Here is a 57671-nt window from a genome sequence, read left to right as displayed (position 1 = left end):
TGGATGCCGCACCGAAAAAGAGCGCTCCTTCCACGGTGAAGATGCTGATTTGCGGACAATCGTGCCCTTCCGTGACCATGTGCGGCCTTACCTTTGCATGTTTCGAAGACGGATCGGGCAGCACCTTGTGTACCGTGATGAGTTCGCCCATCCGCTTCACGAACAGGATCACCGCAAGGATCAACCCGATTTCCACAGCGGTTGTCAGGTTGGTAAACACCGTGAGCAGAAACGTAACCAGCAGCACGACGGAATCGCTGGTCTTTGACTGGAGAACGTGGAAAAATTCCCTGCGTTCGCTCATGTTCCAGGCGACGACCATCAGAATGGGAGCCATGCTGGCCAGCGGAATGTGCGAGGCGTACGGAGCAAACAGCATCAGCACGAGCAGTACCACCAGTCCATGAATGATCCCCGCCATCGGGGACACCGCCCCGTTTTTGATGTTCGTCGCCGTTCGAGCGATGGCTCCGGTCGCCGGAATGCCTCCGAACAAGGGAGCCGCCATATTGGCGATGCCTTGACCGATCAGCTCCCGATTGCTGTTGTGCCGCGTGCCGGTCATCCCGTCCGCCACAACGGCGGATAACAGGGATTCGATACCGCCCAGCATCGCAATCGTGAAGGCGGGAACCAGCAGCTGCCCGATTCGTTCCAGCGTCACGTCAGGGAAGTGAAAGCTCGGCAGCGTGCTGGGGATGGGGCCAAACGTGGAACCGATGGTCGCCACTTTCCCCTCAAACAATAATGCGGCAACGACACTCGATATGACAAGTCCCGCCAGCGATCCGGGAACGTTTGGGAACAGCCGCGGCGTAATCAGGATGACGGCCAGGCATATGCCGGCCGTGATTACGCTGTAGACGTTCACCGTGGACAAGTGCATCCCGATTTCCTTCATGTTGGAAAGAAAATCCTCATGTTTCTGAATATCGCGAAGGCCCAGGAAATTGGCAATCTGTCCGCTAAAAATGATGACCGCGATCCCGGTGGTAAATCCGATGGTCACCGGGCGAGGAATAAAGCGGATCAGGCCTCCCATCCGGCAAAGCCCCATCAATACAAGCATGATCCCCGCCAAAAAACCGGCAATCAGCAGGTTTTCATATCCGTACTGCATGACAACCCCGAATAAAATGGGAATGAATGCGCCAGTGGGACCGCCAATCTGGAACCGGGAGCCTCCAAACATGGAAATGAGAATCCCGGCGATGATCGTGGTGTAGATGCCGTACTCCGGTTTCACCCCGGATGCAATGGCAAATGCCATCCCCAACGGAATGGCAATGATCCCCACAATCAATCCCGACAGGCAGTCTCTCCGGAATGACTCCGCGTTGTAACCCGCAAATCGTCCCGTCCACTTCATGTCTGCAACCCTTCTTCTCTTTGAATCTTTGATTATTTGAAGATACAAGAAATAACACACTCACTTTACACGCACGATGCACGTCTTGTCAATGGCGTCGTTTTGTTTCCGCTGCGGGACAGGCCGTACTCCCGGCGCTTGCCTCAGACGACTGCGCGCATCCGGCCGGATGCGGATGAAAGACAAACTCCCCCGCCTGCCATTGGCAGCGAGGGAGTTCGCATCAACGGTTATTCTGCCGGGGTTTGTGCGGCCACGACTTCCTTTTCGCAAAGATAAACCGCTTCGGCGTAGAGGCGCAGCGCCCCTTCCCACTGCTTCCGATAGTGTTCCCATTCCTGGTGATTGAAGGTGCTGCCTGTCAACAGGAAAAGGGGAATTCTCAGGTTCAGCAGGCGGCCGCTGACAAGAAATCGCGTCACGCCCGCCGGCATGACCTGCCCGGACGCAACGATTTTTTCGATTTCCTCGATGGTGCAAACAGGATAGCGCAGGCAGACGGTTCCTTCCTCCGGCAGGGAAACGCTGCCCCGCGCGACTCGCTGAACCGCGTATTTCCTGCTGTACGCACCGACAATCCGATGCCAGGCGTGCAGTTTTTCTGAGCGGTCATGCGATTTCTCCCTGGCGTACAGATAGAGCCGTTTCCCGCTCGGATACATCACCTCCGCCACCAACTGCTTGTGGCGCCGCTCGGCTTCCCAGCGCAGGGACGCATCATGCAGCAGCCCGTACAGCCATGTCCCCATCGGCACGAGATGATCCCAGGCCTCCAGTCGAAAGTCCGCAGGATCCACCACTTGCACCGGTATCCATCTGCAGCCCATCTGGCGCAGGGCTGCCGTCCGATGGGCGCCGTCCAGGATCAGGTATCTCCCGTCCTTCATCCGCATGGCCAGCGGCGGATGGCGCAGCACGCCGTCTTGGCAAAGAGCAGAGCAGGTGTCATCCAACCTCGCAGGTTCATGCTCTTCATGCAGGCAGATTCGTTCGGCTTCCATCACCTGTAACGAAGATAGTACATTCATCAATGTTTACCTCCTCCTGTCCCCGTCACGACCAGTCTTCGTCCAGAAACGGATGGCTGAGCTGCCAAGCCAGCGGCAGCCTTGATCAACGCGGTTCATGAGCGGTCCTCTTCCGCACGCGTTCTCTCCCGGTCTTTCCACGTGCGAAGCTGATGCCGGAGCGCTCGGAACGCAATGCCCCGCTCGTCACCCAGCACATAGGCCCGCACCCCTTTTTCCCACCACAGCGCCATGTCCTCTTCCGCGCGCGGGATGGCGCAGTACGGTACCCCATGGCGAACGGCGGCCGAGTGGATCCGGCGCAGGGCCGCTTTCACCGTATCCCCGCGCGTCTGCCACGGCACCCCGTACGATTGCGAGAGGTCGGCCGCTCCTTCCAGCACCATGTCGATACCGGAGACAGACAGGATGTCGTCAATCCGATCGACACCTTCCCTGCTCTCAATCATGGGGACGACCATGATTTCTGCATTGGCCCGCTCCATGTAAGCGACCAGGTCGTTCTTGCCAAACGCCCCGGGACGGCCACTGTTCAAACTCCTGCTTCCGAGCGGATAGTACCGGCTGAAACGGACGATGCTCTCCGCTTGTTCCCTGCTCTGGACATGCGGCACCACCACGCCCTGCGCGCCGCTGTCCAGAACGCGCAGAATCGTTCCCGGCCGGGAATCGGCCACGCGTACCAACGGGGTGAGATTGGCCGTTTCGGCAGCCCGGATCATGTTTTCCAGCGTCTCCGGATTGATGAGGACATGCTCGGTATCAATGATCACGAAATCAAACTCCGCACATCCGATCAGTTCGACCATGACAGGGGAGGGAATCGAGCAAAACAAGCCGTACACGGCTTTTCCTTCTTTCAGCTTGCGTTTCAGCGCGTTTTCCTTGAGCACTTCACACACTCTCCCTTCGCCGCGCGGTTACGCCAACCACGCCAAGGGATTGGACACGTTGTGAACCCGCAGCTCCGTGTCCGGGAACAAGCGGCGCTTTGCCAACTGCTCCACCTCGATCACGGGCGCAAACAGATCGAATGCGGCATAGCGTTCCGCCAGATGGGGAAAGCGTTGTTGATACGCTTCGATCACCTGGCGCACCAAGCCCCAGAACGTTTGCTCCGGGTAGCCGAATGCGTCCGCCATGAATAAGGCCAGCTCCCCCATATTAATGAAGAAAAAGGCGTCAAGCATGAAGTCGCGAACCGCTGCCAGGTTGTCCGTTTCGATGAAGGAATTGCGGTTGACCCGCGCATGGTATTCCGGTGTACCGAGCAGCGCCGGGCATTTGTCCGGCTGGGCCAGAAGTTTTTTGGAAAAACGGATGCCGTCGTGAAAGTCTTTCAGTGCGATTCGCTCCGGCATTCCCTCCCGATGAATAAGCACCATGTTCTGCGCGTGCGACTCCAGGGCGATTCCATGGGCGTACAGCATATGGACAATCGGCAGGACGCTCGATTCAAACAGCCTGGTCAACCACGCCTCCGCTCCGTATCGGCGAATCCACGGCTCGATCAACGGCCGACCGCTGTGATCGACCGAGCACAGACCGTTGAATGGCAGGGCCTCTTCCCCCTCCTCCAGCAAGCGGTGCAAACTCTCCCGCCAGATGCAGCTCAGAACGCCGTAGGTTTTGGACTGCACCACATCGGACAGGGCGGGACGATCGTAAGAAATCCCCATGATTTCGCGCAGCAGCACCACTCGTGCCTCATCGCGCAGGAACGGGTCTGCCATGACGAGCTCCCGCAGCCAGTCGGAAATGGCGGGCGCATTGGTTACCGTATGGGGCGCAAGGATGCGGCCGGTCGACGTATTGATGAGACTCATCGACAGCTTGACATACGATTTTTCCGGTGACGTATGGTTGGCCAGCGTTCGGATGGACTGCTGCGGCCGATAAGCGTCCTCGGATGCGCCCAAAAGCACCAGACGATTCTCCCGCACATCCTCCAGCAGCGCCGTGATGATGGTTTTCCACTGCCAGGGATGGACGGGCACAAACCAATAGTCGTCCGGATCAAGAGAGCGGCTCCTGAGCTTCTGGGCAAACCGAGCAAACAGCCGTTCTCCCAGCTCCTCGCGCAGAAAGCCCTGATACTCCAGGTCCCGTGCGATCGCAAGACGGGCATGCGTTTTCGCCACCGCCACCCAGAGCGGACGCAGCTCTCGTTTGAACTCGGGACCATACTCGTAGTGATCCTCGTAATCGAACCCGATTCTCGACTTGTAGCTGGGATGGTACGGATGACCGTCCATGATGTCGCCTTCCAGCTCGTCGTAACCGCCTGCCTGCAGCGCTCTTCCCTCCAGATGGCGCTGGTGCTGCGCCAGCGTGTCGTTGAGAAGCGTATGTTCCAGCTCGTTGATGAACGCCGTCAGTCGGCCTTCGTCAGCTCCCACCGACCGGCGAATCTCCAGGAGGAATTGAGCGAGTGATTCCGCTTCCCGGCAGTCGTCACCAGCCATGCGGATGATCGGCGTGTCGGACAGACGGATTCGTCCGAACGTAAATCGCCGCTGTCCCCGGCACACGTAGACAACCGGTTCGCCTGTTTCAGATTGGGCCGGGATGCGGAAAACCACTTCGCTGTCCGCTTCCTCCGTCTCGGCGGCAATCACGCCTTCGAAAAGCAGTGCCTCAAGCAGTTGGCGGAAAATTCGCCGCCGCACCTCCACAAACTGGTCTGACTGAATCGCCGCTTCCACGATGGATGCCCGGTCGGCGAAATCATGCCCCAACTCTACGCGTGTGTTATTCATACGTTCCCCCCAACATGTGCAAGCGGATTTGGTATGGTCACATACAACGGCTGTTCGCCGCGCTGATGAAAGCTGCTGATCAGGTTGGCTTTGGCAGGCAGTCCTTCATTCCGCATCAGATCGAGCAGGATGTCTTTGCCGTTTTGCAAGGCTGGCGATGTGTGGACAACCTCGGCCACGATCTTCCACAGAGCGGTTTCCTCCGTCGCCCCGCAGCAGGCCAGCGTGTGAATCAGATGGCCCAAATGATTGACCACGACGTAATACTTGAAACGATTCCACGCTTCTTCCTCCGTGTAGAGCACGGGACTGTCTTCCGCCAGCCGGTTTTGGAACATCGCCTGCTGGCGAGCGCGCGTACGCCCGATGCTGACCCCTTCCAGATCGCGGACGTAGAAATGAACCGGCCATCCGTCGCGAAGCGTGACCATCGAATTCTGGACGTGCGCTTCCATGCTGACGCCATGTTCCACAAACAGCCATAACAGCGGCACAAGGGACATCTCCAGATACTGTCTCAGCCATTTTTCCAACAGCTCGCTCCATGAGAGATGCGGGCATTGACGGGCGGCCATGCGCACCGCTTCGATGATCGGCGGCACTTCCGCGTGAGGCGGCTGTTCCAGCGCGGCAGCGACCACGATGGGCACCTCGTCGTCTTGAGGTGCGGTGATCGGATTCTCCCGGAAAATCACCCCGAAACTCTCCGTCAGTTTCTCCCGCTGTTCGGCAGTCACATGGGCGGGTGCAATCGTGCGATACCCCGCTTCCAGCAAAATCGTAAACGCGGAAAACGGCATGTGGTTGGCCAGAAACGCCAGCACGCGGCTGGCATCCATCGTTCGCTCCAATTGATCAAGCGGATTGACGCGGATGAAATGGGTGATGCGCACATTCAGCGGCAGCTTGAAAAAATAGGGGTGCCGCGGGTCCCACACCGTCCGGACAGACGATGTGGGGTAAACGTTCCCCCCGAGTGCTCCCAGGTCAACCAGCAGTCCGCTGTCCAGCAGGTCCTGCACGTCCCCCCATTGTTTCAGGTGGTTCGCCTGCCAGGGATGGCAGGGGATCAGCCGGTAATGATGCCGGGAAGGCCCCAACTGCTGTGCGGCCGCTTCCCGCACCACCGCAGGAATCCATGATTCGTCCGCCGCGTCGGGACCGACAGACGCTTCCCGCACGATTTCAGGCGCGCAGGCGAAGTAGTGCAGGACAAACGACGCTCCCATCTCCGGCGCGTACCTGCGCAGATCTTCTGCCGAAAAGCCTTGCGAACTCTTGGGAGCAGGATGAAACGGATGCCCGTACACGAGCGACTGCTCTGCCGCAGAAAAGCGTTCCGCACCCGACAACTGCGAGAAGGAGCGGCCTTCCCGAAGACTGCGTTCGACGTATGTGCGCGTCTTCTCCAGCGAGTTCTCCAGGTGGGACAAGAGCGTGTCGACCAGATCGGTTCGCGAGAGCGGAAGGGTCGCGGACGACGCGAGTTCATTCAGCAGCGCCTTGGCCAATTCACGGCAGTGGCCGATCCGCGTGACATCGGCAGTGTCGTTCCGGGCGATCCAAAACGAACGGCCGTAGCGATGATGGCCAAACGGCGAGTAATAGGAAACCGAACCCAGAAGGACAACTCCTGTCGCCTCCAGCACGACTTGCATCGGCGCACCCTGTCCGGTGATCTCCTCCAGAATCTCGGCAGGAAGGTCTCCCAGCCGGGGATCATCCGGGGACAGTCTGGGATCCGCTGCGCCCGTTTCACGCAGATACGCATTGAGCAGTCTCTCTGCCGCTGCTGTTTCAGCCCGTACGCGCCCGATATCGATCGACGCGTGAACGGTGTCAGAGATCGATTTGTTTGTCATCGTTCGTTCTCCACCTCATCATGATGGTTGTAAAGGACGGAGTGGACACGGCATGCCGGGTGCTTGCGACGAGCCAAACAGCCCCTGCCAAAAACGAGAACCCCATGATCGCAAATGTCCATTCCATGGGAAGATAGGCGGCAAATGCGGCCCCCCATAACGAGCCGGCAATTTGCCCCATGACGAGAACGGAATTGGAGATCCCTATGTTAACCCCCCTCTGTTTTTCATGGGACGCTTTGGCAACCACCAGGAAAATCGACGGAACCAGGGCGGCAAAGCAAAATCCCTGCAGGACGCGCAGCGGAATCAACCAGCCCACGCTCGCCGGGATGGCTTGCAGCATCACGCTTACGCCGCATCCCGCCAAGGCGGCGCACACGTTTTTTTCCACCTGGATCCGGTCGTTGCGACGCCCCCACCACAGGGAGCCGAACAATGTTGCGCCCCAGGTCACGGCCTGCAGCACGCCCACCCAACTGGCGGCGTACGCGGATCCGACCATTTCCTGCACACGGGGGGCAAACACCGTCACCAATCCAAACGCTCCGAATTGGGCCAGCATCCCCGCCACCAGGACATTTCGCATTCGGCGGTGCCGCAGCACGTTTCTCCACGCGTGTGGCAGCGACACGTTCTCCCGATGAGGGACGTGCATCTCCCGAGGTGGTTCCTTCAGCACCATCGCCGCCCCCAATCCGCAAAAACCAAGCAGCAGTGCTGTCGCCCACAAAATCGGCCGAAAGCCGAACACATCCGTCAACGTTCCGCCAACAAGCGGCCCCAAGAGGGAACCGGCCGCGGTAGCGCTCTGCAGGCTTCCCATCACGCGGCCCTCCGTTCCCTCTCTCGCCTGCGACCCGGTAAAGGCAGCGGCGGCATCCACCACCCCTCCGCACGCGCCCTGGAGCAGTCTCGCCAGGAAAAACTGCAGGGGGGTTTGGGCCAGACCCATCAATCCCAGACTGGCCGCAATCCCGATCAGCGCCCGGACGACCATCCACTTCCTTCCGAAGCGATCCCCGTACTTTCCCCAGACGGGGGAAGACAGCGACAGCGTCACGGCGGGAGCCGCCAGGGACAGCCCCGTCCATAACCCGTTTGCTTCGGGGGTCACCGCTCCCAGCTCCGCGAGATAAAAGGGCAGGAGGGGAACCATGACGGTCAAGCTGCAGATGGAGAAAAACTGGCCCGTCCACAGCATGCGAAAGTTTCGGTCAGCGAAGCTGGATGGATTCATCTTCGGCCCCTACACATTTCAGCGGATTTATCGTTGTCCCGACACCGGCGGGCATGCTGCCTCCGCCTGTTCCCGTTCGCTTCAAGAGCGGGGTCAGCAGCAGGCGGGTAGGCCATGTCTCGCTCTCCATCAACTGCTGCTGCAGTACGTCACGCACCGCAGACGGAACATCGATATGGGACAGGCACATGCCGATCACGCTTTTGATCTCCTGCCAGAACAGGGCTTCCTCGATGGCGTACGAGGCGGACAGCGCATCCGCGATGGCGTAAAGATTTACCTGCACCCCGAGCGTTTGAAAATACGAGAGCAGGTGGGCGGGTGTTTCGTTGATCAGGCTGTTGGGGGTACCCGGCTTGACCACGTACGCGGGATCAGCCAGGCCCTCCCGCTCCAGCCACGGGAGATGCACGCGAATCGTGTCATGGTCGCGCAGCAGCAAGCCGCAGGCCCGCTCATTCCGAATGATCACCAGGACGTTCTGGCCGTGAACTTCCGGCATGATTCCATACCGGAAGCACGTGAGCGTCGTCTCGATAAAGACCTGGGCAATCTCGCGAAACAGCGCCAGCACCTCGGTTTTGCGCGTCTGCACACCAAACCGCTTCGCCGCCCATTGGGCGAATACCGGATTTTCCCCGCTGCGATCCAGCACCGCCAGGGCAGACATGGGGATCAGGTCAACTTGCTCATCCTCGAGCAGATCTCGCGGATACTCCCGGATGAGGCAGGCGAGATGCCCCGGCTTGTCAGCAAACGGATCGCCGTCCGGTTCGGAATATCCCCACCAGTTGGACTCGTCGCACACACGCAGCCGTTTGTGCAGCAGGGCGTCTTTTTCGATGAGCTGCCTGAGCAAGGCCTGCCCCTTTTGTCCGTTGTGAAGGTAACGCGGCGGAAGCACGCGCAGTGCTCCAAGGGAATAGATGCCAATCGGCACCTTGACGTGGTATTGTTCATTTCCCGGGGCAGCCAGCGCGCGAACGGATGACGTGGCCCGAAACGCGCCCAACCCTCGAATGACCGGTACGCAAATCTTTCGGGCCATCTCGGTCTGGTAAAGCGACGGCAGCACATGCTCCATCTGCCAGGGGTGAACGGGGAGCAGTAGGTAATTCTCGTCGTCGATGCCGGCACGTGCGGCTGCCAGGCGAAGCGTCTCGCGTTCCGATTCATTCAGGATGAAGGCGGCCGCCTCCTGGCCTGTGCCCGCCTGGATATGATCACGCCGCACCGCGATCCAATCCAGGCCGAATGATTGGCCAAACTCCGGGCTGTACCGCTGATAGTCGTCGTCGTTCCACCCGCGTTTCGCCCGCGAAGTCGGATGAAAGGGCCGATCCCGAAGGGCGGAAAACCGCTCCATCTGCAGCAAGGGAGAATCGTACTCATTTCGTTTTATAGCATGCTCTCTCATGGCCGCAAGCGACAGCTCCGTATGCCGGACGGCATCGCTCAATTCGTCGAGAAAGTCGTGCACGTTGGTCAAGGCGGCGGCACGCTCCGCTTCGGATACGGAATCGGCAACGACGCGCATGAAGTCTGCCGGATGCAGCTCTTGCGCAGTCAGGCTGCCTTCCCGCTCCGTCAGCAGCACGACGGGCAATCGGCTGATCTTGTACGCTTGAAGAAAACGCCGCGGGAATACGCGAAACATCACCGTTCGCTGCCCATCCAGCGGGACATAATAGCAGCGTTCCCCTTCGTCCAGCGGGTACGGCCCGCTGCCCGATGCGTTCAGCCATGCGGACGACACGATCCCCTTTTCCCGAAATCCCAGCAGATTCTCGTGCAGCATCGCGTTGATCAGATCGCAAAACACCATGTGTTCCGCTTTCGTGGTAGCCATCCGTGGTGTACCTCCTTTCAGGCGGGATTACAGAGGTAACCGGGTGCCTTTGTTTTCCGCTACGGCCTTCCGGTAGATTTCCTGTGCGCTGGCAATGTCTTCTACCGCCATCCCCATCGGATTCAGGATGATCACTTCCTCATCCGATTCCCTGCCGGCCTTCGCTCCGATCAGAATTTCCCCCAGCTCGGCATGAAGCTGCTCCCGCGAGAACCTCCCTTCCAGAACGAGCTGGTTGATGACTTTTTTCTCGCGGTTTGCCTGATCCCAATCGTCCACGACCACTTTATCCGCCTTGATAAACACTTCTTTATGTACGTCCATGATGGAAATGTTGCTGACAAACGCCCCTTTTTGCAGCCATTCATACGGAATATACGGCTGGTCCACCACTGTGCACGTGATGACCACTTCCCCTGCCCGGACTGCGCTTTCTGCATCCGGAGCGATCACGAACGTTACATGCGGATACGTTTCCCGCAAGTGATCGGCCAATGCGCGAGCGGCTTCCGGGTTCAGATCAAAGAGATGGATGGCGGTAATCTGCGGAAACTGTTCCAGCATGGACCGAAGCTGCATGCGGGCGATCACGCCGCATCCCATGCACGCGACACGTTCAAATCCTTTTTTCGCCAGGTAACGCGCTCCAATGACGGTCACGGCTGCGGTGCGCATGCCGCTGATCAGGCTGGCTTCCATCACGGCGATCGGATAGTTGCTCTCGGGATCGTTCAGGATGATGAGGCCGCTGGCGCGTTCCATTCCCCGCCTGCTGGGGTTGTCGTGCTTGCTTCCGATCCACTTCAGCCCCGACACCGGCGCTTCTCCGCCGATGTAGGCCGGCATCGCGATGATGCGGTCGGCGATATGCCCCTCTTTTTCGTTGACGCGCAGGTACGGTTTCAGCGGCTGCACGAAATCGCGTTTGGCATGCAGTTCCAGCGCCCTGCTTACAGCCGTGACGTACAGATCGGAAGCGTTTCCTCCCAGCGCGATGATGTCTTCCTTGCTCAAATACAAGATGGAATGATGGCGAGACATGTCGATTTCCTCTCCTTTTGCTGTCATACCGATACGGTTGGGCGGCTGAGCTTTTGCACCCAGGCGTCATCGTACACACTGTCCAAATAACGTTCTCCCCTGTCAGGGAGAATCGTGACCACGCGGGATGCGGCCGGTACCGACGCGATGATCTTCCGGATGGCCGCGATGACCGAGCCCGACGAGCCGCCGGCAAAAATCCCTTCGGCAGCCAACAGGTCGCGGCAGCCCGATACCGATTCGGCGTCGTTCACATAGACAACCTCGTCGATTTCCTCCCTCCTGAGGAGCTCCGGAACGCGGCTGGAACCGATGCCGGGAAGTTCGCGCGGGGCGGGAGGCGCTCCGAAGATGACGGAACCGACCGCGTCGACGGCGATCACTTTGACGTGTGGATACGCTTCCCGAATCCGTCTCGCCGTTCCCAGAATACTTCCGGTTGTGCTGACGGCCATGACGAGGTAATCAATCGAGCCGCTGACTTGTTCCAAAATTTCGCTGGCTGTGCCGTAGTAGTACGCCTTCCAGTTGTTCTCGTTGGCATACTGATTGATCCAATAGGCGTTTGGAGTCGTTTGCAGCAGTTCCTGTACACGCCTGATCCGCGTCTTTAAATACCCTCCCTGGTCATCCGGTTCCTGAACCATGTCAATACGGGCTCCCATTTGCTTGAGAATGGCCAGGTTTGTCTTGGTAATCTTGGGATCGACCACGCAGGTGAAAGTCAATCCATGCACGCGTGCCATCATGGAGATGGCGATGCCCAGATTGCCGGAGGTGCTTTCAATCAGGTGCGTTTTCTCATGGATGGTACCGTCCTTCAGTCCCTGCTCGATGATATAGCGAGCCGGGCGGTCCTTCATACTGCCGCCGGGATTCATCAGCTCCAGCTTGGCGAAAACGTCCACCTGGCTGCCCGAAAACAGCCGCTTCAGGTGAACCAGCGGAGTGTTTCCCACGCAAGCCGCAATGGAATCAGAAACAGGGGGGCTGGTACGGTTGCATTCGATTCCTGAACGATTCATCATCGGCACCTTCTCTCCCAAAAGGTATTTTGTTAATAATGAAAATCATTTTCAATTCAATGTTACGATGAAATTATATTTGATAGTGATAATCATTGTCAATATTATTTTGGCAGATTTTTCATGTGACTTTGGTCCCGTTCTAGTTGGAACCCTCCTGTTCTTACATCGAGACAATGGTCCGCTGTGAGCGTTTTGCGTGAAATCCCCCGCATCCCGCTGATTTTCGGAAACGCTATCGCGGTTATAGCCGCGGGGACAACCCATCTGCTATCATGGAAGAAAAACGAAAGAAGGGTGAATCATGCAACCGCTCGTTACCCCCCGTTGGCTGTACGAACACCTGCAGGACGACCGGCTGATCGTCATCGACTGCCGCTTTGCCCTGAACAACCCCGCCCTGGGCGAGGAACAGTACCGCCAGGAGCACATCCCCGGCGCCCTCTATTTCCATCTGGAGCGGGACCTGTCCGGCCCCAAACAGACGCATGGCGGACGCCATCCGCTGCCCGATCCGGAAGCGCTCGCCGCCCGGCTGTCCCGCGCGGGTATTGACGAGAGCGTCACCGTGATCGCCTACGACGACCAGGAGATGTCCATGGCCGGCCGGCTCTGGTGGCTGCTCCGCTACCTGGGGCACGAGAAGGCGGCCGTGCTGGACGGCGGATTTGCCGCCTGGAAGCGGGCCGGCTACCCGGTGACGGCCGACGTGCCCACTCCCGCCCCGCGCACCTTTATCCCCCGTCTGCAGCCGGACATGCTGGTGGACATCCGCGGTGTGCAGGAACGCGGCGAACGGACGGCGCTGCTCGACTCCCGCGCCGGCGAACGCTACCGCGGCGAACAGGAAACGCTCGATCCGAAAGCGGGACACATCCCCGGCGCCCTGCACTTCTTTTACAAGGACAATCTCTCCGCGGACGGCACGATGCTGCCGCCTGAACGGCTGCGGGAGCGGTTTGCCCCCTTGGACGGACAGGAGATCATCGTCTACTGCGGCTCCGGCGTGACGGCCTGCACCAACCTCCTGGCCCTGCACGCCGCCGGCCGGACCGACGCCAAACTGTACCCCGGCAGTTGGAGCGACTGGTGCTCCTACGACCTGCCGGTGGCGAAAGGACCTACTCCGGCCGACGACGTTGAAAAGTGAGGGAGGGACGCCTCCCGCCCGTTTAGCGATCGATCGGCGATGCCGCTCCCTGCTGGATCAGCCGGTGCAGACCGCCGAGCAAAAACGCGCCGCCGGTGACGAAGAAGACGATAAAAAACGAGTGGTTCCAGTTGTCGATGATGCCCGCCACGATGGGGCTGAGAATGGCACCGGCGGAGGTGACAGCGGAAAACAGGCTGAACGCGCTCCCGTACAGGTCGCGCGGCACGTGAAGCATCAGGATGGTGGACAAAGCCGGGAACAGGAGGCCGGAGCAGATGCCGAACAGAAACATCATCAGATACAGCGACACATCCAGGCCGATCGCCAGCCCATACGTCAGCAGGCTCATCAGGCAGAGGCCGACCAGCGTGCGCTGCTCCGGGGACGTGCGGGCCAGCCAGAACTGGCTGAGCGTCGCCAGTGCCCCCAATCCCTTGAGACTGAACAAAATGCCCGTCACCGAAGGCGAAAGATCGTGCCGTTGGATCAGCAGCGGGACCTCGTAAATCAGCGTCCCCTGCGCGTAGACGACGGCAAACCCGCCGAGAAAGGCGGGATAGAGGTACGGATTTGCCACCACGGCCATCAAAGAGGATTGTTGCGGCAGGCGGGCAGCAACGGCAGCGCTGTTGGCGGTGCTGGCAGCGCTGTCGGAAACGCTCCGGCCGTCCGCTCGACGGCCGGGCAGGACCAGCAGGGCAAACACCCCGGCAGCCGCCATGATGCCGCCCAGGATGACAAACGACTGCCCGTAGCCAAACTGCACCGCGAAGAAGCTGCCCACCGCAGGCGAGACAATCGCCGCCGTCGTCAGCACCATCCCGTTTTTCGCCATCAGTTCGCCCTGCTCCGCCCTCGTCCGTCCGGTTTCCCCCAGCATGGCAAAACAGGCCGGCGAGACAAACGCCATCAAAAACCCCAGGATCAGGCGCAGCACGAAGAAATGCTCCGGCACCTGCACCACTCCCTGGCCGCTCAGGATCAGCCCGGCCAGGAGCAGTCCCCCGGCGACAAACCACTTTTTCGGAAAGCGATCCAAAAACGGTCCGGCGATCAGGTTGCCGCCCAGATTGCTGATCGCGTACGCCCCCAGGACCACGCCGATCATCGCCCCCGACGCCCCCAGCACGAGCATGTACGGCGCGAGCAGCGGCGTCTGCGCATGCATGTCAAACGACACGAGAAACAAGACGACAAACAGGAGAATTCGCATTCCCTTCCACTCCCCTCTCTATCTCCTATCTATATGAAGCAGGTCGTCCCCATAGAAAAGGGGCTGTCTCAAAAGAGGCACCCCGAATGATTGAATCCCAAAAAGCAGCCAAGAAACATCCCGTCTCACTGTCTTAGTGGGACGGGACGCTTGGTTTACGGGTAATGTTGATTTCCTCGGGGTGGTATTCGCGTTTTCTACGTTGACATTTTGACGGAATATTTTGTATAATGCCAAAAATGAACGATCGCTCAATCAAAATGTGTTGGGAAGCGGAAACTGTCACGTGGTTCTCTTTTTTGAACGTATGTTTCCAGTGCAAACATGGCTACCCGGAGGCATGCTGTGCCGAGTGGTTGGACCAGCCTGTAGAGCAGTACCGGATCGACAGAAGACTATCTGACGGCGATGAAATTCATACAGGACGCCGAATCCTGCAGGTTGTTCACACGCCTGGTCATACATTGGGGCATATCTCTTTGTACGAACCTGAGGAGAAGGTATTGATTTGTGGCGATCTTTTCCATAAGAATGACATCGGCTGGATCAATATCTTTCGTGAAGGAGTCGCTGCCGTTCAGCAATCAATCGAAAGCCTGGAGCGGCTGGCCAGTCTTCCGATTCGACACGCCTACTCCGGCCATGGTCCTGCGTTGGATAATCCTCTGGTTGCGATTGATCATGCGAGAAATCGGCTGGAAAAGTGGCTCCATGCGCCGGAAAAGATGGCATGGCACGCTTGCAAGAGAATTTTTGCCTATACCCTGATGATGTACGACGGACTGTCAAAAGATGAAATCGATACCTACCTCCCATCGTGTGGATGGTTCCGGGATTTTGCCCGCTACTCGTTCCAGCTGCAACCGGACGAATTTGTCCCCATCCTGCTTGATGAAATGCTGCGCTCCAAAGCCGCAAGCTGGCGTGGTGATGATCTGATTGCCACTACACCCTATCAGCCGCCAACCAGGGAATGGATGGAGCGGAGTAGCAAGCCTCGCGTTTGGACAACGGAAGGTTATCATTCATGATGAAGAAAGGGGGAAGCTTATGCAGGCAGGCGATGTCCTAACGTGGGAGAGAACATTTACCGAGCAGGATGTGCAAGAGTTTTGCAGAATTTCCGGCGACAACGGCGCGCACCATATTACGCCTGACGAACATGGGCGTTTCATGGTACATGGTTTGCTCACCGCAACCTTGCCGACAAAAATCGGTGGGGACTTGCATGTTCTTGCCAGAAAAATGGAGTTTACCTTTCTCAGGCCGGTGTTTACGGGAGACACGATCCGCTGTGAAGTTACCGTCACCCGTTATGAACGGCAGGAAATCAAAGTGGAAATCGCTGCCGCTGTGGAGTGCTTTAACCAGGCGGGAAAGAAGGTATTGGAAGGCGCGTTTGAAGGGATTATCAGGCGCTAGACAAAATCGCCGGAGGAGCGGGTGAGGCGGGAGACCAGATCAGTGATGCCGTAGCCGTACTCGAGCAGGCGGGCCGTCTCTTCCGGCTTTAGCTGCCGGGGCGTGAGGCCGCCTTCGTACAGTCCGCGCCAAAACAGATTGGCCGGATTGGCGTAGTGAAAGCCGGCTGTCGCCGACACGCGGCCCGGATTGATGCCGCAAAACAGTACCGTTAGATCGCGGCGGATGTAGGTGGGCAGCCATTTTTCCGTAAAGTGGGAGACTCTCCCTAAGGGAGAGTCTCAGTCTCGGGAATGTCATTCGCACCAGCTTGGGCGAAAACGTCTGTTTTTCTGCGCTCTGTGCACGGCCGGCGTCTACGCATGCACCGATTTCAATCCCAACGAGCTTTCGTGGAACTTGATGTTCGGATACTTCTCCATCGCCATCCGCAGTTGGTACTCGCTCTCAAACAGCATCACCGGCCGGCCGTAGCGGTCCGTCACGGTTTTGTTCTTCAGCGCGTCCAGCGCCGCTTTTTCTCCTTCCAGCCAGCGGGCGATCTGGTACGGCAGGCGGGTCAGCGTGATCTCCACCCCGTACTCCGCTTTCAGCCGGTACTCCAGCACTTCAAACTGAAGCACCCCGACCACGCCGAGGATCAGCTCCTCCATCGGGTAGGTGCGGAACAACTGCACCGTTCCTTCCTCCGTCAACTGCATGATCCCTTTTTGGAACTGCTTGTGCTTCATCGCGTCCTTCACCATCACCCGGGAGAAGAACTCCGGCGAGAAGTGCGGCATCTCTTCGTACTCGAAAGGCTGGCCGACGCAGAGCGTGTCGCCGATCTGGAAGATGCCCGGGTCGAACAGGCCGATGACGTCACCGGCGTACGACTCCTCCACGATCTCCCGGTCCTGGGCCATGAACTGCACCGGCTGGGCCAGCTTGATCTCCTTGCCCAGGCGCACGTGCTTGACGGTCATGCCGCGTTCGAAGCGGCCCGAACAAATCCGCAGAAATGCCACGCGGTCGCGGTGCGCCGGATTCATATTGGCCTGGATTTTGAAAATGAAGCCGGAAAACGGATGGCTGTACGGATCAATCAGGCCGACGCTGCTCTTCTTGGGCGACGGCGGCGGAGCCATTTGCAAAAAGTTGTCGAGGAACGTCTGCACCCCGAAATTGTTGATCGCACTGCCGAAAAAGACGGGGGTCAGCTCCCCTTTGCCGATCAGTTCCATGTCGAAGGCGTCGCCCGCCACGTCCAGCAGGGCGATTTCCTCCTGAAGCTGCTGCCACAGGTCCTGGCCGACGCGTTCGCCGATCAGCGGATCGTCCGGGCCGCTTACCTCGAAGAAGCGGATGTCCTCATGCTGCGAGCCGTCCTGATACAGCTCCACGCGCGATTTCATCCGGTCGTACACGCCGCTGAAGTGGCTGCCCATGCCGATCGGCCAGTTCATCGGATAGGAGCGGATGCCCAGCACCCGTTCGATTTCTTCCAGGAGCTCGAACGGGTCTTTGCCGTGCCGGTCCAGCTTGTTGATAAAGGTAAAAATCGGGATGCCGCGCATCCGGCAAACCTTGAACAGCTTGATCGTCTGCGCCTCCACCCCTTTGGCCACGTCGATGATCATCACCGCGGCGTCGGCCGCCGTCAACGTCCGGTACGTGTCCTCGCTGAAGTCCTGGTGGCCCGGCGTATCCAGAATGTTGATCCGGTGCCCCTTGTATTCGAAATCCATCGCGCTGGAGGTGACGGAGATGCCCCGCTTCTTTTCGATTTCCATCCAGTCGGAGGTGGCGTGCTTGGAGTTCTTCCGCCCTTTGACCATCCCGGCTTCACGGATCGCTCCGCCGTAGTACAGCAGCTTTTCCGTCATGGTCGTCTTGCCCGCGTCCGGGTGGGAGATAATCGCAAAGGTGCGCCGTTTCGCAATTTCTTGTTCCCATTGGGGGTTTTTCTGACTCATCTTCATTCTCCTGTCGTTGTTCTCTGCCATAGCATATTCCATAACGATTATAACGACAAACAGGCGTGTGAGCTAGCTCGTATCTTTCCTTTTCCATCAGATCGGGTATAATAGAGGGATGGAAGTAGTAAAAATTTTTTGACTGTATGTGCATCCTACATAGCAAAGGGAGGAACCCTATGACAAGCTCTGTGGAAAAACGCGCAGCCGCCTTTCGCGAGTACGTGAAAAAAATGACCAGCTACAGCCAGGCGCTCGCCGTCCTGCATTGGGACATGCGCACGCAGGCGCCGCGCAAAGGGATGGAAGCCCGTTCCGAGGTGATCGGCGTGCTGTCCAGCGAGCAGTTCAAACTGGCCACCTCCAAGGAGATGGAGGAACACCTGGAGGCGCTGAGCGAACCGGCCGCGCTGGATTCGCTCGACGCCATCACCCGGGCGACGGTGCTGGAGTGCAAGAAGGAATTTGACCGCAACAAGAAAATCCCGGCAGACCGGTACCGGGAATTTGTGGTGCTGACCTCGCAGGCCGAGACCATCTGGGAGGAAGCGCGGGCCAACAGCGACTTCGCCATGTTCCGCCCCTATCTGGAAAAGATCGTCAACTTCCAGCTTGAGTTTATCGACTACTGGGGCTACGACGGCAAGAACAAGTACAACACCCTGCTTGATCTGTACGAGCCGGGCATGACCGTGGACCAGTTGGACCCGATGTTTGCCACCCTGCGCGAGAAAACCGTCAAGCTGGTGGCAGCCATCGCCGAGTCGCCGAACAAGCCGGACACGTCCTTCCTGAAGAAGCACTTCCCGGAGAGCGAGCAGGAAGCGTTCAGCCGCTTTGTGCTGGAGCGGATCGGGTACGACTTCCAGGCGGGCCGCATGGATCGCAGCGTACACCCGTTCTGCACGTCGTTCAACCCGGGCGACGTCCGGATCACGACCCGTTTCCACCCGAACGACTTCAACTCGGCGCTGTTTAGCTGCATTCACGAAGCGGGACACGCCATGTACGAGCAAAACATCAATCCGGAGCTGCTGGGCACACCGCTGTGCGACGGCACTTCGATGGGCATCCACGAATCCCAGTCCCGCTTCTGGGAAAACATGGTGGGCCGCAGCCTGCCGTTCTGGAAACATTTCTACGGCGATCTCTTGAAGGCCTTCCCGGCCCAGTTTGCAGGCGTCGACGTCGAGCAGTTCTACCGCGCGATCAACGAAGTTACCCCGTCGTTTATCCGCACGGAAGCGGACGAATTGACGTACAACCTGCACGTCATGATCCGCTACGAGATTGAAAAAGGGCTGATCAACCGGACGATCGACGTGGCCGACCTGCCTGCCATCTGGAACGAGAAAATGAAGGAGTACCTCGGCATCGTGCCGGCCAACGACAAGGAAGGCGTGCTGCAGGACGTGCATTGGGCGGGCGGCAGCTTCGGCTACTTCCCCACCTACTCGTTGGGCAACGTCTACGCCGCCCAGTTCACCCATGTGATGCGCCGGGAGATCAGCGGCTACGACGACCTGGTGGCCAAGGGAGAGTTCGGGCCGATCCGTCAGTGGCTGAAGGAGCACATTCACCAGTACGGCAAGATGAAGAGCCCGAACGAGCTGGTGAAGGAGATCACCGGCGAGGGGATCAACGCGTCGTACCTGATGGACTATCTGGAAACCAAGTACACGGACATCTACAAGCTGTAAGAACACCGGGCGCCTCGCGTTTCGAGGCGCTCTTTTCTTTGCCCGCCGCCGATCCCGGCATTTTTTGGGCCGGAAGGGAAATCCGCTTTCGCTGTGGTACAATGGGGCGAAAGGAGGGACAACGGTTGGTTCACTTTACGGAAAAATGGCTGCCCACCTACATCCGCCGCGATCTGACAGTGCTGTTTTGCGGTATCAATCCGGGCCGCGTGTCGGCGACAGCCGGCTTTCACTACGCCAATCCGGCCAATCTGTTCTGGCGCGGGCTGTACGAAGGCGGCCTCACGCACCGGCAGCTAAAGCCGGAAGAGACGGCGCGCCTGCTCGAGTACGGCTACGGCATCACCGATCTGGTCTCCCGCCCCACCCGCTCCTCCGGCGATTTGCGGGAAGCGGATTTCACGACCGGAGCGGAACAGTTCCGGCAGATGGTCCAGACGTATCGTCCGCGGGTCATCTGCTTCAACGGCATCACCGCGTTCCGCCACGCCACCGGCCGCAAAAAGGAACCGGTCTCGCTCGGCCTGCAGCCGCAGCTCGCCTTCGGAACCGGCGAATGGGCCGGCAGCCATCTGTTCGTCATCCCCTCCACCAGCGGCGCCAACGCCTCCTACACGCGCGAAGAACGGCTGGCGATGTTCGGCGAACTGAGCCGGTTCCTGCGCGAGAAAGGGTGGCATCCGCTCGATCCGAAACGCGAGTGAGTGTCGTCACATGTGCGCCGGAAGGAACGGCAGACGGCCTGCATGCCCAAAACAAATGAAAAGGCTCCGGCATGACGGTTCCGATCGCGATACCGCCGCCCGAGCCTTTTTTGCATGGATGGTTGCAGGTGTCAGGCCTTCGCGGCCACTTTCAGCAGATGGCTCTGCTGCCGCACGTACTGGATCAGCTCCACGCTCATCGCGTAGTAGTTGAAGGGCGTGATCAGATAGATGCCGTTGAAATAGGTGATGGCCACATCCAGCAGCTCCTTGGCCATCTTGAGACCTTCCTGTCTGGCCGCTTCTCCCTGAACCCGCTTCATCCGCTCCCGCGCTTCGTCGGAGAGCTTGATGCCCGGCACTTCGTTGTGCAGAAACTCCGCGTTGCGCGAGCTGGTCAGCGGCATGATCCCGATAAACACCGGGATGCCGATGTGTTTCGTCGCCTCGTGGACGAGCCGGATCGACTCCGCGTCGTAGACGGGCTGCGTCATGATGAAGTCAGCCCCGGCTTCCACCTTTTTCTCCAGCCGTTTGATCGCGGCTTCGATGTGGCGCACGTTGGGGTTGAAGGCCGCCCCCACGATGAACTGCGCCTTTTGTTTCAGCGGACGGCCGGAGAACGAGATGCCTTCGTTGAGCTGTTTGACCATGCGGATCAGGTCAAACGAGGTGACGTCAAACACCGAGCTGGCTCCCGGCAAATCGCCGAAGCGGGAGGGGTCGCCGGTCACCACCAGCACCTGGTCGATGCCGAGCGCGTGCAGGCCCATCAAGTGGGACTGCTGCCCGATCAGATTACGGTCCCGGCAGGCGATGTGGACGAGCGGGTCTATGCCGTACTGGCTTTTCATGATCGCGCCCAGCGCCATGTTGCTCATCCGCACGTTGGCCAGTGAGTTGTCCGCCAGGGTGATGGCGTCCGCCCCCGCCTTGTGCAGCTCGCAGCAGCCGGTCAAAAACCCTTCCGTATCCAGATCCTTCGGCGGGTCAAACTCCACAATGATCGTCGTGCCGGTCTTGACCCGCTCCACGATGCTCGGTTTCTGCCGGTCCCTGACGCTGAACGAGGAAACGGACGGCCGCTCCGTCAACTCGTCGGGCGGGTTGACGCGCGCCTGCGGAGCAAGCCCCTTCAGCGCTTCCGCCATGGCCCGGACGTGGTCCGGCGTGGTGCCGCAGCAGCCGCCCAAAAGGCGCACCCCTTGTTCCCGGAGGCGCAGCGCGCTCTCGGCGAAGTATTCCGGCGAGGACTTGTAGGCGTACTCGCCGTCGCTCAAGCCGAGCCGTCCCGCGTTGGGAAAGGCGGAGAGCAGCGCCCCATCCGGCACGCGGGCGCTCTCGAACGAGCGGAGAATCTCTGCCGGCCCCAGCCGACAGTTGAGGCCGATGATGTCCGCTCCCGCCTTCTGCAGGTGGGAAAACGCCTCCGTCAGCGTGTAGCCGTCACGGGTCCGCCCCACGTCCAGCGTCGCCAACTGGCAAATCAGCGGCAGGCCCGTGAGCGGGCGGATCACGTCGATGGCGAGCAGGAGCTCTTCCAGGTCGAGAAACGTTTCCAGAATCAAGCCGTCCACTCCGGCGTGCAGCAGCGCGATCGCCTGTTCTTCAAACTGGTCGCGGTACTCGTCCAGCACCTTTTTCCGCACCCGTCCGGCGAGGATGGAGCCGATGCTGCCGACGACATAGGCGTCGTCCTGCGCCGCCTCGCGGGCGATCGTGACGGCGACGCGGTTGATGCGCGTCACCTTGTGCTCCAGTCCGTAGCGGGCGAGCGCGTCCCGATTGGCGCCGAACGTGTTGGTTTCCATCATGCGCGCCCCCGCCTCGTAGTACGCCTTGTGAACGTCGTGCACCAGGCGCGGATTGGTCAGGCACAGTTCCTCGAAACTGACGCCCACCGGAACCCCCGAGCGGTACAACTGTGTCGCCATCGCCCCGTCGCCGACCAGCAGGTGGTCTTGCAAATATTCGCGCAAATCTTTTTTCGTTGTCAAATCCATCCCTTCTCTCCCATTGCTCTGTGAAACGCCTATAGGTCAAACACGGACGGGCCGGCGTTGAAGTACCTCGCCTCCGGATGGGCGAAGACCATCGCCGAGACGGACGCTTCCGGCTCCATCATGAATCCGTCCGTAAGCTGGATGCCGATGTCCTCCGGTTTCAACAAACGGAACAGCTTGGCCTGATCCTCCAGGTTGGGGCAGGCCGGGTAACCGAACGAGACGCGAATCCCCTGGTAACGGGCGCCAAACCGCTCCAGCATGGTCATCTCCGCCGGATCGGGGAAGCCCCAGACGTCCCGCATCACGTGGTGCACCCGTTCCGCAAAGGCTTCCGCCAATTCCAGCGCCAGCGCCTGCAGGACGTGGGAGCGGAGGTAGTCGCCCCGCTCTTTCAAAAGGGCGGAGCGCTCGCGGATGCCGGAGCCGGCCGTCACCGCCAGGAACCCGACGTAATCCATCTCGCCGCTCTCCACCGGTCGGAGGAAGTCGGAGAGGCAGAGAAACGGCTCCTCCGGCTGGCGGGGAAAGCGGAAGCGCTCCAGCAGACGGCTGTGATCGCGCGGATCGTAGACGAGGATGTCGTCGCCATCCGCCTGGGCTGGGAAAAACTGATACATCCCGTGCGCCGTGATCGTGCCGTCCCGCTTGGCTTCCGCCAGCAGTTCCTGCACCAACTGATACAGCCCGGTCACTTTTTCGTCCCCGGCCTCCAGCAGTTTCTCCACGTTGCCGCGGACGCCGAGATGCTTGCCGAGAAGCATCCGCAGGTTGAGGTACGGCTGCAGATGGCTGATCGGATAGTGGCGCAGCACGTGGCGCTCGCAGTCGGGCGGCACGTGGACCGGCACGGTGCGGCTGACGGCGGAGCGCTTCGGCTTGAGCGATGCCGCCGCTGCTTCGGCCTGCGGCGGAGTCGACGCTTCCTCTTCCACCGCCTGCTGGGCCGCGCGCAGCTTTTCCCGTTCTGCGGGGTCCTGCAGGCGGTTGACCAGGTCCAGCCCGTCCATCGCGTCCTTGGCGTACAGCACGATTCCCTTGTACTCCGGCGCGATCCGGTTGGAGGTAAACTTGCGGGTAAGGGCCGCGCCGCCTACCAAAAGCGGCACGTCAATGCCGGCTGCCCGCAGGTCCTGGGCGGTAATCACCATCTGCTGCGCCGACTTGACCAGCAGGCCCGACAGGCCGATCGCGTCCGGCCGCTCTTCGCGGCAGGCGGCGATCAACTGCTCCGGCGGCACCTTGATCCCCAGGTTGACCACCTCGTACCCGTTGTTGGCGAGGATGATCTCCACCAGGTTTTTGCCGATGTCGTGCACGTCCCCTTTTACCGTCGCCAGCAGGATTTTTCCTTTGGTGGCCGTCTCCGTCTTTTCCATGAACGGTTCCAGGAACGATACGGACGCCTTCATCACCTCGGCGCTCTGCAGCACCTCCGCGACGATCAGTTGGTTGGCGTTGAACAGCCGGCCCACTTCTTCCATCCCGGCCATCAGCGGGCCGTTGATGATTTCCAGCGGCGTGTATTTCTCCAGCGCCCGCTTGAGGTCGTCGATCAGCCCGTCCTTGGAGCCTTCCACCACGTACCGGGCCAGCCGCTCCTCCAGCGTGAGCGAGGACGCTTCCACTCGGACTTCCTTTTTCTTCTGCCGGTAAAACTCGGTGAAGGCTGCCAGCGTCTCGTCATTGGTCTCGAACAGGAGCGCCTCTGCCAGTCTCCGCTCCTCTTCGGGAATGGAGGCGTAGCGTTCCAGCTTCTCGGTATTGACGATGGCGTAATCGAGCCCGGCCAAGGTCGTATGGTAGAGGAAGACGGCGTTCAGCACCTCCCGTCCGGCCGCCGGCAGCCCGAACGAGACGTTGCTGATGCCGAGAATCGTCTTGCACTCCGGCATCGCCTCCTTGATCAGGCGGAGGCCTTCCACCGTCTCGCGGGCGGAGCCAATGTACTGCTCGTCGCCGGTGCCCACCGGAAAGACCAGCGGGTCGAAAATGATGTCGCGCGGGTTGACCCCGAACCGGTTGACCAGCAGGTCGTAGGAGCGTTTGGCCACCTCCAGCTTCCGCTCCCGGCTGACCGCCATGCCGGTCTCGTCGATCGTGCCGACGACGACGGCTGCGCCGTACTGGTGAATCAGCGGCACCACCTGTTCAAACCGCTCCAGCCCGTCTTCCAGGTTGATCGAGTTGAGGATGGCCTTGCCCTGCGAGTACCGCAGCCCGAGCTCCATGACGCGCACGTCGGTGGAGTCGATCATCAGCGGCGCTTTCACCTTTTTGACGACAAACTGCAGGAACTTCTCCATGTCCCCGTACTCGTCCCGGTCCGGGTCGGCGAGACAGATGTCGATGATCTGCGCCCCCCGCTTCACCTGGGCGCGGGCGATGTCTGACGCTTCCTCGTACTGCCCGGCCGCGATCAGGTCGCGGAATTTTTTCGACCCGATCACGTTGCTCCGTTCGCCGACGAGCAGCGGCCGGTTGTCCGGTTCCACGTAGACGACCTCGATCCCCGACACGGCGCTGACCGGCTGTCCGGCGGGGACGCGGGGCTTGCAGTCCTTCAACGCTTCCGCCAGCGCGCGGATATGCTCCGGTGTCGTTCCGCAGCAGCCTCCGGCGACGTTGAGCCAGCCCTGCTCGGCAAACGCCCGCATCTTGGCGGCCAGTCCGTGCGGCGTCTCGTGGTAATGGCCGTTTTCGTCCGGCAGGCCGGCGTTGGGATAACAGCTTACCCCGCACTGGGCCAGACCGGACAGCGTGCGCAGATGGTCGCGCATGAACTCCGGGCCGGTGGCACAGTTCAGGCCGATGGTAATCGGCTTCAGATGTTCCAGCGAGACGTAGAACGCTTCGACGGTTTGACCGGCCAGGGTCGTGCCCATCGGTTCGATCGTGCCGGAGACCATCACCGGCACTTCCCTCCCCAGCTCCGCGAACGCCCGGCGGATGCCGATGCCCCCGGCCTTGACGTTCAGCGTGTCCTGCGAGGTTTCCAAAAGCAGCGCATCCACGCCGCCGATCAGCAGCCCTTTCGCCTGCCGGTAGTACGCTTCCACCAGTTCTTCGAAGGTGACGCCTCCCGTCAGGGACAGCGTCTTGGTCGTCGGTCCCATCGAGCCGGCGACGTAACGCGGCCACTCCGGGGTGGAATAGGCGTCAGCCGCTTCCCGCGCCAGCCGGGCCGCGGCGATGTTGATCTCCAGGTCTTTTTCCGCCACGTCGTACTCGGCCAGGACGATGGAGGTGGCGCCAAACGTGTTGGTCTCCACGATGTCGGCGCCCGCCTCCAGGTATTTTTCGTGAATGGAGCGGATCACGTCGGGGCGGGTGAGATTAAGCAGCTCGTTGCAGCCTTCGTAGGCCTCGCCGCCAAAATCATCGGCGGTCAGGCTGGCCTGCTGCAGCATCGTCCCCATCGCACCGTCCAGAATCAGAATTTTCCGGTAAAGCTGTTCGCGAAGACTTGGTTTCATGGGCAGACTCCTTTTCTCACAAACTCACAAACGTATCGGTTCGAGTACAGCAAAAAATCCTCTCCTGTGTGCCAGAAGAGGATTTGTCCGCGAAACATACACGCATGACCATCCTCTTATCTTTCAAAGCACACGGCTTTGCTGGAATTGGCACCTGGTAATCCGGTTGCCGAGGCTTCATTGGGCCAGTCCCTCTGCCTCTCTGGATAAGAGTCGTCACTATCTCTTATGCGGTTTTGTCAAACGGCAACGATGTTTGAATGTATCTTAACACCCCCCTCTCCCCGCGTCAATGAAGAATTTGTCTATTTTCTCCAGCCCGTGACCCCCGCCCATTTTTGTGAAGCTGGTCATCCGCCCACAACAACCGGCACATTCGTGTATAGACTGAAGCATAACGGAAAGGAGGGGAAACAACAATGAGTACTTCCTTCTGCGGATCCGGCATTTTCGGTGACACGTTCGCGCTGGTGCTCGTTCTGTTCATCCTGTTGGTCATCGTCGGATGTTCGAACGACTGCAACTAAACGGGCGCTTACATGAAAAGGAGCCTAGCTGCTAGGCTCTTTTTGCGCTGGACAACCCTGTCCGTTCGCCGTTCCCTGCGGGACTCCCCGCCTGCGCCCCGTTCGTTGTCAGCCGCCGCCCGTTTTTGCTATGATGAAAAGCGATCCGGTACAAAGGAGCGAACCGCTGTGAATCATTTGGTACCCTGTGACCGTCAGGAATTCCTCTCCCGCCTGGAGACGGTGAAAGAGCTGGAGCACACCGATTTTGAGACCTACTCGATCGTCAAGAATCGAGAGACGGGGCAGCACTACCTTCGCTATTCGTTTGAGCACATCAACCTGTCCGAAGGAGGCAGGCGGGACGAATACGACCACTTCCTCCCGCTGGAATCGGACGACGTGCTGGGCATTCTGTTTGGCGACCAGCCCTACCGCTTTCCCGATCACTGGCGCTCCCCCTATCTGCGCAGTGGGACGGATGAGCGGCTGATGCCGTTTGATCCCAGCGAAAACCACGACCTGGAGGAAGAGGCCGAAGCAGAACGGGCGCTGCTCGCCAAGCTGGTCGAGTACAAGCGGCAGTGGCAGTCCGCCGACGACAAGGAACGGCTGACGCGGGACCTGTTCCACGACTTGGACGATTTGCTGAAAAAACCGGAAGAGTGAGTTGCATCCCGCGGGAGATGTCCGCTATAATGCTAGAGAAACATAGTCGTCGCCGAAGAGGAGAGTACTCCGTCAGAAAGCGGAAGCGAGCCGGGGACGGTGGGAGCCCGGTGCGGAATGACGCGGGGAAGCGCACCTCGGAGACGCGTCCTGAAGGTCCGGACGACCGGATTGCGTAGGGCACGCCGGGTCTGCCCGTTACCGCAGGCAAAGCGGCTTTCGCCTGTCCCCGTGCGGGAGGCGAGAGCAACAAGAGTGGCACCGCGGGAGTACAACCTCTCGTCTCTTTTCCCGATGAGACGCAGAGGTTTTTCTATTTTTTTCAGATTCCCAGAAACGAAAGGAGATTTCCATGAGCTATAAGCATCAAGCGGCTAGCATCATTGCCGCAGCACTCACCCGCCTCGGCGCGGACCAATTTACCGCCGAAACCGTATACGACATGCTGGAAACCCCGCCCAATCCCAGCATGGGGGATATCGCCTTCCCCTGCTTCCAACTGGCCAAGGCGCTCCGCAAGGCTCCGCCGCTGATCGCCGCCGAGCTGGCCGGCGAGGTAAGCGGCGCGCCGATTCGCGAAGCCAAGGCGGTCGGTCCGTACCTCAACCTGTTCCTCGATCAGGAAAGCGTCGCCCGCGACGTGATCGGCACGATCCTGACGCAGGGCAGCGCATACGGCAGCCGCGACATCGGTCAAGGGCGCAACGTGCCGATCGACCTCTCCTCCCCCAACATCGCGAAGCCGTTCTCCATGGGCCACCTGCGCTCCACCGTGATCGGCAACGCGATCGCCAACATCATGGAAAAACACGGCTACCGGCCGATCCGCATCAACCACCTGGGCGACTGGGGGACGCAGTTCGGCAAGCTGATCGTCGCCTACAAGCTGTGGGGCGACGAAGAAAAAGTAAAGGCCGAGCCGATCAAGGAGCTGCTCCACCTCTACGTCCGCTTCCACGAAGAGGCGGAAAAAGACCCGTCGCTGGAAGATCAGGGCCGCGAGTGGTTCAAAAAGCTGGAAGACGGGGACGAGGAAGCGCGTCGCCTCTGGCAGTGGTTCCGCGACGAATCGCTGAAGGAGTTCATGAAAATCTACGACTTGATGGGCGTTCAGTTTGACTCGTTCCACGGCGAGGCGTTCTACAACGACAAGATGGACCGCGTCGTCTCCATGCTGGAGGAAAAAGGGCTGTTGACCGAATCGGACGGCGCCCTGGTGGTCAACCTGGACGAGTACGACATGCCGCCGTGCCTGATCAAAAAATCGGACGGCGCCACCCTGTACGCGACGCGCGACCTGGCAGCCGCCCTGTATCGCCATGAGACCTACAACTTCGCCAAGGCCCTCTACGTCGTGGGCAACGAGCAGCGCCTGCACTTCCAGCAGTTGTACAAGGTGCTGGAAAAGATGGGCTTCGAATGGGCCAAGGAAATGTACCACATTCCGTTCGGCATGATGCTGAAGGACGGCAAGAAAATGTCCACCCGCAAAGGAAAAGTGGTCCTGCTGGAAGAAGTGCTGGCGCAGGCCATCGAGGACGTGCTGAACGTGATCCGGGAGAAAAACCCGTCGCTGGAAAACAAGGAAGAGGTGGCCCGCCAGGTTGGGGTTGGCGCGGTTATCTTCCACGACTTGAAAAACTACCGCTTAAACGACATCAATTTCTCCTGGGAGGAGATGCTCACGTTTGAAGGCGAGACCGGTCCGTACGTGCAGTACACGCACGCGCGCGCCTGCTCGCTGCTGCGCAAGGGCGGCTACGAGCCGACCAGCGAGGTGAAGCTGCCCGCAGGCGCCTTGGACAGCAAGGAAGCCTGGGCGGTCATCACGCTGTTGAACAGCTTCCCGGAAGTGATCGACCGGGCGCGGGAACAGTTCGACCCGTCGCAGATCGGCAAATACGTGATCGACCTGGCGCAGGCGTTCAACAAGTTCTACGCCAACGTCCGCATTCTTGCGGAAGAAGAGGACGTCAAGACGGCCCGCCTGCAGTTGGTCGCCGCAGTGGTGACGGTGCTGAAAGAGGGGCTGCGCCTGCTCGGACTCGCCGCACCGGAAGAGATGTAATCGCCTGTTGGCGAGACTGCCTCTCGTCCATCAAAAAAGCCGACTTTCCTGCTTTGACAGGAAGTCGGCTTTTCTTTTCCTTTGGGAACGCTCCCTACTTTTTCCCAAACCACGTCTTGCCGAGCAGCTCCACCACCTGCTTGGGCAGCGAGCGCGGCGGCTCTTTTTCAGCTCCCGATGCGTCGACGAGACGATACAACAGCGCCTTGTCGTCGGCCGGGTCCGACTTGGTTTCCAGCGTCAGTTCGCCGATGACCCCCGCTTTCGTCCATTCCTCGATCATGATCTGATACTCGCCGGGAGCCAGTTCGATGTATTCCCCGTCCGGCAGGTCGATCACGGCATAGCCGTCGTGTTCGATTTCGGCGTCATAGATATGTCCGTTCGCCGCCTCATACAGGGCCAGCTCTTCCGGATTGTTCAGGTTTTCCTTGAGCGGGGCAAAATCCTCGATGGTTACCTTGACTCTTCGTTTCACGCAGACTCCTCCTCGCTGACAGCGCACTGTACGGTTTCCTCTCACACTCTACCATACGGGCGGTCAGCCTGTCACGGCCCGGCCAGCTCTCGCACCAGGGCGATCTCCTCCCGATGGCCGCCACCAGGCGGACGGGGCGTCTCCAGTACGACCGGGATTCCCTGCAGCTCCGGCGTCCGCAGCAGAGGGACAAACGCTTCCCTCCCGATCGCGCCCCGCCCAATCGGCGCGTGCCTGTCGCGAAAGGAACCGGCGGGATACACCGAATCGTTCAGATGGACGGCGGCCAGCGCGTCCAGATACCCCAGCTTCCGCATGCTGTCAGCCACCCGCTCCCAGTCGTCTCCCGTCCAGAGCCCGCTGGCAAAGGCGTGGCACGTGTCGAAGCAGAACCCCACTTTTTGCGGATGGTTCAGCAGTTCCCGCACCTGGGTCAGCTCTTCCAGCGTCGTTCCCATGCGGCTGCCCTGGCCCGCGTTGTTTTCCACCAGCAGCTTCGCCACTCCGCTCCAGCCGTCCAGGATGTCGTTCACCATCCGGATCATCAGCCGGTACCCTTCCAGCACATCCGCCCCCTTGTACTGGCCAAAGTGGACGACCACCCCGATGGAGCCGCACGCTTCCGCGATCTCCAGATCGTTTCGCAGCGAGTCGGCCGTCGCTTTAAACAGTGCGCCCGGCGCCGCGGCAAGATTGGCCGGATAGGAGGTGTGGGCGATGGAGACGATGCCCTGCTTTCGGCAAAAGGAGCGGCACGCCTCCGCATCCCTGGGGTCGAACGCTTTGACCGCCAGGCTGCGCGGGTTCTTGGGAAAGTATTGAAACGCTCCGGCCCCCAGCGCCAAAGCCGTCTTCGCCGCGGCCAGATACCCGCCGCGAATGCTGACGTGACATCCGACGTACACGCAGCTCCCTCCCTCTGGCAAGTTGTTTCCAGTTTCCCCCACTCTTCCTCGTTTCAGTCGCCGGGTGGGGAAATGGCTGCTGCCGGAAGCTCCCCGCTTCTCCCCCCGATGCTGCCCGCCTCGCCGCGCAGGCTGCGGCCGCTCTATGCGTCGGGCGCGCGCCTGCCCCGGTCAGCGGGCGGACGGATGCCGGCATGCGCCTGCACCAGCACCCGGTCGTACCGCTCCGACGCCCCCGGCGACGGTCGGCTCAGCCAGGTGCCCAGCAGCGCGCCGAGAAAGCCGAGCGGGATCGAGACCAGTCCCGGATTGGCCAGGGGAAACAGCGGCTCGGCCAGGATCAAGCCGTGCTCGGGATGCATCACCGACGGGCCGAGACAGACAAGCAGGAGCGAAGCCAGTACGCCGGTGATGACCCCGGCAAGCGCTCCCTGCACCGTGAACCGCCGCCAGTACAGGGTAAACAGGATCAGCGGCAGATTGGCCGAAGCGGCCACTGCAAACGTCAGCGCCACCAGAATCGCCACGTTCATCTTCTGCGCGCCGATCGCCAGCCAGATGGAGACGAGGCCGACGGCGACGGACGAAGCCTTGGCGACCAGCACCTGCTCCCGTTCGGAAGCCTGTCCGCTGCGGACGATGTGGCTGTAGACGTCGTGGGCAAACGCGGAGGACGCGGCGAGCACCAATCCCGTCACGACCGCCAGTATCGTGGCGAAGGCGACGGCCGAGATGTAGGCCATCAGGAATTCGCCGCCCAGCGCGTCGGCCAAAAGCGTCACCGTCAGATTCCCCCCGAACCCGGCCTGCTCCAGGGTCTGCCAGCCGATAAACGCGCACGCGCCGAATCCTAGCAGAATGGTCATCAGGTAAAACGCCCCCATGATCCAGGTGGCCGTGATGATCGACTTGCGCGTGGTGACCGCGTCCTTTACCGTAAAAAGTCGGGCGATGATGTGGGGCAGGCCGGCCGTTCCCAGGATCAGCGCCAGATGCAGCGAAAGGATGTCCAGCGGCCTGACGTACTGGTTGCCCGGATAGAGGTAGCGCTCCCTGAGCGGGGTGGCCGTGCTGACGTAATCAAACAGCGCCGCCAGGCTCCAATCAAAGCGGGCCAGCACGATCATGGAGACGATGCACGTGCCTGTCAGGAGCAGAATGGCCTTGATAATCTGCACCCAGGAGGTGGCCTCCATCCCGCCGAAGACGACGTAGATCGTCATCAGGCTGCCCACCACCATCACCGCGGTCTCGTACTCGATGTCAAACAGGTGGTGAATCAGCGCCCCCGCCCCCACCAGTTGGGCGATCATGTAAAAAATCGTGATCAACAGCGTCGTGCAGGCGATCACCCCGCGCAGCCCCCTGCTGTCAAAGCGGACGGCGATCGCGTCGGCCAAGGTGTACCGCCCCAGGTTGTGCAGCGGCTCCGCGATTACCGACAGCATCACCAGATAGGAGACGAAAAAACCGATCGCGTAGAGAAAGCCGTCAAACCCGTACAGGGCGATCGCCCCCGCAATGCCGAGAAAAGACGCGGCGCTCATGTAGTCCCCCGCGATGGCCACGCCGTTCTGCAAACCGGTCAGGCGGTTCCCCGCGGCGTAGAACTCGCGCGGGTTGACCGCCCGCCTGGCCGCGGAATACGTGATGAACAGCGTGCCGATAATCACGCTGCAAAAGAAAATCACCGCAGACATGCCATCCCCCACTTCCGCCTGAATGGCAAAGAAGCTGGGGCATTCACCCCAGCATCTCCAGTTTCTTAATTACTTATCCGCGGGCTATGCCGTTTCCTTCATGCCCGTATTGGCCTTGACCTGAATTTCTTCAAATTTGGCGTCGTCCCGCGAGCGGGAGAAGTACGTGCCGAGCCAGGCGGCCAAAAAGCCCAGCGGGATGGATACGATGCCCGGATTGCTGAGCGGGAAGAGCGCATGGCCGACGAGAATCGCCTTGCCCGGCTCCGGATTCCAGACGTTCGGGCTGAGGGCGACCAGGATCAGTGCGCTGAACAGCCCCACCAGCATGCCGGTCACCGCTCCCGTCGTGTTAAAACGGCGCCAGTAAATGGTAAAGATGATCACAGGCAGGTTGGCGCTGGCCGCCACCGCAAAAGCAAGCGCCACGAGGAAGGCGACGTTCAGCTTCTGCGCGAACAAGGCGAGCAGGATGGAGATGACGGCCACGCCGACCGACGCCCACTTGGCGGCCAGCATCTGCTCCCGCTCCGTCACTTTGCCCTGCCGGATCACATGGCTGTAAAAATCGTGCGCAAAGGCGGAGGCGGCGGACAGGACCAGCCCCGCCACCACGGCGAGGATCGTGGCGAAGGCGACGGCGGAGACGAACGCGAACAGGAAGTTCCCCCCGAGGTACTGCGCCAGAAGCGGAGCGCCCATGTTGCCCGCCGGGTCCATGTTGTCCTGGCCGACAAACGCAGCCGCGCCAAAGCCCAGGAAAATGGTCATGACGTAGAAAATGCCGATGATCCAGGTGGCGTACACCACCGACTTGCGCGCGGTCGGCGCATCCTTCACGGTAAAGAAGCGGATCAGGATGTGCGGCAGACCGGCCGTGCCCAGCACCAGCGCCAGGTTGAGCGAGATCGTGTCCAGCCCGTCCTTGAACTTGTTGCCGGGATAGAGAAACTTCTCGCCAAGCGGCGTGGCCGTCTTCATGTGTTCGAACATGGCCGTGACGCTGAAGCCAAACTTGGCGAACACCATCACCGAGATGATGAACGTGCCGGCCATCAAGAGCACCGCCTTGACGATCTGCACCCAGGAGGTGGCGGTCATCCCGCCGAAGACCACGTACACCGTCATCAGGGCGCCGACGATCAGCACGGACGTGGTGTACTCCAGCCCGAGCAGCAGTTTGATCAGCGCGCCGGCCCCTACCAACTGCGCGATCATGTAAAAAATGGAGATGGCGACGGAGTTGAGCGCGGCCACGCCGCGAATCTGCTTGTTGTTGAAGCGGGCCGCGATCATGTCCGCCATCGTGTACTTGCCCAGGTTTCGCAGCGGTTCGGCCACCAGGTACAGCACGACCAGATACGCGACGAGAAAACCGATGCTGTAGAAAAAGCCGTCGAAGCCGGACAGCGCGATCATCCCGGCGATGCCGAGAAACGAAGCCGCCGACATGTAGTCGCCCGCAATGGCAAGGCCGTTCTGCCAGCCGGTCAGGCCGCCCCCGGCGGTGTAAAATTCGCTGGTCGTGTTGGTCCGCTTGGAAGCGTAGTAGGTGATGATCAGCGTCAAGATGACGATGGCCAGAAACAGCAAAAACGCGGTTACGTTCATACCCCTTTTCCTCCCGTCTCCTGTTTGATCTGTTCCACCATCCGGTCAAACTCTTCCGAGCGCTTCGTGTAGATGATACAGAGGGCCCAGGTCATGATGAACTGGGCAAAAGCGAATACCCAGGCCCAGGTGATCGCCCCGAAAGCGGGCCGGTTCAGGACTTGAAAGTAGGAGGTCATGATCGGGAGGGTGAAGTAAAACACGAAGAAGAAGATGGAATAAGGCAGGATGAATGCTTTTTTCCGCTTCAGCAGTTCCTGGAAGGCGGCGGAACGGCTCACGGCCGCGTAGTCAATCGACGGCGGCTTCGACGTCCCTTTGGCCGCCGGGCTCGTATTTCCCATTGGATCTCCCCCTCTTGCAAATGTGGCGCCCACTGGATTGTAAGCGCTTCCTTTAGTTTACAAAACAATTCCAATATTGCGTACATTTTTGCGCATCCTGCACAATCCCGTGCGCCACATGCACAAAACGAGGAATCAGCGCAGGGAAACATTTACCCTTCTAGCCGCTTCAGCAGGTCTTTGGCAGCCGTGCGGGAGACGGGTACGCGCACTTTTTTCGGCCCTTTCAGAATCAGGTTGTACGCCCCGTTGAACCACGGTTCCAGCTCGCTGACGTACTGCAGGTTGACCAGGTAGCTCTTGTGCGTGCGGAAAAAGGAATGGGCTTGAAGCTTCTCCTCCAACTGCTGCAGGGTCATTCGGGTGGTGTACACCTCCGTCTCCGTGCAGATCTGCACCACCCGGTCGTCCCGGACGGCGTACATGACGGCGGCCGGGTCGATCACCACCAGCCGGTTGTTCTCTTCCACGATCAGCTTGGAGACTTTTCCCGCGTGAGGCACAGGCGTTTCGGCGAGCCGCTTGCGCACGCGCTGCAGCGTTTCCCGCAGGCGGTGGGGTTCCGTCGGCTTCAGCAGGTAATCGACGGCATTCAGCTTGAACGCTTCCACCGCGTAGTCCTCATGGGCGGTTGAGAAGACCAGCAGCGGCCGATCCTTGCGCGCCGCCAGCATGCGCGCCGCCTGGTCCCCCTCCAGTTCCGGCATTTTGATGTCCAGAAACACCACGTCGGGGTTGTGCTCCTCCACCAGGCGCAGCAGTTCCCTGCCGTTGGCGGCACAGGGCAGGAGTTCCACGTCGCTTTCCTGCTGCAGCAGGTAGGCCAGCTCTTCCCGGGCCAGGTGTTCGTCTTCGGCAATCATGACGCGAATGCGCATCAGGCATCCTCTCCTCCTCTGTGAGGTATGAAAAAGGTGATCCGGCAGCCGCCCTCCGGTTTGTTGGCGAAGCGCAGACGGGCGGACGGGCCGAGCAGGCTGACCAGCCGCTGGTTGACGTTGTAGACGCCGATCCCGTTTCCGTCGCGGCTCTCCAGCGGCATCGCGCCCAGCTTGTCCAGGATGGACGCGGGGATGCCCGCGCCGTTGTCTTCGATGACCACGGCCACCCGTCCTCCGTCCCGCTTCACGCTCACCTCGATCTCCCCGCCGTTGGGCTTGCCCCGCAGGCCGTGATGGATGCTGTTCTCCACCAGCGGCTGCAGCGTCCCCGGCGGGATCAGCGCTTCTTCGACGCCGGCGTCCGCCTCGCAGCGGACGACAAACTGTTCCGCAAAGCGAATGTTGATGATCTCCAGATACGCGTTCAGGTGGTTCAGCTCCTGCCCGACGGTGACCAGGGGACTTGCGGTCAGCTTCAGGTTGAGGCGCATGAACACGCCGAGCTGGATCGTCATGTGCCGCGCCAGATCGGGATTGATCCGGATCAGGGTGACGATGGAATTGAGCGTGTTGAACAGAAAGTGCGGCTGTATTTGCGCCTGCAGCATCCGCAGCTCCGCGTCCTTCATCAGCCCCTTCATTTTCTCGGCCAGCGTCAGCGTGAGCTGGTTGGACAGCAGGTTGCCCAGCCCCTTGGCCAGGGCTTCCTGCACCTTGCCGATCTGTTGGGGACGGCGGAAATACAGCTTGATCAGCCCGACCACGCTGTCCCCTTCCCGGATCGGCACCACCACTGCCGCGTGCAGCGGACAGTGCTTTCGCTCGCAGGAGACGCTCTCCCGGGTAAGCCCCGTCTCGATGCCGCCGCTGACCATCGCCCGCCGGTCCAGATCGCTCCCCACCGGCTCGCCGGGCAGGTGGTGATCCGCGCCGGCCCCGACGTGGGCGAGCAGGCGCTCCCGGTCGGTGACCGCCACCGCCGCCGCCTTCGCTTCCCGCAGCAGGAGCTGGGCGGCGGCTTGGGCCGTCTGCGGCGTCAAGCCCTGCTTGAGATGCGGCAGGATCCGCTCGGCGATGGTAAAGGCCCGCTCCGCTTCCGTCGCGGCGGAGCGCTCCTCCTCTTTCAGGGCGACGTGGATCATCGTGGTAAAAATGGCGATGGAGATGCTGTTGGTCAGCACCATGGGAATGCCGATCAGGTTGACGACGGTCCGGACCAGCTCGGGAGGGTGGGCGAAAATCAGCAGCAGCGACATTTGGATGATGGGGGCGAACATGCCGATAAACAGCGCCTTGGCGGGGGAGATCACCCGCTCCTGGGAAAAAAAGCGCGCCACGTAGCCGGCGAAGAGCCCGGTGATCGGCACGGAAAGCCCCGCCGGCCAGGCGGCAAATCCGCCCAGGCTGTACAGATGAGCCCCGGCGATCAAGCCTGCTCCCAGCCCCACCAGCGGCCCGCCCAACAGCCCGCCGATCACCACGCCCACCAGGGTGGAGTTGGCGATCGCTTCATGGGGCTGCAGCGAAAAAATCCAGAAAGCGGGGAGGTACGCCTCCTTTCGCACCACCACGCCCGCATAGGTGCCGGCCATCCCGAACAGGCCAAACAGCAGCGAATACGCGATCGACGTCCCGAGGTGAACGTCCCGGTCCAACAGTTGGCGAAACAGCGGGATGCGCGTCAGAATAAAGGCGAGCGTAAGCAGAATCCCCATGCGCTCGATCAACAACAGCGTCAACTGTTCCACTGCGCCATCCCTCCGCAACTCGTTCCGTCTGTTAACAATTCCGCTTTCTCTTTCGCTTTCCCTGCTGGACAGACAACTCGACTGGGCGCCCTGCATACCCTGGATGTGCAACGCTTCATGCGGGAAGGGTGATCGATAATGTGCGGAATTACCGGATGGGTTGACTGGGAAAAAGACCTTTCCCAGGAGAGAGCCACGATTGAAGCCATGACACAGACGCTGACCAGACGGGGACCTGACGACGAGGGGTACTGGCTGTCGCCGCGGGTCGCATTCGGACACCGACGGCTGTGCGTCGTTGATCCTGCGGGCGGCCATCAACCGATGACGCGCGAACTGGGCGGACACGCCTATACCCTGATATACAACGGAGAACTGTACAACACGGAGGATCTTCGCCGGGAACTGCTGGTGAGAGGCCACGCGTTTCACTCCCACTCGGATACGGAAGTGCTGCTCGCCTCCTACATCGAATGGGGCAGCGAGTGCGTCCGCAAGCTGAACGGCATCTTTGCCTTCGCGGTCTGGAACGAACGGGAGCAATCCCTGTTTCTGGCCCGCGACCGCATGGGGGTAAAGCCGCTCTTTTACGCCAGACGGGGCAGCTCGTTTCTGTTCGGGTCCGAGCTGAAGGCGCTGCTGGCCCATCCGGCTGTAGAACCGGTCCTGTCCCGGGAAGGGATCGCCGAAATCTTTGCCCTCGGACCGGCCCGGACACCCGGACACGGCGTCTTTCACGACGTCTTCGAACTGCGGCCCGGCTGCCACCTGACCGTCACGCGCGAGCGCTTCGCCATCAAGCGATACTGGCAGGTGGAGAGCCGCCCCCACACCGACGACGCGGAGCGGACCGCCAAAACCGTCCGGGAGCTCTTGATCGATTCGATCCAGCGGCAGTTGGTCGCGGACGTCCCGGTCGCCACGCTTCTCTCCGGCGGGCTGGACTCCAGCGCCATCACCGCGATCGCGGCCGAGGCGTTCCGGCGCGACGGGCGGGGACCGCTGCATACCTATTCCATCGACTACGTGGACAACGATCGCCACTTCCAGGCGAACGCCTTCCAGCCCAACGCCGACGCCCCGTACGTGCAGAGGGTCTCCTCTTTCTTTGGCACCGTTCACCATGCGATCGAGTTTGACACGCCCGAGCTGGTGGATGCCCTGCGCACCGCCACGTACGCCCGCGATCTGCCCGGCATGGCGGACGTCGACGCGTCTCTCTACCTGTTTTGCCGCGAGATCAAAAAGGAAACGACGGTGGTCCTGTCCGGGGAGTGCGCGGACGAAGTGTTTGGCGGCTATCCCTGGTTCCACCGCGAAGAGCTGCTCCACGCCCGCACGTTCCCCTGGTCGCGGGCCATCGAACAGCGGGCCGCCTGGCTTTCGCCCGAACTGCGGGAGTGGGTGAAGCCGGAGGAATACGCGGCGCAGCGGTACGAGGAGACGCTCGACGAGGTGCCGCATCTGCCCGGCGAAAGTCCGCTGGAGGCACGCCGCCGCGAAATGTTTTACCTAAACCTCACCTGGTTCATGAACACCCTGCTGGATCGCAAGGACCGGATGAGCATGGCGGCCAGCCTGGAGGCCCGTGTGCCGTTTTGCGACCACCGGCTGGTGGAATACGTCTGGAACATCCCCTGGTCGCTGAAAATGTGGGGCAGCCGCGAAAAGGGCATCCTGCGCAAGGCACTGGAGGGCATCGTGCCCGACGACGTCCTGTACCGCAAAAAAAGCCCCTATCCGAAGACGCATAATCCCGCGTACACGGAAGCGACCCGCTCCTGGCTCCTGGAGATTCTGGACGATTCCTCCTCTCCCCTGCACCGGCTGATTGACACGGCAGCGGTCCGCCGGCTGGCCCTGGCGGACGCGAAAGCCTCGGACGTTCCGTTTTTCGGCCAGTTGATGAGCACTCCCCAACTGTTTGCCTACCTGGCTCAAATGGATGTGTGGATGCGGGCGTATCACGTCACGATCCGGTCCTGACGGGAAAAAAGCTCCTCGACCCCAGCCTTACGGGGTCTTGAGGAGCTTCCTTTTCTTCCTGACGGCGGTCGGCTTCGCGGCCAGTTTGGCGGCCGGTTTGATGGTTGGCTTGGCCGCTGGTTTGATGGTTGGCTTGGCAGCTGCCGCTGGCTTCGCCGGACAGGAGCGGTATCGGATATCGAACTCTCGGGCCGTGCGTTTGGCGATGGAAAAGGGGCTGGACGGCCCTGTGCGGACTAACCGGTAATCGATGCGAACGCGGGTGGCGCCACCGGTGAGAACGGCCCGGATCACTTTTTGATTGGGGCGATTTCGCACAATGCGCAGCGATTGGACCATGGTTGGGAGCGGAGGCACGTCCCCTGCCGGCACACACAGTTTGCCTTTGACGAGGCGCAGGTTCAGATTGCACACCATCACCCGCGTCAGCCGTTTCCCCCAAAACCGACGAAAATACCGGGCAATTTTGCGTCGAGTGTTAAACCGGTCCGGAAGGGGGGTGTAGTCGACGCCGTTGACCGTGTAGACAACCTTGCGGCGCGGAGAGGACACCACCCTGCTCCACACCTGTTCCGCCTGTTCGATCATGTTTCGGAAAAAGCGTTCGTGATCCAAGAAATCACCTCCTCCTAAACCCTATGGGGGAGGGCTTGTGCTAGTACGCCCGTTTGACCGCCTGTTTTTCCGACAAGAGCCGTCAGGCTGTCCGCTTGTCCTCCCCCCTGCTCGGGTGCCTGTCGAACCGGGAGGATGCGTTTCGGATATTCCGTCGGGAGCAGGTGAACGCTTCCAAAGAGTGAGCCGCCTTCCCCATCCACTGTTTTTTATTCGCCCTGTTCATCGAATATGCTGGGTGGAGAAAGGATGGGCGGGAACGTCCGCTCCTGTCGGCCGGCAGTACCGGCAGGCACGGACGCGGACGGATGCGGGCGGGAGGTTCCCGCAGCACGGTATTCTCTGATGCGGGGGATGCGGAGAATGAAAAAAACCGTCTGGAAGCCAGACGGTTTTTGCGTGCGTCGTGATAGCAAGGAATGCTGTAAGCCAGGTTCTGTGTCTCCCGTGCTGCAAGCGGGGCTGTTCCCCTCGCACCAAGAGCGGTAGTCATCTATCTATGGCAGCCGAGGCCGCCATCCGTCCCTCCGTTCATTTCCTTCGGGACGGTTCCCCTACCAAATTTGGGTTTCTCGCTCGCAGGGTTTACCGCGTTCCATCTCCCCTGTCGCCAGGGAAGCTCCGTTTCTGTGGCACTTTCAGCGTACTCGGGTCTCAGGGAGAACCCTTTCCGCGCCGTCAGCGAAGCCGAAGCCTCACTGCCCTGGTTTGCACCAGGTACGAACACTCCAGGCATCTCAGCCTGGGCGAGCCTGGACTTTCCTCTACCGCCGACCGAAAACGGCCGCGGCAGCGACTACCCGCATTCCTTGCCATTACCGAATCAGTATCATTTAATTTAGCACATGCCGCAAGATCGGTCAACCCGAATCTAATGGCAAACGTGGCAAATTGTTAACATGACCCGCCTGTAGTACAATGGGGGACAAAGGAGGGCTGAGCGTGATCACCATTACCCCGACCGCTACCGCCCGTCTGTCCGCGTTGATTGCGGAAGAGCGGGACGCCGACCGGCTGGGCATCAAAATCATCGCGACGACGTCGGGCTGCGGCAGTCTTGCGTACAGCATCGCCATCACGGAGGCGGGTCGCTTGGACAAATCGGTCGACGTGACCGGCATCCGTCTGTTTTACCGCGACGAAGAGAAGGAGCTGCTAAACGGGATCGTCGTGGACTTCGACCCGGTGACCGGCCGTTTTTCCCTCGCGCATTCCCGTCCGCCGCAGACCGGCTGCCCGCTATCTCATTGACAGGAGGGATTTTCATGCTGCTGCTTCCATTTGAAAATAGCGTTCCCCGAATTCACGAATCCGCATTCATCGCCCGCGGCGTGGTCATCTCCGGCGATGTGACCATCGGCGAAGACACCTCGATCTGGTACAACACCGTCATCCGCGGCGACATCGCTCCCACCGTCATCGGCCGCAGGGTGAGCGTTCAGGACAACAGCACCTTGCATCAAAGCCCCGGCAATCCGCTCATCCTGGAAGACGAAGTGACGGTCGGCCACAACGTCGTGCTGCACAGCTGCATCATCCGCCGCGGTGCCCTGATCGGCATGGGCGCGATCGTCATGGACGGCGCGGAAGTGGGCGAAGAAGCGATGGTGGCCGCCGGCGCGCTGGTTCCGCCGGGAATGAAGGTGCCGCCCCGCACCCTGGTGGTGGGCTCTCCCGCCAAGGTGAAGCGGGAACTGACGGAAGACGATTTCCGCGAGCTGCGCCGTATCCGGCAGTCTTATGTGGACAAGGGGAAAATCTACCGGAAGCTGGAGGAACAGCCGCTCAGCCGGTAAGTCGCAAAAGCCGCGTCTTGGCGGCTTTTTTTATTGGCAGATCGGGCTGCTTGCCCCACATCTGTTCGCAAAAAAGGCGCGTTCGTGAACACGCCATTGTTTTCATGCCGCATGTCACGCCGCCCGCTGCTGTTCGCTGCTGCGGATATGCTCAAACAGGCGGTACGAGCGAATGGCTGTCTCCAGGTGCAGGCGGGCCGGTTCTTTTGTGGTCACATGACGTTGAAAAAAGGCCGACAAGCTGTAGATCAAGCGGCAGTACCTGCGCAGATGGCGGTCTCCTGCCGCGCCGACCAGCAGGCACGCGACGCCCGCCGCCACGCACCAGGGCAGCGCCGCAAACGGCAGCGCCAGCAAAAATCCGGCGAAGAACCACACCACCAGGTTGGTGGAGCAGCCGGCATTGACGATGTCGGCCTTGGCAATCTCTTTCCAGGACTCAAGCCGCTTTTCCCCCTGATAGCTGAAGACCTTGTGCTCCGCGCCGTGAAATTTTTTCAGCTCCCGCGGGAAGATGAAGTGAAATCCCGCCACATACACGGCCGCCCACCACGGATCGACCACGGCCAGACGCGGGAACGCCGCCGCAGCGATCACGTACAGGACGAGCGCCAGATGCAGCAGTTGATACGGCCAGGGGAAGGAAAAACAAATGCGAAGCCACATTTTGCCGATGGTCCGAAAGGTGATTTTTTCCGCCCAGAGGTGAATGACGCCGTCCTTCACTTCTGCGCAGGCCAGCACGTTCCGGTCGTGAAAAAAGACGCCGCGTCCAAAAGAAATGCCCATTATCATGTTGTTCGCTATTCTCCTTCCGCTCCCTAGTCAGTATAATTATATGAATGTACGTGTGTAATTGAAGGAGGTCTCACCATGATCCGCATGGTTCCAACCACACCACTGACTCCGCGGCACGACCCATGGGAGCCGCTTTTCAACGCGACGCCGCCCGCTTACAAGCTGACCAGCGTCGAATTGACCGTGACCAATCTGTGCAATCTCCGCTGCGAGCATTGTGCCGTCGGCGATACGCTGCGTTACAAGGACGATCCCGCTCTGCCCGTCGACCTGATTCTGCGCCGGCTGGACGAAGCGGAAGACCTGCTTACTCTCAGTATAACAGGCGGGGAACCGATGTACAGCGAACGGACCGTGCGAGAGGTGATTCTGCCGATCCTGCGCTACGCGGCGGACCGCGGTCTGCGCACGCAGATCAACTCCAACATGACCCTGCCGTTCTCCCGGTACGAACAGATCCTGCCGTACATAGACGTGATGCACATCTCCTGGAACTGGTCTACGCCCGAGGAGTTCCTTGCTATTGTCTACGCAAAAAGCGGGCGTACGGTTTCACTCAAACAGGCGGAGCAGCAATTTGCCCTGATCGGGGAAAATGCGCGGAAACTGGCGGAGGCCGGCGTGTTTGTCTCTGCGGAGACGATGCTCAACACGCGGACGTGGAAGAAAATGGACATCCTGCACAAGCAGATTCAAGAGATGGGCTGCCGCCGTCACGAAGTCCATCCGATGTACGCCAGCGACTTTGCCCGCGATCTGCAGGTGCTGACACTGGATGAACTGCGCAGCGCGATTCACTCGCTCCTGGACGTGCGCAACGAAGAGGTGTGGATGCTGTTCGGCACGCTTCCCTTCTTCGCCTGCAGCCCGCTGGAAGCGGACCGGGATCTGATTCGCCGCCTGCGGGAAGCGAAAAACGTCACCGTGCGCAACGACCCCGACGGCCGGAACCGCTTGAACGTCAACATTTTCACCGGCGACGTGATCGTCACCGACTTCGGCGACGTGGAGCCGCTCGGCAACATTCAGACCGACCGGCTGCAGACGATGTTTCAGCGCTGGCAGGAGCATCCGCTCAACCAGACCATCAACTGTCACTGCCCGGCGGTCAACTGCGCCGGCCCCAATCTGCTGGTTGCCAACACCTACTATCCCGACACCAACTTCAAGCAGCGTAAAGCGCTGGTCTGAACGGGCAGACTAGGGACAGAGGTGATGATGGATGAGCAGGCGCAGACGTCCCCTCGTCCCGCAAGCGCAACACGGGCTGGACCGGCTGAAAGCCCAGGCGGCCCGGGTGAACGAACCTGAGCAGGCCAAGTATGAAGTGGCGGAAGAGCTGAACATTCCCCTGACGAACGGCTACAACGGCCACCTCACCGCCCACGACGCCGGCCGGATCGGCGGTCAACTGGGCGGCAGCATGGTCAAGGAACTGGTGCGGATGGCCATGGAGCGGATGAAGTCGCGTCCGTGACCCTCGCCCGCATGTCAATCGCAGCGGAACCAGGGAAACGCGGAAAATGGCCGGCGGCATGAAAAAGGACGGGCGCTCCCCGTCCTTTTCGTGTGCAGGCCGTTCATTTCATTGTTGTAAAATTACCGCCGAGATACTCTCCGGTTTCCGCATCATACATGCCGGTGGCCAAGCAGTTTTTGATGAGGCCGAAACGAGGATGTTCAAGCCCATTCAGATAATAGACCTGAACCGCCAAGACTACGCGATCTTTGGCGATTTCAGTGGAAACGGCGTCATCTCCCGCAAGTTTCACAAACTCCTCGTACGTCATGTACGCGGTCAGCTTCACTTCCGCGTTCTGTTCTTCCAAATAGTTTTCGTCAAGAACACTGCTTTTGGTGGCTTTGAAGGACTGGCTTTGCAAGCCCGATTGATCTGCGTTCCCTTTCAGAATGGGTTCGGGATTGTCGTTGAGCGGCTTGCTGTCGGCTTTCACCTCCACGTTCGCATCTGAAGTGCCTGCGCCCTCGTTTCCGTCGCCTTGAAATGCGAACGCATAAGCACCGACCGATGCCACCAACACGAACGCGAGAGACAGCGAGTGTATCTTCTTGTTTATTCTGTTCACTCCTTCCCAGCTTTTTTACTCTTTGACGACAGCACAGACGAATTCGTTCCCGTTCGTTCTCAGAAGTTTTACTGGACGTAACTGTTGTATCCCATGAAGCACGCATTCCGCCCCCGGACCAGCGGCCGTTTCATTGACCGGTGTTGCTTGCAGAGCAGCCTGTTTCTGTAAAATGCGCACCGGTCCTTGGACGGTTGCTGCTGCTTCCGAGGCTTGCGTTCCGCCGATCTGCTGTTGGAAGTTCTGTGGCAGGCTCGGGCGCGGCGATCCCTTACCGCCGGCCGTGCTGCCGGCTGGCACGGTTGTTTCGCTGCCATCCCTCTTGCAAGTGGAAAAGGAACCGCTTGATGGTCGTCGCGGTTCCCCTGTGATTTTCGTATTGTGCGCTCAGCGCAGACGATCCAACTGCTTGGCGCTCGGCTTGCGCGGCCCGAGCATGGAGCGGCTGATGTCGTTTACCCTGTGGAAGGAATCGAACATCTGGTCGAGCACTTCCACCAGCTCGCGAATCTGCACCACTTTGCCGTAGACGCCGTCAAAATGGTGGCGAACCGATTTGCCGTTCAGTCGAAACATGACCGCACCTCCTTCTGTTCCTCTCTTATCACCCTATGCCAAATAGGCCCGAAAGGAAAATCGGATGGGGCGGTCGCAATCGCCCATTTTTGGTCCGCAGGCGTGCCGGTCAGATGTCCGACTGCTTGGAACACGTCACATCCCGGCCGCCCGCAGCCGCGATGCCGGACAAGGCCGGACTACAGCTCGTACAGTTCGGTACGCCGATCGGCAAACACGGGAATCCGGCCCCGCACCTCGTCCACCAGCGCGAGGTCCAGTTCGGCGTAAACGATCTCCTCCTGCTGCATCCCTTCCGCGATCACTTCCCCCCACGGATTGACCACCATCGAATGGCCGCAGAAGGTGTTGCCGCCTCCCTCACCGACGCGGTTGCAGGCGACGACGTACATCTGGTTTTCGATCGCGCGCGCAATCAGCAGTTGGCGCCAGTGATCCAGCCGGGGGTGGGGCCACTGTGCGGGCACGCACATCACTTTGGCCCCTTTGAGGGCGTGGACGCGCAGCCACTCCGGAAAGCGGATGTCGTAACAGATGACGGAACCCGCCGTCTGTCCGTCCAGTATGTACAATCCGGGCTTCTCTCCTGCCGCCAGATACTTTTCTTCGTCCATCAGGCGAAACAGGTGGGCTTTGGAATAGCTCCCCGCCAGATTTCCTTCCCGGTCAAACACAAACGTGGTGTTGTAGACGCGTCCGTCCCGGCGTTCGGCAACGGAACCGCCGATGACGTGGGCCTTCAGCTGTACGGCGGCTTCCCGCAGCAGCGCTTTTGCCCGTTCTCCGTTGTCGTCGGCGATCTCGTCCAGGCGGGTCAGATCGTACCCCGTGTCCCACAGTTCAGGCAAAACCACCAGATCCGGCTGCTGCTCCGCCTCCGCCAATTGATTCACCAACCTGCGCACCGTTGCCGCGTTCAGGTCCGGCCGGCCGAAAGCGATATCCATCTGCAGCAAGGCAACATTCCACTTCATGCGTTTCCCCCCTATCTGTATTGTCTTTATCGTAGCTTTCCGCTATCTGGAGTTCAAGCATAATGTCTAGTGGCGCAGGCTTCCGGCGCGAAAAAAAATCCCGAGGAAGCTCCTCGGGAGACGAACGGGTCGTTTACGTGCGGGGGCGCGGGCGGCCTTCCAGACGGGAAACGCGCACTTCCAGGCGGTCCACGCGGCGGTCCAGATCGCGTACCTGTCCCTCCAGGCGGCGCAGGCGGCGGTCCACGTCATCACGCGGCGGTGTCGGCGTCTCGCGGATCGGAATGAAAAGCGTCTGTCCAATGTAGATATAGTACGGAGGCTGGAGGTTGTTGGCGCGGATCAGTTCCTGCACCGACACTCCAAAGCGGGCGGCGATGGAATTGAGCGTGTCACCGGGTCGGACTACATAATTCACGCATGACCAACTCCTTTTGGGGTTCTGATTCGTTATTAACCTATGCCCGCCCGCGGAGCGAGGAAATAAACCAATACCCATTTTCGCCAGATTGGTCAAACACCCATGAAATTCGCCGTGGCAGGCTCCGCCCAACCACGGCACCCCCGACGGACGAACGTTTGCGGCAAGAGGCGGGTGACGTTTGCGGCGAGGGGCGAGTGACGATTACGCCGTAGAACTGGCCCCCTGTCACGGGCGAAAAAAAAACCTTTGGCCCCGCAGCGGGTGACCAAAGGTGTTGCGTACGTGTATCCGTTTTTATTTGAAGACCGGCTCGGCAAACTGCGCCAGCTTTTCCTTCGAGCTTTTTTCCACGTCAGCGTGCAGGCTGTTGCCGTGCGCATCCATCGTGACGATGGCGGCAAAGCCCTTGACGCGCAGGTGCCACATCGCTTCCGGAATGCCGAACTCCATAAAGTCGACGCCTTCCACTTCTTCAATACAATCGGCGTAGTACTGGGCCGCACCGCCGATCGCATTGAGGTAGACGGCACCGTGTTCCTGCAGCGCCTTCAGCGTTTTGGCTCCCATGCCGCCTTTTCCGATGACGGCGCGGATGCCGAATTTCTTGATGATGTCGCCTTGGTACGGCTCCTCGCGAATCGACGTGGTCGGACCGGCTGCCTTCACGTGCCACTTGCCCGCTTCGTCTTTCAGCATCACCGGACCGCAGTGGTAGATGATGCCGCCGTTTAAGTCGACCGGGCAGTCGTGATCCATCAGGTACTTGTGCAGGGCGTCGCGTCCCGTGTGCATCAGGCCGTTGATGATGACCACGTCGCCCACTTTCAGGCTGCGGATCTGCTCTTCCGTGATCGGTGCCTCCAGCACCACTTCGCGGCGTTCGCCGGCTGGCTGCTCGATGGCGGCCGGCGTCATGTCCATGGGGACTTCTTCATCCTTGTACAGGTAGCGGATGATCTCGCCCGTCTCCGCGTTGAGGCGCACGCCCTGACGGCGGAACGCCCAGCAGTTGTAGGCAACGGAGACGAAGAAGCTGGCCGGCAGGCGGTTTTCCACGCCGATTTTGCAGCCGAGGAGCGTGGAATTGCCGCCGAAGCCCATCGTCCCGATCCCCAGTTGGTTGGCCGCTTCCATGATGTAATTCTCCAGTTCGGCCAGGGTCGGGTTGGGGTTGACGTCGTCGACGCGGCGGAACAGTTGGTGTTTGGCCAGCGCGTAACCGGACGTCCGGTCGCCGCCGATGCCGACGCCGATGAAGCCGGCACTGCAGCCCTGTCCTTGTGCCTGGTAGACGGCGTGCAGGATGCACTTGCGAATGCCGTCCAGGTCGCGGCCCGCCTTGCCGAGCCCCTCCAGTTCACAGGGGAGCGAGTACTGGATGTTCTTGTTTTCGCAGCCGCCCCCCTTGAGGATCAGTTTGACTTCGATCTCGTCTTCTTCCCACTGTTCAAAGTGAATGACCGGCGTACCCGGTCCCAGGTTGTTTCCGCTGTTTTCACCGGTGAGGGAGTCCACGGAGTTGGGACGCAGTTTCCCGGTTTTGGTCGCTTCGGCAATTGCTTCGTGAATCGCCTTTTTGATCACCAGTTGATTGACGCCGACCGGCGTTTTGATTTCAAAGGTTGGCATGCCGGTATCCTGGCAGATCGGCGAGACGTTTTCCTCCGCCATCGTGATGTTATGCGCAATGGTGGACAGAGACAGAGCGGCACGGGTGCCCATATCTTCTTTCGCTTTCGCGGCGTTGATCGCGCGGCGCACGTCCGGCGGCAGATTGGTGGACGTCTCCGTGATCAGTTCCAGAATGCTTTGCTTTAGCTTTTCCATCTATGTCGCCCCTTTTTGACCAAGTGGTGTGCGAGGTATCGTAAACCGCCTCTTATTATATCACACCCGCTCCCCTCTGTCCGTAGAATGTATGCACTTGCAGAGCGGTTCGGAAAAATCCAGGAAATTTATTTGGCTTGTGAACCGGCGCAAAGGGGATTATCATGTCAAGAGGGGATGATCGACAGAAAGGGTTCACGCTAGAAAAAAGGATGAACAGCGTTTTTGGAAGAATATGTTAAACATGAGGACAAGGTTTGTTCAGAGAGTGGAGAGGTAGGGTCATGAAAGGAAAACAGCTTGTACGAAACATCACCTTCTTGCTCCAGGCGAAGATCGACTTCATCCTGCTCGTCGCCATCTTTGCCTGGAAAGTGCCGTTGTTTTACCGCATCGTCAACATGAATCTGGACGGCACCGTGTACGCCATTTCCCTGTTGGTCGTGGCAAGCCTGTTGATCTGCCGCAACGCGTTTCCGTTTGCCTTCCGGTTTGCGTATGTGATGCTGGTCGACCTGGTTTTGAGCACGCTGATGTTTATCGATTCCATTTACCACAGCTACTTCCACGACGTCACGTCGATCAGCCTGCTGCGCCAGATCGGGCAGGTCAACGAAATCAGCGGCAGCATCTGGACGCTGGCGGACGGGAAGTATCTGCTTTATTTTGTCGACATTCCGCTGCTGATCCTCTTGTACCGTTTCAAGATGAAGCAGATGCTGTCTGCGCATCGCGGACCGGTCTGGAAAACGGCAAGCCGGATCTTCGCCATGGCGATCGTGTTTCTCTTGGTGTTCGGTTCCACCTTCAACATCGAGCGGACGCTGGCGAAGGTGCCTTCCCTGCTGGACTCCCGCTATTCCAACAAGGCGGTCCTGCAGGAATTGGGCATTTACCACTATCACCTGTTTGACATCTATCAATACGTGAACCGCGCCCTGAAGAACCGAAAGGCCACACCCGAAGAGATCAACGACGTGAAGACATGGTTTGCCGCCGAAAACGGCAAATGGCAGCCCGGCCCGCTGTTCGGAAAGGCGAAGGGGCAAAACCTGATCGTCATCCAGGAAGAATCGCTGCAGGCGTTTGTCGTGAATCTGAAGGTAAACGGTCAGGAAGTGACGCCCAATCTGAACAAGCTAGTCCGCGAAGGCGTCTACTATCCCAACTACTACGACCAGACGTACCACGGCCGCACGTCCGACGGCGAATTTACGTCGCTTGTGTCGCTGTACCCGTCTTCGGTTCCCGGCAGCATTTACTTTAACTTTGTCGAAAACGAGTTTGATTCGCTGCCCAAGGCGCTCAAGCGGGAGGGGTACACCACCTTTTCGGCGCACGCCTACGCCGGCTCCTTTTGGAACCGCGCGGTGATGCACCGCAAGCTCGGTTTCGAACAGTCCATGTTCATGGAGAGTCTGGAAGATGGCGAAAAGGTCGGCTGGGGCTTGTCGGACCGGGACTTCTTCAAGCAGATGAACGAAAAGCTGAAGGAACTGCCGCAGCCGTTCTTCGCCTTCCTGATCTCGCTCTCCAACCACCATCCGTTCAACGAAGTGCCGGCCGCCTACAAAACGCTTCAGTTGGGCGAGCTGGAAGGAACGATGATGGGGGATTACCTGCATTCCGTGCACTATGCGGATCAGGCGCTCGGCGAATTTATCGAATCGCTGAAAAAAAGCGGACTGTACGACTCCTCCGTGCTGGCCGTGTACGGCGACCACGACGCCGGTCTGCCCGACGCGGAACTGGCGCGCATCGGCATCCGGCCGCAGTACGACAAGCAGTACGACAAGGTGCCTCTGGTGATTTACAGCTCCGCCTTGGGCAAGAAAAACGGGACCGTCGATGAACAGGTTGCCGGCCATCTGGATTTGACCCCTTCGCTCCTGTACCTGTTGGGCGTTCCCCAGGAAGGCCATTACTTCATGGGACAGCGACTCTTCGATGTTCCCTCCGGCAGCAACAAGCAGGTGGTCTTCCGGGACGGCTCCTACGTGACGCAGAACCGGGTGTTTCTGGTCCAGAACGGCCTGTGGGAGGAGGGCCAGTATCTGGACAGAACCAGCGGCAAAACGGTCGACGGACAAGGGGCGCAGGAAGCCACGCTGGCGGCGCAAAACCGGCTGCGCATCTCCGATTTGATCCTGGAGAGCAACCTGATCCCCGCTTTGCAGAACGGCACGGCGGCGGTCACCGACAGAAATCCTCCGCAATAACCCGGCACACGTGCAAACCCGGCACGCCTGCCGGGTTTTTTGCCGTCTTCGGACGGCGCTGAAACATTTTCGTCGAGCTGCCGTCTTATGAGTATCGAAAGGGGGATCTGCATGAAAAAACCCATCGCGTGGTTCTTGGCCGGCGCCCTCCTGTTTGCGGCCGTGCCTGCTTTTGTCGCCGCCGTCGGGATCGGCGACGAAGAGGCGGCCGCCGCCGGCACAGACGAGCTGCCGGTCGTCGGTTCGTACGACCATCTGAAGAAGCTGCTGAAAACCAATTGGCAGCAGCGCGCCTACCTCTACCCCACCAGAGACTTGGCCATGGAAACACAGAGCGCGGCGTCCGCGGCCCCTCCCGTCGCGGGCGGCAGCACCGGCAGGAACGCCGCCTATTCCACGACCAACGTCCAGGTGCAGGGCGTCGACGAAGCGGACGTGGTCAAGACGGACGGCACCTATCTGTATCAGGCGACATCGGACGACGTGCGGATCATCCGGGCCGCTCCCGCGAGCCACATGAAGCTGATGAGCCGTCTGACGTACGAGGACGGCCAGTTCGACCCGCTCGAAATCTATGTGGACGAGAAGCGGCTGATCGTGATCGGCCACTCGAACGCTCCCGCGCTGCGCGGCGATTCCCGCCTCGCCGCTCACGTGCCGGTGACGGTGCAGACGCTGGTGTACGACATCGGGGACAAGCAGCATCCGAAGCTGACGCGGCGGCTGGAACTGGACGGCCAGTACCTCTCCTCCCGCAAAATCGGCTCCAGCCTCTACCTGACCGCCAACAAATGGATCGATCCCTACCTCATCCTGGAACAGAAGGAAGAAGCGCCGGGACCGGTCTATCGCGACAGCGTCCGGGGTGACGGCTACCGAACCGTCCCCTATCAGGATATCCGCTATTTCCCGGAGGCGATCCAACCGGATTACCTGCTGGCAGCGGGCGTCAACCTGGACGATCCCCGCCAGCCCATGTCGGTGCACGCCTATCTGGGCGCGGGCGAAAACATCTACGCCACTCCCGGCAATCTGTACGTCGCCGTCACCGAGCAGCCGGCTCCTGCCCGGGACGTCAAACCGTTCGAGCGGGCGCTCCTGCCCCAACCGCTGCCGCCCGACAACGCGAGGACGGCCGTGTACCGGTTTGCGCTGAAAGACGGCGCGCTGTCCTTTACCGGCAAAGGTTCGGTTCCCGGCCGCATCCTCAACCAGTTCTCCATGGACGAACACGGCAAGTACCTGCGGATCGCCACCACCAGCGGCGATGTCTGGCGCACGGACGAAGGCATCTCGAAAAACAACCTGTACGTGCTGGACGACCGGTTGAACGTCACGGGCAGGCTGGAAGGCATCGCGCCGGGGGAACGCATCTACTCGGTCCGCTTCATGGGCGATCGGGCGTACATGGTCACGTTTCAAAAAGTGGACCCGCTGTTCGTCATCGACCTGAAGAAGCCCAGCGCTCCCGCTGTTTTGGGCGCGCTGAAAATCCCCGGCTACAGCGACTACCTGCACCCCTACGACGAACACCACATCATCGGCTTCGGCAAGGATGCGGTCGCTGACAAGGAATGGGCCTTCTACCAGGGGATGAAAGTGGCGCTATTCGACGTCACGGACGTGAACAACCCGAAAGAGACGTTCAAGACGGTGATCGGCGATCGCGGCACGGAGTCGGAACTGCTGTCCAACCACAAGGTCCTGCTCTTCTCCCCGGAGAAGCACCTGCTCGCCTTCCCGGTTACGGTGCGGGAGCTGACGGACGCGCAGAAGACAGCCGGCGATGTCCGCGAGTACGGGCGGTTTGCTTTCCAGGGGGCGTACGTCTACCGGCTGGATCTGCAGCACGGCTTTACGCTTCGCGGCAGGATCACCCACCTGAGCGCAGCGGATTACAAGCAGGCCGGCGACGACTGGTACGAGAGCGAGAAAAACGTGCAGCGCATCCTCTTGATCGGCGATACGCTGTACACCGTATCCCGGGCTGCCGTCGAGGCCCACGACCTCTCCACGATGCAGAAGCTCGGCGGCCTTCCCCTTTTCCAATCGCCACAAACATCTGTCACGACCGCGGGATCTGTGCTAAGATGAAGAGGAGATGCAGCAGAGAGAAAGGGTGTCAACCGCTTGGAATACTTTGACTTGAACGTGACTTCGACACTGTCTGGCGTGGCGGCCGTGCTGCTCGTGGCCTTCCTCAGGCTCCACTGGCCGTTTCGCTTTCAATACATCGGCAATCTGTACAAGCGCCATCCGGAAAAGCGGATGCGCTGGCTGGACGCCTCCTATCGGCGAAACCGCTCCCGTTCCGTGGCGATGCTGGACAAATCGACCCACGAGATCATGGCCGGCAATTACGAACTGGCGGAAAAGTACATCGTGCAGGGGCTGAACGTCTGCAAGGAACAGCCGTCCCTGTTTAACCAGGCGTTGATCCACTACCTGTTTTACAATCTGGCCTTCGTCTACTTCAGCCTCGGGCGGTACAGCGAGGCCCTGGAAATCGCGTTTCGCGTCTATCAGCGCGACCACGGCATGACCGACTCGCTCGGCGTGATCGCCTGCTCCCACGCCCGGCTGGGCGAGATCGACAGCGCGCTGGAAGCCTTCCGCCTGATCGACGGCAGGCGTTCGGCACGCGACTGGAAGCTGTTTTGCCTGGCCGAAATCGAAGCGGCCAAAGGCAACTACGAGCGGGCCATCACCCACGTGCACCAGTTGATGACGCATGCCGGCGTCTCGCTCTGCCTGAACCGGGCCGAGCTGGAAAAGCGGTTGCAAGAATGGACAAAAGCCTCTACCCAAGCCGGGTGAGGCTTTTGTCTTGCGCTTGAAGGCGCTTTACGGCTGGCGGGCCAACGCAATCAGTTCCTGCAGAAACGGAGCGATGTCCCCCGAAAGAACGGTGCCGTGACCGGTGGCGAGCCGCTCAATCGGCCAGCCGAGCAGCATTTCCAGGCCTTCCGCCATGCCGGCCGCCTTCTCGGGCTCCTGCTCTTTCCAGCGAAGGAGAAACTGCCGCCACGATTCCCGCAGTTCCGCCCCGTAGTCGACCACCCGTTCCGCCGGCCTGGCAAAAAAGCTGAGGTGATCGCCGACAAAACAGACTTTGGTATCGGGGTCAAAAAAAGCGACGGAGCCTTCGGTATGAAACGGAAGATGGCGGAATTGCAGAAGCGGCAGGTCCCCACCGGAACCGGTAAACGTATGTCCGAACAAGGTTTGGGAAAAATCGTCCAACTCGTAGTAGTCGTCCAGGTGAATCCAATTGTGACGGGAGGGGAACAGGTCGGCGTTACCGATGTGGTCAGCGTGTCGGTGCGTGAAGTACACGTAACCGATCCGCTCCGGCTTGACTCCAATCTCCGCAAGCGCCTGCTGAAAATAGGGGCGGTGCTTGCGCAGATGGGAGTCAATCAGCACGAACGCGTCGTTTTTGGCGATGACGTAGCTGTTGATGTAGCTTTTCCAAGCTTCTTCATAGGTGAGAATCGCCCAGGTGGATTCGGCAATCAGCGCGGTAACATTGGTCAAGCCTCCATCTCTCCTCTCCTTCCGAAAATGTATTTCATTCTACCTCGTATTATACACGAATGCGGAGAGGCATGCGGCTGAAAAAGCGGCTAACGGGCGGACGCCGGCTCCGCCAGGCTGACCCAGGTTCTCCCCTGTACCTGCCGAATCGCGATCGGCACCCCGAAGAAGCGGCTCAGTTCGGCTTCCGTCAAGACGTCAACCGTGCGCCCCGCCCGATCCACTTCGCCGTTTTTCAGCAGCAGGGCATGCGTGAAGCACGGCAGAATCTCTTCGATGTGATGGGTGACGTACAAGAGCGTGGGACCGTCCGGCTGGCGGGCGATCCGGTCGATCATCTCCAGCAGTTGTTCCCGCGCCAGCAGGTCGAGACCGGTACACGGCTCATCCAGAATCAGGAGGCGCGGCGATGCCATCAGCGCCCGCGCGATCAGCACCTTTTGCCGTTCTCCCTGGGAGAGCGTCCGGTACGGGCTGTGGATGAGCGATGCACAGCCAAACATCTCCAGCAGCTCCGCCGCTTTTTGCAGATCTTCCTCCTCCGGCGCGGTGTACAACCCGATGGTCGCCTCCCTCCCGCTGAGGACGACCCGCTGTGCCGTCTCGTGTTCGTGCAGTCGGGCCATCAGCGCGGAGCTGACCCAGCCGATGGATTTTCGCACCTCGCGGAGGTCCACCGTGCCGTACCGCTGGCCCATTACAGAAACCTGCCCCGTCGTCGGCCAGACGTAGCCGCAGATGATGTTGAGCAGGCTGGTCTTGCCGGAGCCGTTCTGCCCCACCAGACACCAGTGCTCCCCCTGTTTCACCTGCCAATCAATCCCGCGCAGGATATACCGGTCCTCTCGCTGCCAGGAAACGTCCCGCAGTTCGATGGCCAGTTGTTCGTTCATCTCTCTCCACTCCTTCTGCGAAAAATTGCGACTATTATGAGTATACTAGGAGCCGAGCGGAATGGCACGGATTTCTTTCCGCCGGGTGCAGGGAACGGCTGCCATCCGGGAAAGGCAAAACAGCCCTCCCGGCAATGAGGGCTGCGGGATGGCTGTTTCTGGCGGCTGCCGGCTTCTCAGACCAGTCCGCTGTTTTCCAGGCGGGTGTGCTCCGGTCCCTGCGGCGCTTCCTTGATAAACCGTTCGTAGGGCAGATAAACTGCCAAAAAGAGCGTAAAGGCGTAGAGCAGCATCTCCACCACTTCCAGAAAACTGGTGACGAATCCGGTGCCGTTCAAAAGCTCGGCCGTGTAAAACAGCCAGGGAACCAGCCAGGTGGTCACGCATGCGGCGGTCCCAACCTTGAACGGCGCCTGCTTCACCTTTTTTCCCGACAGGTGAACGATGAGACTGAACGTCACGAAATGGCACAGCACATTGAGCAGGGTCATCACCAGTTGACCGGTTTGCTCGGGCGGAAGCGAGGCGGCCTGCCACAGCGACACCAGCAGCGGCTTCAGGGCGGGCTCGACCGTTCGGAACGCCAGCACGCACAAGGTAAACAGCAGGGAACTGAGGACAACCCCCAAGAGCGAATACTGAATCCATTTGCCCCAGGCCATCTTCCCTTCGCGGTTCCACTGCTGCTTCATCAAACTGCACGACATTTTCATCACGACGCCCTCCCTGGGTTAGAAAAGTTGAAGGCTTGCAAACAGACTCAACGCCATCAGGACAGCAAACAGATACGTCACCCAATACGCTTCCCGCCGCAGGATCAGCGTCAGCAGCAGCAGGGTAAAGAAGGCGGTGCTGAGGGTATTGAGCCACTCCAGCCGCATGTGAAACAGCGACAGTCCGTGGTAGGAAAACAAACAGAGAAAAAACAGCGCAAACGACATCCGCTTGATCCACAGCGATGCGGCGGACCCGAACGCGGTTTCGCTCACCTGCCAGGTCCCCATGTAATCCGACACGCTGGCCGGCTCGGGCTTGCCGGCAAAGCGGACATATGCCGGCTGCAGGTAGGGCGCGGTCCCCTGCTGGGAGCGGTAGCCCCAGGCCAGCATTTCTCCCCCGACCATGAACGACTGGTAGCCCGCGGGGACGGGCGGCTGGGCGTCGTCCGGGTAGGCGGGGATCAGCGGAAGGCTGCTGTCGAAGCTGAAGATGACCCGCTTGCCCTCCAGGCTGCCGAAATAGCGGCGGCCTGAGCTTCTCGTCCCGTAGCGGGTGACGAACGCGAGCTGCTTCAGCGGATATTTCATCGCGGCGGCTACACTGGCATCGACCGGAATCCAGCCGACCCCGTCGACGAAAAACTCGTTCCACGCATGCGCCTGGAACTTGCCTGCCGCCCAGGCGCCGATCACCGTCCGGCAGGGAATGCCCAACGCCCGGCAATAGGCTGCAAACAAAAAGGAAAACTCGCCGCAGTCCCCTTTTTTGTGGCAGCGCATCGCCAGCGCGCCCCGTTCCGTCGGCGGCCAGTGATAGCGGTAGTGGGCGACGATGTGGTCAAACAGTCTGCGCGCCTGTTCGATCGGCTCGCGGGCGTCGCCGACGATGCGCAGCGCTTCGTCGCGAATGTCTTCGTTCACCGGCACGAGCGGCGTGGAGCGCAGGTAGAACTGCCGCTCCTCATCCGTCAGCACCGCCGCCCCGGCCGTTTCGCCGTCCGTCTGGTCCTCCGCCGTTTTTGCGGGAACAAGCCTGGTCTCGTACGCGTCAAAGGAAAACGAGAGCACGACCCGCTGCCCGGTTCCCACTTCGTAGTAGGCGAGCGGGTTTCCGGTCGGCAGCAGAGCCGTTTCCCGCGGAGTCGTCTGCGACAGGATGCGGATGCTGCGCTGCGTCATACTGGGTGCGGGCAGGGCCAGCCACAAGTCCACCTGCGAACGCTGCCGATTGTCGTACGTGTAGTCGACGCGATACGTTTTTGTTTTCTTGTACACGAGCTGATACCGCTGTTCCATAAAAGCCCTCCTTTTCTCCTGCTGCGCTCCTGCCGTTTGCGAACGAGGCAGTATCACGGCTTGTCTTACGCGTCCTGCTTGGCCGGGCGCGCTTGCGGCAGATAGCACGCGTCATCGCAGCCGCCGGCGGGAAGGATCGTCCGCCGGGAAGCGACGAAATCGTACGCCTTTTGGCCGACGCCGAGCAGGTTGGCCAGGCACAAGAGCGGGCTGATCGGCCACAGGGGCACAAGCCGCTTGCTGATCTGGATGAAGGCGTGGATGCCGTCGCGCATGACGGCGTCGTTCACCCGCCTGCTGTGCATTCGCTGTTCCGCCTTTTGCGGGTCCAGGCCGTATACGTCGCAGACGCCCGGCTCCCGGAATGAGACGAAGCGAAGCAGTCCGAACCAGTCGAGCTTCTTCAACGTCCGGACCGAGGCTTGGCACATCGGGCACCAGCCGTCGTAAAACACCATCACCCGCTGGGCCCGTACCGGCTCCATGCGCCCGATCCGGCGGGTGCGGGTCCGAAGCGCCAGACGGACGCGGCGCCACAGCCGGGCCAGGCCGTTGTGGATGCGCAGGTACTCCTGGTCGGTGATCAGCAGGAAGTCGATCATGCACATGATCAGCGAGAAGGTGACCAGCCCCATGACCACGGCGATGCCGGTGTGAAAGCCGATCACGCAGCAGACGATTAGGTACTTCGTGCAGCGGTTGAACAACAGGAACGGAAACGCCAGCTTGACGATGACCGAAGCGTACGTAGACAGGACGATGAGGAAGTCGTTTTGCAGGATCAGGTTTTGGAAAAACGGGTGGCTGTACTCGTCCACCTGCAGGATGTAGTACACCGCCGTTCCGTTGTGCCAGACCTCCCCCATCACCTGGTACAGGCCGGAGGTCAAGTACATGATGCACAGGTTGATGATGCAGAACAGCACGGCGAAGTTGTGCAGAACCGCCTTGATCTTGTACCACATGGTGTGTTCCACCAGCGGGCGGCGGCGCCAGTATGCGTCCGCGTCTGCGGAAAAGTAGGCGGTCGTGTTGGCAAACAGCAGGTAGAACAGCACCAGCCGCATGATGTTGTCGCCGCCGTCGGAGATGAGCACGTTGCGGTCCATCAGCGAGATGGTGAAGATAAAGTTCAGCACCGAGACGATGCGCCCTTTCCAGCCGATCAGGTAGAGGATGGTGACGATAATTCCCAGGTGATAGATCAGGTCAAAA

49 protein-coding genes, 1 other RNA gene and 1 riboswitch (2 of these 51 only partly in view) are annotated in these 57671 nt (G+C 60.2%); of the genes, 16 read left to right on the top strand and 34 right to left on the bottom strand.

What is annotated here, in order from left to right; genetic code table 11:
- The 9 genes from M516_RS0112020 to sbnA all read right to left on the bottom strand — a co-directional run.
- Positions 1 to 1369 carry the 5' portion of a SulP family inorganic anion transporter gene (locus M516_RS0112020; RefSeq protein WP_029099335.1) on the bottom strand. The gene continues 392 nt to the left of window position 1, outside the view, so 1369 of the gene's 1761 nt are visible here — the first part of the coding sequence; the start codon lies at positions 1367 to 1369; its stop codon lies off the left edge, out of view.
- Between the two features lie 230 nt (positions 1370 to 1599).
- Positions 1600 to 2397: a ParB N-terminal domain-containing protein gene (locus M516_RS23395; RefSeq protein WP_081656529.1), complete on the bottom strand. Its 798-nt coding sequence runs from the start codon at positions 2395 to 2397 to the stop codon at positions 1600 to 1602.
- 95 nt (positions 2398 to 2492) lie between these two features.
- Positions 2493 to 3290, bottom strand: coding sequence for an HpcH/HpaI aldolase family protein (locus M516_RS0112010; protein ID WP_029099334.1), 798 nt, complete (start codon positions 3288 to 3290; stop codon positions 2493 to 2495).
- Positions 3291 to 3317: 27 nt separating this feature from the next.
- Positions 3318 to 5156: an IucA/IucC family protein gene (locus M516_RS0112005; RefSeq protein WP_051188207.1), complete on the bottom strand. Its 1839-nt coding sequence runs from the start codon at positions 5154 to 5156 to the stop codon at positions 3318 to 3320.
- A complete protein-coding gene (locus M516_RS23390) occupies positions 5153 to 7018 on the bottom strand; it encodes an IucA/IucC family protein (RefSeq protein ID WP_051188206.1) in 1866 nt (621 codons plus the stop codon). The genes M516_RS0112005 and M516_RS23390 overlap by 4 nt, the downstream gene beginning before the upstream one ends.
- Positions 6996 to 8258 (bottom strand): MFS transporter, encoded by a 1263-nt coding sequence (locus tag M516_RS23385; protein ID WP_051188205.1) that lies wholly within the window; start codon positions 8256 to 8258, stop codon positions 6996 to 6998. The genes M516_RS23390 and M516_RS23385 overlap by 23 nt, the downstream gene beginning before the upstream one ends.
- The gene (locus M516_RS23380; protein ID WP_029099332.1) at positions 8236 to 10107 is read right to left on the bottom strand and encodes an IucA/IucC family protein; all 1872 of its coding nucleotides are present in this window, start codon (positions 10105 to 10107) and stop codon (positions 8236 to 8238) included. Before M516_RS23380 ends, M516_RS23385 begins: the two co-directional genes overlap by 23 nt.
- A 27-nt stretch (positions 10108 to 10134) precedes the next feature.
- Entirely contained in the window at positions 10135 to 11148 is a 1014-nt protein-coding gene (gene sbnB, locus M516_RS0111985) for a 2,3-diaminopropionate biosynthesis protein SbnB (RefSeq protein WP_035289653.1), read from the bottom strand.
- A 23-nt stretch (positions 11149 to 11171) separates the two neighbouring features.
- On the bottom strand, positions 11172 to 12176 hold the full coding sequence (gene sbnA / locus M516_RS0111980) for a 2,3-diaminopropionate biosynthesis protein SbnA (protein ID WP_051188204.1): 1005 nt from the start codon (positions 12174 to 12176) through the stop codon (positions 11172 to 11174).
- 301 nt (positions 12177 to 12477) lie between these two features.
- Between sbnA and M516_RS0111975 the strand changes: the two genes are divergently transcribed.
- A complete protein-coding gene (locus M516_RS0111975; protein WP_029099329.1) occupies positions 12478 to 13323 on the top strand; it encodes a sulfurtransferase in 846 nt (281 codons plus the stop codon).
- A 22-nt stretch (positions 13324 to 13345) separates the two neighbouring features.
- Here the strand turns inward: M516_RS0111975 and M516_RS0111970 are convergent, their stop codons facing one another.
- Entirely contained in the window at positions 13346 to 14539 is a 1194-nt protein-coding gene (locus M516_RS0111970; protein WP_029099328.1) for an MFS transporter, read from the bottom strand.
- A gap of 230 nt (positions 14540 to 14769) precedes the next feature.
- Here M516_RS0111970 and M516_RS24795 point away from each other — a divergent pair, with 230 nt between their 5' ends.
- Entirely contained in the window at positions 14770 to 15570 is an 801-nt protein-coding gene (locus tag M516_RS24795) for an MBL fold metallo-hydrolase (RefSeq protein ID WP_081656528.1), read from the top strand.
- A gap of 19 nt (positions 15571 to 15589) precedes the next feature.
- Positions 15590 to 15961, top strand: a complete 372-nt coding sequence (locus M516_RS0111960) for a hotdog domain-containing protein (RefSeq protein WP_029099326.1) — start codon at positions 15590 to 15592, stop codon at positions 15959 to 15961.
- On the opposite strand, the gene M516_RS23375 is transcribed toward M516_RS0111960, so the two are convergent.
- The gene (locus tag M516_RS23375; protein WP_255309584.1) at positions 15958 to 16188 is read right to left on the bottom strand and encodes a mismatch-specific DNA-glycosylase; all 231 of its coding nucleotides are present in this window, start codon (positions 16186 to 16188) and stop codon (positions 15958 to 15960) included. The genes M516_RS0111960 and M516_RS23375 overlap by 4 nt on opposite strands.
- A gap of 129 nt (positions 16189 to 16317) precedes the next feature.
- Positions 16318 to 17916, bottom strand: a complete 1599-nt coding sequence (locus tag M516_RS0111950; RefSeq protein WP_029099324.1) for a peptide chain release factor 3 — start codon at positions 17914 to 17916, stop codon at positions 16318 to 16320.
- Between the two features lie 179 nt (positions 17917 to 18095).
- On the opposite strand from M516_RS0111950, the gene M516_RS0111945 reads away from it, so the two are divergent.
- Entirely contained in the window at positions 18096 to 19616 is a 1521-nt protein-coding gene (locus M516_RS0111945) for a carboxypeptidase M32 (protein WP_029099323.1), read from the top strand.
- A gap of 125 nt (positions 19617 to 19741) precedes the next feature.
- The gene (locus M516_RS0111940) at positions 19742 to 20320 is read left to right on the top strand and encodes a mismatch-specific DNA-glycosylase (protein WP_029099322.1); all 579 of its coding nucleotides are present in this window, start codon (positions 19742 to 19744) and stop codon (positions 20318 to 20320) included.
- A 131-nt stretch (positions 20321 to 20451) separates the two neighbouring features.
- Here the strand turns inward: M516_RS0111940 and M516_RS0111935 are convergent, their stop codons facing one another.
- On the bottom strand, positions 20452 to 22323 hold the full coding sequence (locus tag M516_RS0111935; protein WP_035289649.1) for a bifunctional homocysteine S-methyltransferase/methylenetetrahydrofolate reductase: 1872 nt from the start codon (positions 22321 to 22323) through the stop codon (positions 20452 to 20454).
- 29 nt (positions 22324 to 22352) lie between these two features.
- Entirely contained in the window at positions 22353 to 25799 is a 3447-nt protein-coding gene (gene metH / locus M516_RS0111930; RefSeq protein WP_029099320.1) for a methionine synthase, read from the bottom strand.
- Positions 25800 to 25912: 113 nt separating this feature from the next.
- Positions 25913 to 26012: riboswitch (SAM riboswitch) on the bottom strand.
- Between the two features lie 206 nt (positions 26013 to 26218).
- Between metH and M516_RS24790 the strand changes: the two genes are divergently transcribed.
- The 3 genes from M516_RS24790 to argS all read left to right on the top strand — a co-directional run bounded on the left by M516_RS24790 (position 26219) and on the right by argS (position 29042).
- On the top strand, positions 26219 to 26326 hold the full coding sequence (locus M516_RS24790; protein ID WP_029099319.1) for a YjcZ family sporulation protein: 108 nt from the start codon (positions 26219 to 26221) through the stop codon (positions 26324 to 26326).
- A 168-nt stretch (positions 26327 to 26494) separates the two neighbouring features.
- Complete coding sequence (locus M516_RS0111915) at positions 26495 to 26974, top strand: hypothetical protein (RefSeq protein WP_029099318.1); 480 nt, start codon at positions 26495 to 26497, stop codon at positions 26972 to 26974.
- A 352-nt stretch (positions 26975 to 27326) separates the two neighbouring features.
- Complete coding sequence (gene argS / locus M516_RS0111910) at positions 27327 to 29042, top strand: arginine--tRNA ligase (RefSeq protein ID WP_029099317.1); 1716 nt, start codon at positions 27327 to 27329, stop codon at positions 29040 to 29042.
- A 94-nt stretch (positions 29043 to 29136) separates the two neighbouring features.
- On the opposite strand, the gene M516_RS0111905 is transcribed toward argS, so the two are convergent.
- The 7 genes from M516_RS0111905 to M516_RS0111875 all read right to left on the bottom strand — a co-directional run bounded on the left by M516_RS0111905 (position 29137) and on the right by M516_RS0111875 (position 36709).
- A complete protein-coding gene (locus M516_RS0111905) occupies positions 29137 to 29520 on the bottom strand; it encodes a hypothetical protein (protein WP_029099316.1) in 384 nt (127 codons plus the stop codon).
- Between the two features lie 71 nt (positions 29521 to 29591).
- Positions 29592 to 30425, bottom strand: coding sequence for a deoxyribonuclease IV (locus M516_RS0111900; protein WP_029099315.1), 834 nt, complete (start codon positions 30423 to 30425; stop codon positions 29592 to 29594).
- A gap of 143 nt (positions 30426 to 30568) precedes the next feature.
- Positions 30569 to 32125, bottom strand: a complete 1557-nt coding sequence (locus M516_RS0111895; protein WP_029099314.1) for a solute symporter family protein — start codon at positions 32123 to 32125, stop codon at positions 30569 to 30571.
- A gap of 84 nt (positions 32126 to 32209) precedes the next feature.
- Positions 32210 to 33736 carry a solute symporter family protein gene (locus tag M516_RS0111890; protein WP_029099313.1) on the bottom strand — a complete coding sequence of 509 codons (1527 nt, stop codon included), beginning with the start codon at positions 33734 to 33736 and terminating at the stop codon, positions 32210 to 32212.
- Entirely contained in the window at positions 33733 to 34080 is a 348-nt protein-coding gene (locus M516_RS0111885) for a DUF485 domain-containing protein (RefSeq protein ID WP_029099312.1), read from the bottom strand. Before M516_RS0111885 ends, M516_RS0111890 begins: the two co-directional genes overlap by 4 nt.
- A 152-nt stretch (positions 34081 to 34232) precedes the next feature.
- Positions 34233 to 34958, bottom strand: a complete 726-nt coding sequence (locus tag M516_RS0111880; protein WP_029099311.1) for a LytR/AlgR family response regulator transcription factor — start codon at positions 34956 to 34958, stop codon at positions 34233 to 34235.
- A complete protein-coding gene (locus tag M516_RS0111875) occupies positions 34958 to 36709 on the bottom strand; it encodes a LytS/YhcK type 5TM receptor domain-containing protein (RefSeq protein WP_029099310.1) in 1752 nt (583 codons plus the stop codon). The genes M516_RS0111880 and M516_RS0111875 overlap by 1 nt, the downstream gene beginning before the upstream one ends.
- A 138-nt stretch (positions 36710 to 36847) precedes the next feature.
- On the opposite strand from M516_RS0111875, the gene asnB reads away from it, so the two are divergent.
- Complete coding sequence (asnB, locus tag M516_RS0111870; protein ID WP_029099309.1) at positions 36848 to 38695, top strand: asparagine synthase (glutamine-hydrolyzing); 1848 nt, start codon at positions 36848 to 36850, stop codon at positions 38693 to 38695.
- A 27-nt stretch (positions 38696 to 38722) separates the two neighbouring features.
- Here asnB and M516_RS0111865 read toward each other — a convergent pair whose 3' ends face one another.
- Complete coding sequence (locus M516_RS0111865; protein WP_029099308.1) at positions 38723 to 39310, bottom strand: hypothetical protein; 588 nt, start codon at positions 39308 to 39310, stop codon at positions 38723 to 38725.
- Between the two features lie 420 nt (positions 39311 to 39730).
- Positions 39731 to 40118: RNase P RNA component class B (gene rnpB, locus M516_RS24785), an RNA gene on the bottom strand.
- Positions 40119 to 40252: 134 nt separating this feature from the next.
- Here rnpB and M516_RS0111860 point away from each other — a divergent pair.
- Together M516_RS0111860 and M516_RS0111855 are read left to right on the top strand one after the other, a co-directional pair.
- Positions 40253 to 40561: an iron-sulfur cluster biosynthesis family protein gene (locus M516_RS0111860; RefSeq protein ID WP_029099307.1), complete on the top strand. Its 309-nt coding sequence runs from the start codon at positions 40253 to 40255 to the stop codon at positions 40559 to 40561.
- A gap of 14 nt (positions 40562 to 40575) precedes the next feature.
- Positions 40576 to 41106, top strand: a complete 531-nt coding sequence (locus M516_RS0111855; RefSeq protein WP_029099306.1) for a gamma carbonic anhydrase — start codon at positions 40576 to 40578, stop codon at positions 41104 to 41106.
- Positions 41107 to 41220: 114 nt separating this feature from the next.
- Here the strand turns inward: M516_RS0111855 and M516_RS0111850 are convergent, their stop codons facing one another.
- On the bottom strand, positions 41221 to 41901 hold the full coding sequence (locus tag M516_RS0111850) for a DUF1385 domain-containing protein (RefSeq protein WP_029099305.1): 681 nt from the start codon (positions 41899 to 41901) through the stop codon (positions 41221 to 41223).
- A gap of 78 nt (positions 41902 to 41979) precedes the next feature.
- On the opposite strand from M516_RS0111850, the gene yfkAB reads away from it, so the two are divergent.
- Positions 41980 to 43095 carry a radical SAM/CxCxxxxC motif protein YfkAB gene (gene yfkAB / locus M516_RS0111845; RefSeq protein ID WP_029099304.1) on the top strand — a complete coding sequence of 372 codons (1116 nt, stop codon included), beginning with the start codon at positions 41980 to 41982 and terminating at the stop codon, positions 43093 to 43095.
- A gap of 31 nt (positions 43096 to 43126) precedes the next feature.
- The gene (locus M516_RS0111840) at positions 43127 to 43381 is read left to right on the top strand and encodes an alpha/beta-type small acid-soluble spore protein (RefSeq protein ID WP_029099303.1); all 255 of its coding nucleotides are present in this window, start codon (positions 43127 to 43129) and stop codon (positions 43379 to 43381) included.
- A gap of 103 nt (positions 43382 to 43484) precedes the next feature.
- On the opposite strand, the gene M516_RS0111835 is transcribed toward M516_RS0111840, so the two are convergent.
- The 5 genes from M516_RS0111835 to M516_RS0111815 all read right to left on the bottom strand — a co-directional run bounded on the left by M516_RS0111835 (position 43485) and on the right by M516_RS0111815 (position 47792).
- Entirely contained in the window at positions 43485 to 43991 is a 507-nt protein-coding gene (locus M516_RS0111835) for a hypothetical protein (RefSeq protein WP_029099302.1), read from the bottom strand.
- Between the two features lie 387 nt (positions 43992 to 44378).
- Positions 44379 to 44567, bottom strand: a complete 189-nt coding sequence (locus M516_RS0111830; protein ID WP_029099301.1) for a hypothetical protein — start codon at positions 44565 to 44567, stop codon at positions 44379 to 44381.
- Positions 44568 to 44746: 179 nt separating this feature from the next.
- A complete protein-coding gene (locus M516_RS0111825) occupies positions 44747 to 45541 on the bottom strand; it encodes a carbon-nitrogen family hydrolase (RefSeq protein WP_029099300.1) in 795 nt (264 codons plus the stop codon).
- Positions 45542 to 45674: 133 nt separating this feature from the next.
- Positions 45675 to 45959: a LysM peptidoglycan-binding domain-containing protein gene (locus M516_RS0111820; protein WP_029099299.1), complete on the bottom strand. Its 285-nt coding sequence runs from the start codon at positions 45957 to 45959 to the stop codon at positions 45675 to 45677.
- A gap of 300 nt (positions 45960 to 46259) precedes the next feature.
- Positions 46260 to 47792 (bottom strand): fumarate hydratase, encoded by a 1533-nt coding sequence (locus tag M516_RS0111815; protein ID WP_029099298.1) that lies wholly within the window; start codon positions 47790 to 47792, stop codon positions 46260 to 46262.
- 284 nt (positions 47793 to 48076) lie between these two features.
- Between M516_RS0111815 and M516_RS0111810 the strand changes: the two genes are divergently transcribed.
- The 3 genes from M516_RS0111810 (at position 48077) to M516_RS0111800 (ending at position 52828) form a co-directional block, all read left to right on the top strand.
- On the top strand, positions 48077 to 50011 hold the full coding sequence (locus M516_RS0111810) for an LTA synthase family protein (RefSeq protein WP_029099297.1): 1935 nt from the start codon (positions 48077 to 48079) through the stop codon (positions 50009 to 50011).
- Between the two features lie 111 nt (positions 50012 to 50122).
- Positions 50123 to 52105, top strand: a complete 1983-nt coding sequence (locus M516_RS23370) for a beta-propeller domain-containing protein (protein ID WP_051188203.1) — start codon at positions 50123 to 50125, stop codon at positions 52103 to 52105.
- Between the two features lie 36 nt (positions 52106 to 52141).
- Positions 52142 to 52828, top strand: coding sequence for a tetratricopeptide repeat protein (locus M516_RS0111800; RefSeq protein WP_029099296.1), 687 nt, complete (start codon positions 52142 to 52144; stop codon positions 52826 to 52828).
- A gap of 27 nt (positions 52829 to 52855) precedes the next feature.
- Here the strand turns inward: M516_RS0111800 and M516_RS0111795 are convergent, their stop codons facing one another.
- From M516_RS0111795 to M516_RS0111775, 5 genes are all read right to left on the bottom strand, one after another.
- Entirely contained in the window at positions 52856 to 53548 is a 693-nt protein-coding gene (locus tag M516_RS0111795; protein ID WP_029099295.1) for an MBL fold metallo-hydrolase, read from the bottom strand.
- Positions 53549 to 53637: 89 nt separating this feature from the next.
- Complete coding sequence (locus M516_RS0111790) at positions 53638 to 54441, bottom strand: ABC transporter ATP-binding protein (RefSeq protein WP_370512094.1); 804 nt, start codon at positions 54439 to 54441, stop codon at positions 53638 to 53640.
- 176 nt (positions 54442 to 54617) lie between these two features.
- Positions 54618 to 55154 (bottom strand): hypothetical protein, encoded by a 537-nt coding sequence (locus tag M516_RS0111785; protein WP_029099293.1) that lies wholly within the window; start codon positions 55152 to 55154, stop codon positions 54618 to 54620.
- A gap of 18 nt (positions 55155 to 55172) precedes the next feature.
- On the bottom strand, positions 55173 to 56456 hold the full coding sequence (locus M516_RS0111780) for a transglutaminase-like domain-containing protein (RefSeq protein ID WP_029099292.1): 1284 nt from the start codon (positions 56454 to 56456) through the stop codon (positions 55173 to 55175).
- 65 nt (positions 56457 to 56521) lie between these two features.
- On the bottom strand, positions 56522 to 57671 hold the 3' portion of the coding sequence (locus M516_RS0111775) for a DCC1-like thiol-disulfide oxidoreductase family protein (protein ID WP_029099291.1). 248 nt of this gene lie beyond the right edge of the window; the window shows 1150 of its 1398 coding nt (coding positions 249-1398); its start codon lies beyond the right edge, outside the window — the gene reads right to left on this strand; it ends in the stop codon at positions 56522 to 56524.

Origin of the sequence: Brevibacillus thermoruber 423, from assembly GCF_000454065.1 — a bacterium.
Classification (GTDB): Bacteria; Bacillota; Bacilli; order Brevibacillales; family Brevibacillaceae; genus Brevibacillus; species Brevibacillus thermoruber.
Note: the sequence above shows the minus strand (reverse complement) of the source record. Positions and strands in the feature narration are given on the sequence as shown.

What these genes read in the sequence shown, in the direction of transcription:
- M516_RS23380 (WP_029099332.1), bottom strand. Translation starts at nt 10,107, where the DNA reads ATGGCTACCACGAAAGCGGAACACATGGTGTTTTGCGATCTGATCAAC.
- M516_RS0111850 (WP_029099305.1), bottom strand. Translation starts at nt 41,901, where the DNA reads ATGATAATGGGCATTTCTTTTGGACGCGGCGTCTTTTTTCACGACCGG.
- M516_RS0111810 (WP_029099297.1), top strand. Translation starts at nt 48,077, where the DNA reads ATGAAAGGAAAACAGCTTGTACGAAACATCACCTTCTTGCTCCAGGCG.
- M516_RS0111935 (WP_035289649.1), bottom strand. Translation starts at nt 22,323, where the DNA reads ATGGATTTGACAACGAAAAAAGATTTGCGCGAATATTTGCAAGACCAC.
- M516_RS0111815 (WP_029099298.1), bottom strand. Translation starts at nt 47,792, where the DNA reads ATGGAAAAGCTAAAGCAAAGCATTCTGGAACTGATCACGGAGACGTCC.
- M516_RS24795 (WP_081656528.1), top strand. Translation starts at nt 14,770, where the DNA reads ATGCCAAAAATGAACGATCGCTCAATCAAAATGTGTTGGGAAGCGGAA.
- sbnA (WP_051188204.1), bottom strand. Translation starts at nt 12,176, where the DNA reads ATGATGAATCGTTCAGGAATCGAATGCAACCGTACCAGCCCCCCTGTT.
- yfkAB (WP_029099304.1), top strand. Translation starts at nt 41,980, where the DNA reads ATGATCCGCATGGTTCCAACCACACCACTGACTCCGCGGCACGACCCA.
- M516_RS0111945 (WP_029099323.1), top strand. Translation starts at nt 18,096, where the DNA reads ATGACAAGCTCTGTGGAAAAACGCGCAGCCGCCTTTCGCGAGTACGTG.
- M516_RS0112005 (WP_051188207.1), bottom strand. Translation starts at nt 5,156, where the DNA reads ATGAATAACACACGCGTAGAGTTGGGGCATGATTTCGCCGACCGGGCA.
- sbnB (WP_035289653.1), bottom strand. Translation starts at nt 11,148, where the DNA reads ATGTCTCGCCATCATTCCATCTTGTATTTGAGCAAGGAAGACATCATC.
- asnB (WP_029099309.1), top strand. Translation starts at nt 36,848, where the DNA reads ATGTGCGGAATTACCGGATGGGTTGACTGGGAAAAAGACCTTTCCCAG.
- M516_RS0111855 (WP_029099306.1), top strand. Translation starts at nt 40,576, where the DNA reads ATGCTGCTGCTTCCATTTGAAAATAGCGTTCCCCGAATTCACGAATCC.
- M516_RS0111880 (WP_029099311.1), bottom strand. Translation starts at nt 34,958, where the DNA reads ATGCGCATTCGCGTCATGATTGCCGAAGACGAACACCTGGCCCGGGAA.
- M516_RS23370 (WP_051188203.1), top strand. Translation starts at nt 50,123, where the DNA reads ATGAAAAAACCCATCGCGTGGTTCTTGGCCGGCGCCCTCCTGTTTGCG.
- argS (WP_029099317.1), top strand. Translation starts at nt 27,327, where the DNA reads ATGAGCTATAAGCATCAAGCGGCTAGCATCATTGCCGCAGCACTCACC.
- M516_RS23385 (WP_051188205.1), bottom strand. Translation starts at nt 8,258, where the DNA reads ATGAATCCATCCAGCTTCGCTGACCGAAACTTTCGCATGCTGTGGACG.
- M516_RS0111840 (WP_029099303.1), top strand. Translation starts at nt 43,127, where the DNA reads ATGAGCAGGCGCAGACGTCCCCTCGTCCCGCAAGCGCAACACGGGCTG.
- M516_RS0111885 (WP_029099312.1), bottom strand. Translation starts at nt 34,080, where the DNA reads ATGGGAAATACGAGCCCGGCGGCCAAAGGGACGTCGAAGCCGCCGTCG.
- M516_RS24790 (WP_029099319.1), top strand. Translation starts at nt 26,219, where the DNA reads ATGAGTACTTCCTTCTGCGGATCCGGCATTTTCGGTGACACGTTCGCG.
- M516_RS23395 (WP_081656529.1), bottom strand. Translation starts at nt 2,397, where the DNA reads ATGAATGTACTATCTTCGTTACAGGTGATGGAAGCCGAACGAATCTGC.
- M516_RS0111825 (WP_029099300.1), bottom strand. Translation starts at nt 45,541, where the DNA reads ATGAAGTGGAATGTTGCCTTGCTGCAGATGGATATCGCTTTCGGCCGG.
- M516_RS0111785 (WP_029099293.1), bottom strand. Translation starts at nt 55,154, where the DNA reads ATGAAAATGTCGTGCAGTTTGATGAAGCAGCAGTGGAACCGCGAAGGG.
- M516_RS0111790 (WP_370512094.1), bottom strand. Translation starts at nt 54,441, where the DNA reads ATGAACGAACAACTGGCCATCGAACTGCGGGACGTTTCCTGGCAGCGA.
- M516_RS0111890 (WP_029099313.1), bottom strand. Translation starts at nt 33,736, where the DNA reads ATGAACGTAACCGCGTTTTTGCTGTTTCTGGCCATCGTCATCTTGACG.
- M516_RS0111780 (WP_029099292.1), bottom strand. Translation starts at nt 56,456, where the DNA reads ATGGAACAGCGGTATCAGCTCGTGTACAAGAAAACAAAAACGTATCGC.
- metH (WP_029099320.1), bottom strand. Translation starts at nt 25,799, where the DNA reads ATGAAACCAAGTCTTCGCGAACAGCTTTACCGGAAAATTCTGATTCTG.
- M516_RS0111970 (WP_029099328.1), bottom strand. Translation starts at nt 14,539, where the DNA reads ATGCGAATTCTCCTGTTTGTCGTCTTGTTTCTCGTGTCGTTTGACATG.
- M516_RS0111960 (WP_029099326.1), top strand. Translation starts at nt 15,590, where the DNA reads ATGCAGGCAGGCGATGTCCTAACGTGGGAGAGAACATTTACCGAGCAG.
- M516_RS0111830 (WP_029099301.1), bottom strand. Translation starts at nt 44,567, where the DNA reads ATGTTTCGACTGAACGGCAAATCGGTTCGCCACCATTTTGACGGCGTC.
- M516_RS0111950 (WP_029099324.1), bottom strand. Translation starts at nt 17,916, where the DNA reads ATGAGTCAGAAAAACCCCCAATGGGAACAAGAAATTGCGAAACGGCGC.
- M516_RS0111975 (WP_029099329.1), top strand. Translation starts at nt 12,478, where the DNA reads ATGCAACCGCTCGTTACCCCCCGTTGGCTGTACGAACACCTGCAGGAC.
- M516_RS23390 (WP_051188206.1), bottom strand. Translation starts at nt 7,018, where the DNA reads ATGACAAACAAATCGATCTCTGACACCGTTCACGCGTCGATCGATATC.
- M516_RS0111895 (WP_029099314.1), bottom strand. Translation starts at nt 32,125, where the DNA reads ATGTCTGCGGTGATTTTCTTTTGCAGCGTGATTATCGGCACGCTGTTC.